This is a genomic window from Methylobacterium sp. UNCCL125 (assembly GCF_900116795.1).
Taxonomy (GTDB): Bacteria; Pseudomonadota; Alphaproteobacteria; order Rhizobiales; family Beijerinckiaceae; genus Methylobacterium; species Methylobacterium fujisawaense.
In genome coordinates, this window is record NZ_FPBW01000007.1 from 222,838 (window position 1) to 263,368 (window position 40,531).

32 protein-coding genes, 1 tRNA gene and 3 pseudogenes (1 of these 36 cut by a window edge) are annotated in these 40,531 nt (G+C 69.9%); 18 read left to right on the forward strand and 18 right to left on the reverse strand.

Annotated features, from left to right (window positions below; all coding sequences use genetic code 11):
- The 7 genes from BM396_RS09215 to BM396_RS09245 all read right to left on the reverse strand — a co-directional run.
- On the reverse strand, positions 1-896 hold the 5' portion of the coding sequence (locus BM396_RS09215; RefSeq protein WP_244538849.1) for a methyl-accepting chemotaxis protein. It extends 253 nt beyond the left edge of the window; only the first 896 of its 1,149 coding nucleotides appear in the window; its start codon is at positions 894-896; its stop codon lies off the left edge, out of view.
- 267 nt (positions 897-1,163) lie between these two features.
- Complete coding sequence (locus BM396_RS09220) at positions 1,164-4,226, reverse strand: Rne/Rng family ribonuclease (protein WP_043379107.1); 3,063 nt, start codon at positions 4,224-4,226, stop codon at positions 1,164-1,166.
- Positions 4,227-4,898: 672 nt separating this feature from the next.
- A complete protein-coding gene (glcF, locus tag BM396_RS09225; RefSeq protein WP_043379110.1) occupies positions 4,899-6,227 on the reverse strand; it encodes a glycolate oxidase subunit GlcF in 1,329 nt (442 codons plus the stop codon).
- Positions 6,228-6,375: 148 nt separating this feature from the next.
- Positions 6,376-7,563: an FAD-binding protein gene (locus BM396_RS09230; RefSeq protein WP_043379112.1), complete on the reverse strand. Its 1,188-nt coding sequence runs from the start codon at positions 7,561-7,563 to the stop codon at positions 6,376-6,378.
- Between the two features lie 90 nt (positions 7,564-7,653).
- The gene (locus BM396_RS09235) at positions 7,654-9,156 is read right to left on the reverse strand and encodes a lipopolysaccharide biosynthesis protein (RefSeq protein WP_051975925.1); all 1,503 of its coding nucleotides are present in this window, start codon (positions 9,154-9,156) and stop codon (positions 7,654-7,656) included.
- A gap of 124 nt (positions 9,157-9,280) precedes the next feature.
- Positions 9,281-11,392, reverse strand: a complete 2,112-nt coding sequence (locus tag BM396_RS09240) for a methyl-accepting chemotaxis protein (protein ID WP_043379115.1) — start codon at positions 11,390-11,392, stop codon at positions 9,281-9,283.
- A gap of 516 nt (positions 11,393-11,908) precedes the next feature.
- Positions 11,909-12,415: a GNAT family N-acetyltransferase gene (locus tag BM396_RS09245; RefSeq protein WP_043355384.1), complete on the reverse strand. Its 507-nt coding sequence runs from the start codon at positions 12,413-12,415 to the stop codon at positions 11,909-11,911.
- 719 nt (positions 12,416-13,134) lie between these two features.
- Here BM396_RS09245 and BM396_RS09250 point away from each other — a divergent pair.
- The 5 genes from BM396_RS09250 to BM396_RS09270 all read left to right on the forward strand — a co-directional run bounded on the left by BM396_RS09250 (position 13,135) and on the right by BM396_RS09270 (position 18,533).
- Positions 13,135-14,301, forward strand: coding sequence for a type III PLP-dependent enzyme (locus tag BM396_RS09250; protein ID WP_043355385.1), 1,167 nt, complete (start codon positions 13,135-13,137; stop codon positions 14,299-14,301).
- Between the two features lie 131 nt (positions 14,302-14,432).
- On the forward strand, positions 14,433-14,984 hold the full coding sequence (locus BM396_RS09255; protein ID WP_043379117.1) for a GNAT family N-acetyltransferase: 552 nt from the start codon (positions 14,433-14,435) through the stop codon (positions 14,982-14,984).
- Positions 14,985-15,302: 318 nt separating this feature from the next.
- Positions 15,303-16,316, forward strand: a complete 1,014-nt coding sequence (gene dgcN / locus BM396_RS09260) for an N-acetyltransferase DgcN (RefSeq protein ID WP_043355388.1) — start codon at positions 15,303-15,305, stop codon at positions 16,314-16,316.
- A gap of 1 nt (position 16,317) precedes the next feature.
- On the forward strand, positions 16,318-17,301 hold the full coding sequence (gene dgcA / locus BM396_RS09265) for an N-acetyl-D-Glu racemase DgcA (RefSeq protein WP_043379120.1): 984 nt from the start codon (positions 16,318-16,320) through the stop codon (positions 17,299-17,301).
- A gap of 182 nt (positions 17,302-17,483) precedes the next feature.
- The gene (locus tag BM396_RS09270; protein ID WP_043355391.1) at positions 17,484-18,533 is read left to right on the forward strand and encodes a ketopantoate reductase family protein; all 1,050 of its coding nucleotides are present in this window, start codon (positions 17,484-17,486) and stop codon (positions 18,531-18,533) included.
- 363 nt (positions 18,534-18,896) lie between these two features.
- Here the strand turns inward: BM396_RS09270 and BM396_RS09280 are convergent, their stop codons facing one another.
- The gene (locus tag BM396_RS09280; protein ID WP_043355392.1) at positions 18,897-19,235 is read right to left on the reverse strand and encodes a DUF1491 family protein; all 339 of its coding nucleotides are present in this window, start codon (positions 19,233-19,235) and stop codon (positions 18,897-18,899) included.
- Between the two features lie 318 nt (positions 19,236-19,553).
- On the opposite strand from BM396_RS09280, the gene BM396_RS09285 reads away from it, so the two are divergent.
- Positions 19,554-19,844, forward strand: coding sequence for a hypothetical protein (locus BM396_RS09285; protein WP_043355394.1), 291 nt, complete (start codon positions 19,554-19,556; stop codon positions 19,842-19,844).
- A gap of 72 nt (positions 19,845-19,916) precedes the next feature.
- On the opposite strand, the gene BM396_RS09290 is transcribed toward BM396_RS09285, so the two are convergent.
- Together BM396_RS09290 and BM396_RS09295 are read right to left on the reverse strand one after the other, a co-directional pair.
- Positions 19,917-20,633, reverse strand: coding sequence for a peptidoglycan-binding domain-containing protein (locus tag BM396_RS09290; RefSeq protein ID WP_043355396.1), 717 nt, complete (start codon positions 20,631-20,633; stop codon positions 19,917-19,919).
- 27 nt (positions 20,634-20,660) lie between these two features.
- Positions 20,661-22,553 (reverse strand): sensor histidine kinase, encoded by a 1,893-nt coding sequence (locus BM396_RS09295; RefSeq protein ID WP_043379122.1) that lies wholly within the window; start codon positions 22,551-22,553, stop codon positions 20,661-20,663.
- A 253-nt stretch (positions 22,554-22,806) separates the two neighbouring features.
- Between BM396_RS09295 and BM396_RS09300 the strand changes: the two genes are divergently transcribed.
- A complete protein-coding gene (locus tag BM396_RS09300; RefSeq protein ID WP_043355398.1) occupies positions 22,807-23,136 on the forward strand; it encodes a hypothetical protein in 330 nt (109 codons plus the stop codon).
- Between the two features lie 11 nt (positions 23,137-23,147).
- On the opposite strand, the gene BM396_RS09305 is transcribed toward BM396_RS09300, so the two are convergent.
- The 3 genes from BM396_RS09305 to BM396_RS09315 form a co-directional block, all read right to left on the reverse strand.
- Complete coding sequence (locus BM396_RS09305; protein ID WP_043379124.1) at positions 23,148-24,278, reverse strand: DUF2336 domain-containing protein; 1,131 nt, start codon at positions 24,276-24,278, stop codon at positions 23,148-23,150.
- Between the two features lie 130 nt (positions 24,279-24,408).
- Positions 24,409-24,765, reverse strand: coding sequence for a hypothetical protein (locus BM396_RS09310; RefSeq protein ID WP_043379127.1), 357 nt, complete (start codon positions 24,763-24,765; stop codon positions 24,409-24,411).
- A gap of 70 nt (positions 24,766-24,835) precedes the next feature.
- Positions 24,836-25,297 (reverse strand): GNAT family N-acetyltransferase, encoded by a 462-nt coding sequence (locus BM396_RS09315; RefSeq protein ID WP_043379130.1) that lies wholly within the window; start codon positions 25,295-25,297, stop codon positions 24,836-24,838.
- Between the two features lie 276 nt (positions 25,298-25,573).
- Between BM396_RS09315 and BM396_RS09320 the strand changes: the two genes are divergently transcribed.
- Positions 25,574-25,753, forward strand: a complete 180-nt coding sequence (locus BM396_RS09320) for a hypothetical protein (protein WP_043379133.1) — start codon at positions 25,574-25,576, stop codon at positions 25,751-25,753.
- A gap of 61 nt (positions 25,754-25,814) precedes the next feature.
- Here the strand turns inward: BM396_RS09320 and BM396_RS09325 are convergent, their stop codons facing one another.
- The gene (locus BM396_RS09325; RefSeq protein ID WP_043355409.1) at positions 25,815-26,330 is read right to left on the reverse strand and encodes a Ros/MucR family transcriptional regulator; all 516 of its coding nucleotides are present in this window, start codon (positions 26,328-26,330) and stop codon (positions 25,815-25,817) included.
- Positions 26,331-26,767: 437 nt separating this feature from the next.
- Here BM396_RS09325 and BM396_RS09330 point away from each other — a divergent pair, with 437 nt between their 5' ends.
- From BM396_RS09330 to BM396_RS09345, 4 genes are all read left to right on the forward strand, one after another.
- The gene (locus tag BM396_RS09330) at positions 26,768-27,181 is read left to right on the forward strand and encodes a PaaI family thioesterase (protein ID WP_043379135.1); all 414 of its coding nucleotides are present in this window, start codon (positions 26,768-26,770) and stop codon (positions 27,179-27,181) included.
- A 104-nt stretch (positions 27,182-27,285) separates the two neighbouring features.
- Positions 27,286-28,218 carry an oxygen-dependent coproporphyrinogen oxidase gene (gene hemF, locus BM396_RS09335; RefSeq protein ID WP_043379138.1) on the forward strand — a complete coding sequence of 311 codons (933 nt, stop codon included), beginning with the start codon at positions 27,286-27,288 and terminating at the stop codon, positions 28,216-28,218.
- Positions 28,215-29,333 (forward strand): ATP-dependent DNA helicase, encoded by a 1,119-nt coding sequence (locus tag BM396_RS09340; RefSeq protein ID WP_043379141.1) that lies wholly within the window; start codon positions 28,215-28,217, stop codon positions 29,331-29,333. Before hemF ends, BM396_RS09340 begins: the two co-directional genes overlap by 4 nt.
- Positions 29,334-29,414: 81 nt before the next feature.
- A tRNA-Ser gene (locus BM396_RS09345) sits at positions 29,415-29,504 on the forward strand.
- Positions 29,505-29,786: 282 nt separating this feature from the next.
- On the opposite strand, the pseudogene BM396_RS09350 reads toward BM396_RS09345, so the two are convergent.
- Both BM396_RS09350 and BM396_RS09355 read right to left on the reverse strand, forming a co-directional pair.
- A pseudogene (locus BM396_RS09350) lies at positions 29,787-30,704 on the reverse strand (IS630 family transposase); the annotation flags it as partial.
- Between the two features lie 196 nt (positions 30,705-30,900).
- Positions 30,901-31,557, reverse strand: coding sequence for a TetR/AcrR family transcriptional regulator (locus tag BM396_RS09355; RefSeq protein ID WP_051976314.1), 657 nt, complete (start codon positions 31,555-31,557; stop codon positions 30,901-30,903).
- A gap of 575 nt (positions 31,558-32,132) precedes the next feature.
- Here BM396_RS09355 and BM396_RS09360 point away from each other — a divergent pair.
- The 6 genes and pseudogenes from BM396_RS09360 to BM396_RS09385 all read left to right on the forward strand — a co-directional run bounded on the left by BM396_RS09360 (position 32,133) and on the right by BM396_RS09385 (position 39,442).
- Positions 32,133-33,152: an HlyD family secretion protein gene (locus tag BM396_RS09360; RefSeq protein WP_236961860.1), complete on the forward strand. Its 1,020-nt coding sequence runs from the start codon at positions 32,133-32,135 to the stop codon at positions 33,150-33,152.
- A complete protein-coding gene (locus BM396_RS09365) occupies positions 33,149-34,723 on the forward strand; it encodes a DHA2 family efflux MFS transporter permease subunit (RefSeq protein WP_043388087.1) in 1,575 nt (524 codons plus the stop codon). The genes BM396_RS09360 and BM396_RS09365 overlap by 4 nt, the downstream gene beginning before the upstream one ends.
- A gap of 1 nt (position 34,724) precedes the next feature.
- Positions 34,725-36,362, forward strand: a complete 1,638-nt coding sequence (locus BM396_RS09370) for an efflux transporter outer membrane subunit (protein WP_051976315.1) — start codon at positions 34,725-34,727, stop codon at positions 36,360-36,362.
- 34 nt (positions 36,363-36,396) lie between these two features.
- A pseudogene (locus BM396_RS09375) lies at positions 36,397-36,608 on the forward strand (IS3 family transposase); the annotation flags it as partial.
- A gap of 482 nt (positions 36,609-37,090) precedes the next feature.
- Positions 37,091-38,746 carry a porin gene (locus BM396_RS09380; protein WP_043388089.1) on the forward strand — a complete coding sequence of 552 codons (1,656 nt, stop codon included), beginning with the start codon at positions 37,091-37,093 and terminating at the stop codon, positions 38,744-38,746.
- A gap of 417 nt (positions 38,747-39,163) precedes the next feature.
- A complete protein-coding gene (locus BM396_RS09385) occupies positions 39,164-39,442 on the forward strand; it encodes a hypothetical protein (RefSeq protein WP_081948847.1) in 279 nt (92 codons plus the stop codon).
- Positions 39,443-39,463: 21 nt separating this feature from the next.
- On the opposite strand, the pseudogene BM396_RS09390 reads toward BM396_RS09385, so the two are convergent.
- Together BM396_RS09390 and BM396_RS31850 are read right to left on the reverse strand one after the other, a co-directional pair.
- A pseudogene (locus BM396_RS09390) lies at positions 39,464-39,861 on the reverse strand (transposase).
- A 370-nt stretch (positions 39,862-40,231) separates the two neighbouring features.
- Positions 40,232-40,531 (reverse strand): aminotransferase class I/II-fold pyridoxal phosphate-dependent enzyme (locus BM396_RS31850; protein WP_139239476.1); only part of this gene is annotated, 300 nt, incomplete at its 5' end.

Sequence of the window (40,531 nt, forward strand, 5' to 3'; positions counted from 1 at the left end):
GAAAGGCGGATCACTTGCTGATCCGCGCTGGTCCCGATCTGGCGATCGAGCAGGGTGCGCCCCAGATCCTCGATCCGACTCAACTGCGCCAGGGCGTCACCGATCTCCCGGCGCGCCTTGTCGGTGCCTTCCGCGATGCGGCCGACATTCTGGGCGATGTCGCCGGTGGCCTGCATCTGCTGGCCGAGGATCTCCGAGGCCTCGCGCATCTGCGCCGCCACATTCGCCACGGCGCCACTCTCGGCCTCGACGCGGGCATTGGCCCGCATCATCGCGGAGGCGCCGGCCTCGACCGCGTTGCGGCTGCGGGTCACCGCGGCCTGCATCGCCGCCATCTCCTCGCGCAGGCCGCTGACCCGCGCCCGGATCTCGTCGGTCGCCTTGGCGGTCTGCGCCGACAGCGTCTTGACCTCCGCGGCGACCACCGCGAAGCCGCGGCCGGCCTCGCCGGCCCGTGCCGCCTCGATGGTGGCGTTGAGCGCCAGCAGATTGGTCTGGGCCGAGATCGCCGCGATGGTGCCGGCCATCTCCTCGATCCGCAGGGCGGCGGTCGAGAAGCTGTCGAGCCGGCTGCCGATCTCTTCAGTCCCCTCTTCGATCCCGCGCATGCCCTCGGTGGCGCGGTGAAGGTCGCCCACGCAGGTGACGATACCGGCCCGGGCCGTCTCGGCAGTCTCGGCCGCCGAGGAGGAGCGGGCGGCGATCTCCCCCGTCGTCGCGGCGAGTTCCTCGCTCGCTGCCGCGATCAGACGGGCCTGCTCGGCGGTGCCGGAGGCGTCGTGGGTCATCCAGCCGATGGAGGTCCCGGCGTCGGAGGCGGAGGCAGACAGGCGCGCCAGGAGCGACAGCCACTCGCGATCGACGGTCGATTCGGGTTCGGGACGCAGAGGTTCCACGACCAGCGCCGCCGCCGGAATCGTGGACGGCGCAGGCGTTATGACCGGGGTTGCGACCGCGTCAGAAACGTGACGCTGCCGACGCAAACTGAACATGCGGGACACTCCGATATCCGAATCGAAGCGGACCCTCGCACAGAACCTTCAATCAATGGTGAAGGATAACCGGATCTGCCCGCCGCCGATATAGCACTCTGCGGAAGTGCAATCGGCGGCGCTGCCAGAGGTTGCGACTCCAGATATGGATCTATCTGGAGGCGCAATGCTTCATTCGCCCGTCAGAGCGGCCTTGGTGCGCGACCACCAGCCCGCGCGCTTGGGACGGTCCGGATCGGCGGGCGGCGTCAGAACCACCGCCACGGGCTCCGCGGGGACCTCCGCCGGGCCAGCGGTCGCGGCGTCCGGCGCAGCGGCGGGCTCTCGGTCGGCCGGCGCAGGGGCTTCGGCTTCCGCCACCGGCAGATCCACGGCGGTCTCGGTGCGGCCGGCCGCCGGGGCGGCCTCAACCGCCTCCGCCACCGCCTGGGCGCTCACCGGCTCTTCCGCCGACAGGGCCACCGTCTCGCCCACCGCGTCGGGAGCATCCTCCGTCTCGGCGGCGTCCCGCGTGCGGCCCTCGCTCCGTCCGCGACCGCCGCGGCGTCCGCGGCGGCGGCGGCGTCCGCCCTCGTCCTCGGCGCGGGCCGCCTCGTCGGGGCCGGCCACGGCCTCATCGGTCTCCCCGGCCTCGGCTGCGACGGCCTCGGCCGGCGCCTCGGCTGCGGCCGGCTCCTCGCCGTCCCAGTCCTCGTCCCGACCGTCCTCGTCCGAACGCTCGCCCTCCTGGCGATCATCGTCGCCGCGATCCTCCTCGGCGCGACCGTCCTGACGCCCGCCCCGGCGGCGGCGGCGGCGCCGCCGGCGGCGGCCTTCACCCTCCTCGCGCGTCGCCTCCTCGCGCGTCTCGGCGCGGCCCTCCTCGGCCTCGCCCTCGGCATCCGCCTCGACCTCGGCCTCGACCTCGTCGGCCTCCTCGTCCTCGTCCTCGAACTCCGTGGTGGGCGAGATCGCCTGGGCGCGCACGCCCGTCACCGGACCCTCGGCGCGCTGAGCCGGCTCGCCGCGGTCAAGCTGGAAGGCCGCGGTGGCGGCCAGCCGCTCGTCGGCCGCGATCGTGATGGTCACGCCGAAGCGCATCTCCAGCTCGCGCAGGTGCCCGCGCTTCTGGTTGAGGATGTAGAGGGCGACCTCGGTGCGGGTCCGCAGCACGAGGTTGTGGCTCGCCGACTTGAGCAGCGCCTCCTCGATGGAGCGCAGGATGTGCAGGGCCACCGAGGCGGTGGCGCGCACGAAGCCCGAGCCGCCGCAATGGGCGCAGGGGATCGAGGAGGATTCGAGCACGCCCGTGCGGATGCGCTGGCGGCTCATCTCCATGAGGCCGAAGGGCGAGATCCGGCCGACCTGGATGCGGGCGCGGTCGTTCTTCAGGCACTCGTTCAGCTTCTTCTCGACGGCGCGGTTGTTGCGCTTCTCCTCCATGTCGATGAAGTCGATGACGATCAGGCCCGCGAGGTCGCGCAGGCGCAGCTGGCGGGCAACCTCCTCGGCGGCCTCCAGGTTCGTCTTGAGGGCGGTGTCCTCGATGTCGTGCTCGCGGGTGGCGCGGCCCGAGTTCACGTCGATCGAGACCAGGGCCTCGGTCGGGTTGATCACCAGATAGCCGCCGGACTTCAGCGAGACGTGGCTGGAGAACATCGCGTCGAGCTGCTGCTCGACGCCGAAGCGGGCGAAGATCGGCGTCGGGTCGCGGTAGGGCTTCACGACCTTGGACTGGCCGGGCATCAGCATCCGCATGAAGTCCTTGGCCTCGCGGTAGGCGTCCTCGCCGGCGACCAGAACCTCGTCCAGATCCTTGTTGTACAGGTCGCGGATGGCGCGCTTGATCAGCGAGCCTTCCTCGTAGACCAGCGCGGGCGCCATCGAGGTCAGCGTCAGCTCGCGGACCGACTCCCACAGCCGCATCAGGTACTCGAAGTCGCGGGCGATCTCGGGCTTGGAGCGCGAGGCGCCGGCGGTGCGCAGGATGACGCCCATCCCTTCGGGCACCTCCAGATCCTGCACGACCTCCTTAAGGCGCTTGCGGTCGGCCGCCGAGGTGATCTTCCGGGAGATGCCGCCGCCGCGACCGGTATTGGGCATCAGCACCGAGTAGCGGCCGGCGAGCGACAGGTAGGTGGTGAGCGCCGCGCCCTTCGTGCCGCGCTCCTCCTTGACCACCTGAACCAGGATGATCTGGCGGCGCTTGATCACCTCCTGGATCTTGTACTGGCGGCGGTAGTGGCGGGGCCGCTCGGGGATCTCGGCCAGGGCGTCGCCGTTGCCGCCGACCTGGGCGATCTTGGGCTCGGCGTCGGGATCGTCGGAATCCTCGTCCGACTCGTCCTCATCCTCGTCGGACTCGTCCTCGTCGTCCTCCGACTCGTCCTCGTCCTCATCCTCGTCGTCGGATTCCTCGTCGTCCTCGTCGGACGCGTCATCCGCCTCATCGGCGTCCGCCGGCTCGGCGGTCTCCTCCGCGAGGGACTCGGCCGGCGCTTCGGCGACGGTCAGCGCCCCCGCCACGGCGATGCGGGCCTCGGCCTCGACCGGGGCGTCCTGCTCGGCGGCGTCGTCGTCAGCGACCGGCCCGGCCATGTCGTGCGCCGCCTGCGCCTCGGCAGGGGCGGCCTCGGCGGGGGCAGCGTCGAACGGCGCCTCGGCAGGGGCGGCCTCGGCGGCCTGCGCCGGCTCGTCCTGCGCCACGGGGATGTCGCCGGCGGCGGTCTCGGAGGCGAGGGCCTCCCGCACGGCCTCGGGATGCTCGGCGAGCGTATCGGGCTCGGCGGCCGGATCGAAACCGGCTTCCGTCCGGATCTCGGCCTGATCCTCGGTCTGGGACGCCTCGTGCCCGTCCTCGGCGCTCACGGTCTCGTCGGCGCCGCGGGCGCGGGCCTCGGCGCGGCGGCCGCGGGAGCGGCGCGGCGACCGGCGGCGGCGCTCCTCGCGCTCGCGGTGCTCCTCGGCGTCGCGGGCGTCCTCCTCGAGGAGCGCCTGCCGGTCGGCGAGCGGGATCTGGTAGTAGTCGGGGTGGATCTCGTTGAAGGCCAGGAAGCCGTGGCGGTTGCCGCCATACTCCACGAACGCCGCCTGGAGCGACGGCTCCACCCGGGTCACCTTGGCGAGATAGATGTTGCCGCGCAGCTGACGCCGGTTGGCGGCTTCGAAATCGAACTCCTCGACCCTAGACCCGTGGACCGTGACGACCCGGGTCTCCTCCGGGTGCATCGCGTCGATCAGCATTTTGTTGGCCATGTCGGACTCTCGGCATGGCGGCCGACGTCGTTCTCCGTGCCCGTGGTCCCGGCGGCGCCTCGCCCGACGTCAAACCTGTCGGGTGGGGTGCCGGCCTCGTCGCCGAGGCGGATGGGTTCGAGGGGAAATTGCCGTCAACCGCCGTTCGGCGCCCTGGGCGCCTGGGGTTGAAACAGGCCGGGAGGAGGGACGGACCGGTGCGACGCGCCTCTTGCGCCTCCGGGGCACGCGCAGCTCTATGCTGGGCCGTGCGTCCGTCCATCGTGGTCCCGACCTCGCGAAACAATCTCGGCCGATGGGGATCGGCCGTGAATTCTGGGGTGCGGCGGAGAAGCTCCGCCGCGTCGTGTGACACCTGCCCGATCACGGGCGACACCCGTCGCCGTCAGACGGACCGAAACGGCCCGCCGCGACACCGCGACCGTTTTCGCAAGGAATTCGGTCACGTCCGCGGGCCGTTGCGGCGACCGGCGGGACCGGAGAGGGGTCCTCATCATTACAGACCGCTGTGCGGATTTGGCAAGGGTCAAGCGTGAATAGATGTCACGGGGCTGTCATGGCGCGCGAGGGCGGAGCCGCCGTCCCTGCGTGCGCGGTCCTGCGTCGTAGCGCATCCCCGGGGCCCGGTGCGTGCGCGCGCGATGCCGGGGCGGCGATCCGACCGGGAGGATCCTATTCCGCCGCCGCGATCCGCGGCGCCACCCCGGCGAGCGCGGCGGGCTTCGGGCCGCCGGTCGCCCAGTCGAGCAGCTCGACCGTGTGGACGATCGGGATGCCGGTGCCCTTCCCGATCTGCGTGGCGCAGCCGATGTTGCCGGTGGCGATCACGTCGGGGCGCACGCGCTCGATGTTGGCGACCTTGCGGGCGCGCAGCTTCGCAGCCAGCTCCGGCTGCAGGATGTTGTAGGTCCCCGCCGAGCCGCAGCAGATATGGCCCTCGGGCACGTCCTTCACGGTGAAGCCCGCCCGCTTGAGCAGCGTCTTCGGCTCCAGCCGGATGCCCTGGCCGTGCTGCATCGAGCAGGCGGAGTGGTAGGCCACCACGAGGTCGTTCTCGGCCACCGGAGCGAGGTCGAGCAACGCCAGATACTCGGTGACGTCCTTGGCCAAGGACGACACGCGCCGCGCCTTCTCGGCATAGGCGGGGTCGTCGCGGAACATGAAGCCGTAATCCTTGATGGTCGTGCCGCATCCGGACGCGGTGACCAAGATCGCGTCGAGGCCCTTGGCGATCTCGGCGTCCCAGGCGTCGATCGTCTGCTTGGCATGGGCGTGGGCGGAATCCTCCTTGCCCATGTGGTGGGTCAGCGCCCCGCAGCAGCCCTCGTTGGCGTGCACCACCTCGATCCCGTGCCGGTTGAGCAGCCGGATCGCCGCCGCGTTGAAGTCCGGCCGCAACACGCTCTGGGCGCAGCCGCGCAGCAGGGCGACGCGCTTGGTCGCCGGGCCGCCCGTCGGCGGGAACCGGCCCGGCCGGTTGGTCGGCTCGCGGGGCGGCATCCCGGCGGGCGCCAGGTCGAGCATGGCGGCGAGGCGGTTGCCGACCCGCGGCAGCCGCGCCACCAGCCCGCGGACCGGGCTTCCGAGCTTGGCGGCGGCGAGGGCGAGGCGGAACCGGTTCGGGTATGGCAGGACCTGGGCGAGCAGCGTCCGCAGGAACCGGTCGCCGGCCGGCCGCGCGTAGGTCTTCTCGATATGGGCCCGGGCATGGTCGACGAGGTGCATGTAGTGCACCCCGGACGGGCAGGTGGTCATGCACGACAGGCAGGAGAGGCAGCGGTCGATATGCTTGACCACCTCCTGCGAGGCCGGCTTGCCGCCCTCCAGCATGTCCTTGATCAGGTAGATGCGGCCGCGCGGCGAATCGAGCTCGTCGCCGAGCAGCAGGTAAGTCGGGCAGGTCGCCGTGCAGAAGCCGCAATGCACGCAGGTCCGCAGGATCTTCTCCGAGGCCGCCATGGCGGGATCGGCGAGCTGGGCGGGAGCAAAATTGGTCTGCACGGTCTCTTCCTGCCTGCTCTCCGCCCCCCTTGCGGGGCGGAGTTCCGGGATCGCGGATCCCGCGTGGGGGTGGCGCAGGAGGCACCGTTGCGCCCGGTCCTCAGCCACCCCGTTCCTGGCCCCTCCCCGCGGGGGAAGGGGATGAACCTCAAACCTGCGCGTACATCCGGCCGGGGTTGAGCACCCCGGCGGGATCGTGCGCCGCCTTGATGCCGGCGGTGAGCCGCATCAGCGGCTCGGCCAGCGGCTGGAACACCGGCACGGCGGCGCGCACGGCGTCGGGGGCGCGGACCAGCGTGGCGTGGCCGCCCTGGGTCTTCACGGCCCGGCGCACCGCATCGGCGCCGGCATCGCCCTCGGCACCGGTGGCGAGCCAGATCAGGCCGCCGCCCCAGTCGAAGAACCAACGCGCGGGGCGCTCCGCCGCCACCGCCGCCGCCAGGGCCGGCCCGTGGGTCGGCGCGGTGGAGATCCGCCAGAGGGCGGCCTCCCGCGGCTCGGCGAGCGGCGCGGCGTCCCGCACGAACCGCCAGAGGGCGGCGCCGGCCTCGCCGTCCACGATCTCGGGCTGGCCGTAGCGCTTGAGCAGGCGGCGCAGCTCGCCCGTGCGGTAGTCGATGGAGTCGGAAAAGCCTTCGAGGCGCATCAGGGTCCGCGCCTCCGGGGCGCCGATCCCCGCCGGCAGATGCGCGGCGCCGGTGAGTTCGAAGGGCGAGCCGAGGGCCTCCGAAAGGGCCGTCACCGCCCGGGCATCGTCCAGCCCGGAGAAGACGAGGGTCGCCACGCGCTCGCAGGCCGGCAGCACCTTGAAGGTGACCTCGGTGAGCAGGCCCAGCGTGCCGTGGGCGCCGGCCATCAGCTTCACGAGGTCGAGCCCGGTGACGTTCTTCATCACCCGCCCGCCCGACTTGATCGCCTCGCCCCGCCCGTTGACGAAGCGCACGCCGATCAGGCTGTCCCGGGCCGCCCCGGCATTGATGCGGCGCGGGCCGGCATTGTTGATCGCCGCCACCGCGCCGAGGGTCGGCGCGCCGGAGCTGCCGTAGAGGCCGCGCAGGTCCATCGGCTCGAAGGGCAGCATCTGGCCCCGGGAGGCGAGCAGCGCCTCGACCTCGGCCAGCGGCGTGCCCGCCCGGGCCGCCACCACCATCTCGGCGGGTTCGTAGAGCGTGACGCCGGTCAGCGCCTTCGCGGAGAGCGTCGCGCTGTCCTGCGCGGGCCGACCGAGCCCCGTGGCGGTGCCGCCGCCCGCGAGCCGCAGGCGCTCGCCGCGCCCGGCGGCCGCCCGCACGATCTCCCCGGCCTCCGCCTCGGTGCCGGGCTCGTACACGCCCATCGTTTCCGTCCCGGTCCTGTTTGTATCCATTCCAGGACGGGTGTCGCCGGATCCGGCGGCGGATTCAAGCGGAGGTGGAGTCGCGGGGTTTCAGCGGGCGGGTTTCCTGTGCGGGGCTGCCGCGAAGACGCCTGCCTGGGGCCTGGAACCCTGCTCCGCCGCCAGGGTCCGCGCGGGACGCAGACGCGCCAGGACCTGACGGCGCAGGCCGGCGATGTCGAAGATCCAGACCAGCGCCCCGTAGAGGGCCGTCCCGGCCGGGACCAGGACCGCCAGCGCGGTGGCGGGCGGCAGGTGCCGGAAGGGGGCGAGCGCGAGGCCCATCGCCGCGCAGGCGAGGGCCGCGACGCCGATCTCCCCCCAGGGCAGCACGATCCGCTCGGCGCCGGTGAGGGCGCGCCAGCCGAGCCACAATCCCGCGGCGGCGAGCCCGGCGGTCTGCGCCAGGGCGACGCCGATCCCGCCCATCCGGTCCGGCAGGATCAGAAGGCCGGCGCCGTTCACCGCGAGGCCGACCAGGGCGGCGGCGACCACCGGCAGGGTCCGGCGGCGGATCTGGAAGACCGGGTTGAGGGCGTAGAACATCATCGACAGGCAGAAGAGGCCCGGCATCAGCACGGTGCTGTAGGTCTCGAACGGCCCGCGATAGGCGTCCGGCACGACCAGTCCCTGGAGGGCCGGCAGCACCGCCCAGAAACCGACCGCGCAGGGTGCCAGCAGGGCGAACACCGTGCCGGCATTGGCGGCGACCTGCGCCTCGGCGGCGGCGCGGCCGCTCTGCTCCTCCGCCTGCACGGCGAGCTGGAACAGGAGCAGGTCGAGGGCGGTGCCGAGCGTCGTCATCGCGCGCGCGGTGACGTCGGCGGCCAGTGCGAAGTAGCCGGCCTCGGCGAAGCCGGCATGGCTGGCGATGGCGCCCCGGTTCACGAAGGCGAGGCACTGATAGGCGGTGTTGGCGGCGATGAGCGGCAGGCCGTAGCGGGCGAAGACCCTCCAGGTCGCCGACAGGCGCGGCCGTTCGAAGGGCGTGTGCGGGTCGCGCAGGGGGTGGCGCAGCAGGAGCACCGCGAGGAGCTGGCTGAGCCCCGCCGCCGCCAGCACCCAGGCCGGCTGGGGCAGCCACCACGCCGCCGCCGCCATCAGGGCGAAGGACAGGACGTTCTTCACCGCGACGAGGCCGAGATAGAGCTTGCCGTCGAACCGGGCCCGGGCGAGGGCCGCGTGGTAGTCGAACACGCCGATGCCGAGCGCCGCGAGGCCGGTTCCGCACAGGACCGCCTCGCGTCCGTCGGCGCCGCCGGCGAAGCCGAAGGCCCCGCACAGGGCGGCGGCGGCCAGAAGCAGCAGGCCGATGCGCAGATAGGCTCGGTCGAGCCCATGGCGGATCCACGGCTCGTCGACGCGCACCCGTCCCGAGTAGAACCGCGTCGCCGAGAGGCGCAGCCACTCGAACAGCACCGTGTTCAGCACGATGGCGCCGGTGGTCGCGAGGGCGAACCGGCCGAAATCGGCCGGCCCCAGCAGCTTGGCGATCAGCAGGCCGAGGACGAAGTTGAGCCCCGCATTGATGACGAAGGCGGCGATCACGGCCATGGACGGCGTCTCATGCGCGGCGGGGTCGCCCCGCCCGTTCCCGCGCTGTAGCGCGCGAGCCGTAAGACTCCCCTAACCGGGCGAGATCGGGGCGGAGACCCGCGGGGCCTCCGACACCGTCCGGTCAGGCGGCCCGGACGGTGTCGAGGAAGCGCGTGACTTCGGCCGTGAGCGTCGCGGATTGGCGCGACAGCGCGGACGCCGCCGCCAGCACCGCGTCGGCGGCCCGGCCGGTCTCCTCGGCGGCCCCGGCGACGCCCAGGATGGTGCTGGTCACCGCACCGGTGCCGACGGCCGCCTGCCCGACATTCCGGACGATCTCCCGGGTGGCCGATCCCTGCTCCTCCACCGCCGCGGCGATCGCGTTCGCCACGCCGCTGATCTCCTCGATCCGCCCCGTGATCGCGCCGATCGCCGTGACGGCCCGGCCGGTCACGCCCTGGATGCCGGCGATCTGGCCGGCGATCTCCTCGGTCGCCCGCGCGGTCTGCGCCGCCAGCGCCTTCACCTCGCTGGCGACGACCGCGAAGCCCCGGCCGGCCTCGCCGGCGCGGGCGGCCTCGATCGTCGCGTTGAGCGCCAGCAGATTGGTCTGGCCGGCGATCGCCGCGATCAGCCCGATCACGTCGCCGATCCGCGCGACCGCGCCGCTCAGGTCCCGGACCAGCGTGCCCGTCTGTCCCGCCTCCGAGACGGCCCCTTGGGCGAGCTTGGTCGATCCCTCGACCTGCCGGCCGATCTCCTCCACGGAGGCCCCGAGTTCCTCGGCCGCCGCCGCCACCGTGTTGACGTTGGCGGCAGCCTCCTCGGCGGCGGCCGCCACGGTGCTGGACTGGCTCGCGGTCTGGGTCGCGGTGGCCGTCATGGTCTGGGCCGTACCCTGCAGGGCGGTGGCCGAGTCCGAGACCTGAGCGATGATGCCGCCGACCGTCTGCTCGAAGCGCTCGGCCATCGCCCGCAGGTCGGACCGGCGCCGCGCCTCCGCCGCCAGCCGCGCCTCGGCGGCCTCGGCTTCGAGCTGGCGGCTGCGGATCAGGTTGTCCTTGAACACCTGGACGGCCCGCGCCATCGCGCCGATCTCGTTGCGGTAGGCGCGCGCCGGGACCGTGGCGGAGGCGTCCCCGTCCGCCAGCGCCTGCATCGTCGCCGTCAGCGCCCGGAGCGGGCGCAGCACGCCGCCGAACAGGGTCCACAGGCCGAGGGCCACCAGCAGGATCACCGCCAGCAGCGCCGCGACGCTGTGCACGACGTCGGTCCGGGCCGCGTCGGCGAGAGTCTCGGCGCGCGCCACCATCGCGTCGAGGGCCGCGTCGCAGAGGGCCACGAGGGAGCGCTGGTTCTCGGTGTTGCGGTCGCGCAGCTCCGCGAAGGTGTGGCGCGGGGGCGTGTGCGTGCTGAGCGCGTCGAAGACCGCCTGCGCGATGGCCTTGGTGTCGCCCTCGAAATTGTCGGCCTTCGCCCGCACGAACGCGGCCCGCACCGTCTCCGAGACGTCGGTCGCGGCCTCGGTCGCGGCCTCGGTCGTGCGCCGCCACGCGGACAGAAGTTCGGTCCGCTCCTCAGCCGCCGCGACGGTCTCGGGCAGGGACCACGACGTTCCGGCGATCAGGGAGGTCTGCACCCGCACCGCGACGTTGCCGCTGGCGACGCGCGTGTCCCAGGCCGCCTGTTTGAGGGCGAGATAGCGCTCCAGGACGGGATCGGACCGGGGAATGGCCGCGTCGACCGCCTTCAGCGTGGCCGTCAGGGCCTCGAGCAGATCCTGGAAGGCGGCCATCGCGGCGTCCCGCAGCGCCGGCTCACGACGGGCCTTCGGCAGCCTGAGGGCCGCGTCGATGCGGGGGCGCAGGGCCGCCATCGCCTCCTGGGCCGCGTTCAGGCGATCGAGCGTCGCGCTGACCGTCGGCTCGGCCAGATCGCTCAGGCTGCGCTGAGCCTGGCGGTAATTCTCGATCAGCGCCTGCCGGCTGCCCGCGATGGTCGACAGGGTCTTCGCGTCCGCGGGCGCCTCACCCCCGAGGGCGAGGGTCGATCCGCGCTCCAGCCGCAGCGGCAGGATGGTCCGGAGGAGTCCCTGGCTCGCCTGCGTTAAGGTCACCGCCCTGACCGCACCCATCGCCTGCGCCCGCTCGTCGACGAGGGTCCTGACGGCATTGACCAGCGCCATGCAGGCCATGATGACGATCACCAGGGACAACAACGTCCGGATCGAGAAGCGCCCCAGCCAGCGAGTCATGGGTAAAGTCTCAAGGTCTGCGATGCTTTGTCTTAAAACGTTAGGTTTCTTCAGGCAATCGTCTGATGATGTGTTGTATACTTGCGATTTTATAATGATATTTTCATTCAGATTTTATAATAGAACGCGAATTTGATTGAGAGGCGAGTCAATTTACGGGGGTTGTGCCGAATTTATGAGCGCTGAAATCAGCGTGGCCTGGGCGGCGCGGCGGGGCTGCTCCCCGCGGTGGAACGGCGCGAGGCGGATCTGGCGCCCTGCGGTCGCATCCGCGAACGGCCCGAGGCCGAGCGCGGCCGGCCTGCCGGCGCCCTGCAGGAGCGTGCGGCGAAGCAGTCTCGGGCGGCGCTCGCCTGCTCGGCGTCCTGCTCGGTGTCCTGCCCGTCGGGCCGCCGCGTCCCCTCGTGATGACGAACAGGGCCGCGGGAGGGGACGGCTTCGATCGCATCCGGATGTCAACGTGATGGCTGCCGGCCCGCAGGCGGCCCGCGTATCGGCGGCAGCCCTGCGCGACGCCTACAGCCCGCGCTCGTAGCGCCAGGCTTCCATCCCGTCCTCGTAATAGTCCGGCCGCACGGCGAAGCGGGTATAGCCCCGGCGCTCGTAGAGGCGGATGCCGGCGCCGTTGTCGGCGCGCACCTCCAGCCGGAGCCGGTCGCAGCCCTGGCTGCGGGCCTGCGCCTCCGCCGCGTCGAGGAGTCGGCCGCCGAGGCCGAGGCCGCCGCGATTCGGCGCCACCGCGATCGACGCCAGCCGGGCGATCCGGCTGCTGCGCCGCCGCTCCAGCACCGCGGCGCCGACGAGGACCGGCGTCGGGTCCGCATCCGGCGCGTCGATCAGCGCCGCCAGCACGTCCATGGTGGGCGACAGGATCGCGTGGCGGATCGCCCGGCGCTCCGCCCGGTCTGTGGCGAAGGCGGCGTGCTCCAGGGCGACCAGGGCGTCGAGATCGGCGAGCGTGGCGGTCCGGATCGTCGGCTCGGGGAGCCCGTCGCCGACCGGGTTGCGCAGGGGGGCGCTCACGCCCGCGCCGTCGCGGTGGATCTGGTCGGCCCGGCCATCGCTTGCTTACCTGCGTGTTCTGCCCGCTCCGGTCAGATGCCCGCTTCCGCCCCGCTTGGGAAGCCCGCACGGCGCCTTCGGCCCGGTCGGGCTGCGTCGTTTTTGCAACGGGCCGCACGGGGTGTGGATTCCGGGCGGAAAAGCGGGCGGTCCGGGGCATCTTCCCCTTGCCGGGCCGGGCCTGTCTCCGTATATGCGCCGTGCCCAATTTCGCACGTGCCTGTGGCCGCGTGTCGGTTGGTGGGCATCCGGTCAACTGCCGGACAGCCGCCAGGGGTCTTAAAGGATCGATGGTCGCAAGGGTGGATCCCTACGGCCGGCATCCAGGTGGCAACACCGGACCCCGACAACAACCGGCAGCCGGAGGCGAAACCGGCGAACCCCGCTCTCCACGGGGGACGCAGCTTAAAGCAACGACGAACGGGCTTTTTTGGTCTCGTCGGCCCTCCACAGGCCGGCACCGAAGAGGCTTGTTTCTCTTTGCCCGGCGTGCGGTGGGGGTCATCCCTTCCAATCCACGGCAGCTTCCGGGTGCTCTGCGCCCGCACTGACGCACGCGTCTCCAAAGCGCGTGGGTCCGCGCGACGCATCGCCCCCTGACGCCGACGGCCAGTCCTGGCCGTCATCTTCGACAGCGCGCCCCGCGTAGGGCGCTCGCGAACCCGTGCCGGGAGACGACTATGACCGACCGCATCCGTGACTTCCTGCGCGTGCGCCGCGACCTCGGTCAGGACGAGGGCCCCGTGATGGTCCTCGATCTCGACGTCGTGCGTGACAACTACACCGCCTTCGCGCGCTCCCTGCCGGACACCCGCGTGTTCTACGCCGTGAAGGCGAATCCGGCCCCCGAGGTGCTGCGCCTGCTCGCCGAGATGGGCTCCTGCTTCGACACCGCCTCCGTCGCCGAGATGGAGATGGTGCTGGCCGCCGGCGCCACCGCCGACCGGATCTCCTTCGGCAACACGATCAAGAAGGAGCGCTGCATCGGCCGCGCCCTGAAGCTCGGCATCCGCCTGTTCGCGGTCGACTGCCAGGCCGAGGTCGAGAAGATCGCCCGGGCCGCCGTGGCCACGGACGTGCCGACCGGCGAGATCCGGGTGTTCTGCCGCATCCTGTGCGACGGCGCGGGCGCCGACTGGCCGCTCTCGCGCAAGTTCGGCTGCGTGCCCGAGATGGCCGCGGACGTGCTGGAGCACGCCCATCGCCAGGGGCTGGAGGCCTACGGCATCTCGTTCCATGTCGGCTCGCAGCAGGGCAACACCGAGGCCTGGGACGGGGCGCTCGGCTCCGCGGCGGCGATCTTCCGCGAGTGCGCGGAGCGCGGGATCGGCCTGTCGATGGTCAATCTCGGCGGCGGCTTCCCGACCAAGTACCTCAAGGCGGTGCCGGGCGTGGAGAGCTACGGCGAGGCGATCTTCCGGGGCCTGACCAAGCATTTCGGCAACCAGATCCCCGAGACGATCATCGAGCCGGGCCGCGGCATGGTCGGCAATGCCGGCCTGATCGAGGCCGAGGTCGTGCTCGTGTCGAAGAAGTCCGCGGACGCCGACGAGGTCCGGTGGGTCTACCTCGACATCGGCAAGTTCGGCGGGCTGGCCGAGACCATGGACGAGGCGATCCGCTACCCGATCCGCACCGCCCGGGACGGCGACGCGACCGAGCCCTGCGTCATCGCCGGGCCGACCTGCGACTCGGTGGACGTGCTCTACGAGCGGCAGCTCTATCCGCTGCCGGTCTCGCTCTCGATCGGCGACAAGGTGCTGATCGAGGGTGCGGGCGCCTACACCACCACCTACGCGGCGGTGGCCTTCAACGGCTTCCCGCCCCTTCAGCAGATCGTCATCTGACCTGCTGCAGAACCCCCCGGCAGCGTGTCGCTGCCGGGGGCGATCTCCCGCTGTCGCATCGACGGATCGCCTTCGGCCGTCCGTCGGAACCCACCGCTTCTCCCGCTTGCCGGCCCGGGGAGGGCACAGCCATGATCGAGATCCGCGCGGAGCATGTCCACGACGTCCCGGCGCGCGAGCGCCTGCTCGACGCGTGCTTTCCCGGCAACCGCCATGCCAAGACCTCGGAGCGCCTGCGCGAAGGCCGTCGGCCGGCCCGCGGCCTCGCCTTCGCGGCGATTCGGGGCGGCCGCCTCGTCGGCACCCTGCGGCTGTGGCACGTCGAGGCCGGGCTCGCCCGCCCGGCACTGCTGCTCGGCCCGCTCGCCGTCGATCCGGCGATCCAGGGGCAGGGGCTCGGCTCGGTGATGATGCAGGCGGCCCTCGGCCGGGCGGAGGCCCTCGGCCACGGCGCCGTGCTGCTGGTCGGCGACGCGCCCTACTACGCCCGCTTCGGCTTCGACCGGGCGCTCGCGGAGGGCCTGACCCTGCCGGGGCCGTTCGAGCGCGAGCGCTTCCTCGGTCTCGAGCTGCGCGCGGGCGCTCTGGCGGGCGTCGAGGGGATGGTCCGGGCGACCGGCGTGCAGTCGCCGGTGGGCGCGGTGGCCAACGAGGCGGGGGTGGCGCGACGACGCGCCGCCTGAACGGGGACGCCACGCGCCGCAGGGGTGAGATCGGCTTTCCCCAACGCGATTTCATCCCAGGGTGCCCACGTGAGCGGGCCTCGAAGGAGCCCTCGAGCCAGCCGCGCGAGCCCTGGAGGCCTCCTGCGCGGCCTCCCTGCGCTGCGGCACCTCGGGTTGCGGAGAGGGTCGGAGGGGCGTCCCTTCCGGATGGTGCAACCCGGTCATGCCCGCGACGGCGGCCGCGTCCACCCGCTTGGCCGGTCTCGTGCATTGCGCCCGGCGCCCGCGATCCCGCATAGACGGTCCGCCGGCCTCCCGGAGAAGGTTGCTCGACCGATGCAGATCGCCACGCCCTACCTGATGTTCCTGGGCGACGTGCCCGATACGCTGGCGGCCAAGACCGCCTACGGCATCAAGGACTGGCGCCCCGAATGGTGCGTCGGCCAGATGCGCCTGCCGGGCTGCGCCGCCGATCTCGGTATCCCCGACATGACCCTGCCGGAGGCCCTGGCGAAGGGCTGCCGGACCCTTGTGATCGGCGTCGTCAATGCCGGCGGCGTGCTGCCGGATCACTGGGTCAAGGAGATCGTCGCGGCGATCGAGGCCGGGCTCGACGTGGCGAGCGGCCTGCACGTCAAGCTCGGTACGATTCCGGCCATCGCGGAGGCCGCCGCGCGGCGTAACCGCCAGCTCCACGACGTCCGCCACACCGACGAGCGCTTCCCCACCGGCAAGGGCACCAAGCGGTCGGGCCGGCGCCTGCTCACCGTCGGCACCGACTGCTCCGTCGGCAAGAAGTACACCGTGCTCGCCCTGGAGCGCGGCATGCGCGAGCGCGGCCTCGACGCCGATTTCTGCGCCACCGGCCAGACCGGCGTGTTCATCTCCGGCCGGGGCGTCGCCATCGACGCCGTGGTGGCCGACTTCATCTCCGGCGCCGTCGAGACGATCTCGCCGGAGGCGGCCTCCAACCATTGGGACCTGATCGAGGGCCAGGGCTCGCTCTACCACCCGTCCTTCGCGGGGGTGAGCCTCGGCCTGCTGCACGGCGCCCAGGCCGACGCCTTCGTGGTCTGCCACGAGCCGACCCGCACCACGATGCGCGGCGTGAAGCACCCGCTCCCCACCATCCGCCAGGTGATCGACCTGACCGTCCAGCTCGGCAGCCTGACCAACCCGGCGATCAGGCCGGTGGGCATCGCGGTCAACACCCAGGCGCTTGCCGAGGGCGAGGCGCGGGCGCTCCTCGAGACGCTCGCGTCCGAGCACGACCTGCCCGCCACCGACCCGGTGCGCTTCGGCGTCGACGGGCTGGTCGACCGGATCGTCGCCGAGTTCCCGGAGATCTGACATGGCCCGTCGCCTGAGCCTCGCCGTCGAGCGCTTCCCGATCGCCGGCGCCTTCACGATCTCCCGCGGCAGCCGCACCGAGATCGCCGTCGTGGTGGCGACGCTCACGGACGGCGACACGGTCGGGCGCGGCGAGTGCGTGCCCTATCCGCGCTACGGCGAGAGCGTCGAGAGCGTCAGCGCGCTGATCGAAGGGCAGGCGGAGGCGATCGCGGCCGGGATCGGGCGCGATGCGCTGATGACCCGCATGGAAGCGGGGGCGGCGCGCAACGCCCTGGACTGCGCGCTGTTCGACCTCGAGGCGAAGCTCCAGGGCCGCCCCGCCTGGGCGATCGCCGGTCTGCCGGCGCCGCAGCCGGTCATCACCGCCTACACGCTGAGCCTCGGCACGCCGGAGAGCATGGAAGAGGCCGCCCGCAAGGCGGCCCACCGGCCCCTGCTCAAGGTCAAGCTCGGCGGGGTAGGGGATCCGGAGCGCATCGCCGCCGTCCGGGCCGGCGCGCCCGATTCCCGGCTGATCGTCGACGCCAACGAGGCGTGGCGGCCCGAGACCATCGAGGCCAACCTCGCCGCCTGCCTGAAGGCCGGCGTCGCGCTGATCGAGCAGCCGCTGCCGGCCGACGCCGATGCCCTGCTCGCCGAGATCGCGCATCCGGTGCCGGTCTGCGCCGACGAGAGCCTGCACGACCGCGCCGGCCTCGACGCGCTCGCCGGGCGCTACGACGCGATCAACATCAAGCTCGACAAGACCGGCGGCCTGACCGAGGCGGTGCTGCTCGCCCGCGAGGCGAAGGGGAGGGGGCTCGCGATCATGGTCGGCTGCATGCTCGGCACCTCGCTGGGCATGGCGCCGGCGGCGCTCCTCGCCGAGGGCGCCGAGTTCGTCGATCTCGACGGGCCGCTGCTGCTCGCTTGCGACCGCGACCCGCCGCTCCGCTACGAAGGCAGCCTGATGCACCCGCCCACGCCGGAGCTGTGGGGATAGGATTCGCCTCGCCTGTCACCGGCGGGGCGTCACAATGGGTTTGGGATTAGGTATACCAGAAGGCTTGCGTTCCGCCCGCCCGGCTGCCATCCATCGGCGGTGCGATGGGGCCGTGGCGTGGACGCGCTGTTCCCCGCAGCCAGACAACACAACAGCAGTCTTCAATGCTGGGGAGGAACGACGTGGCCAGAAACATCCTGATCCTGGGGGCCTCCTACGGCTCGCTCCTGGGGACCAAGCTCCTGATGGCCGGTCACAACGTGACCCTGGTCTGCCGCAGGAAGACCGCCGACCTGATCAACCGCGAGGGCACCGAGGTCCGGATCAAGCTCCGCGACGAGAAGGAGCACCGCGCGATCCACTCGCGCGACCTGCCCGGCAAGGTCGACGCCATGCCGCCGGAAGACGTCGACGTGTCGCGCTACGACCTCGTCGGCCTCGCCATGCAGGAGCCGCAGTACAACAACCACACGATCCGCGTCCTGATGATCAAGATCGCGGCGGCGAAGCTGCCGTGCCTGTCGATCATGAACATGCCGCCGCTGCCCTACCTCAAGCGGATCCCGGCGCTCGCCGCCATGGATCTTGAGGATGCCTACACCAATGCCGGCGTCTGGGACCGGTTCGAGCCGGGGCTGGTGTCGCTCTGCTCCCCCGACCCGCAGGCCTTCCGGCCGCCGGAGGAGGAGGCCAACGTCCTCCATGTCGGCCTGCCGACCAACTTCAAGGCCGCGACCTTCGCCGACGAGGCGCACAACACGCTTCTCCGCGAGCTGGAGGCCGACATCGACGCCGTGCGCCTCGACGGGCACGACGTGCCGGTGAAGCTGAAGGTGTTCGACTCGCTGTTCGTGCCGCTGGCCAAGTGGTCGATGCTGCTCACCGGCAATTACCGGTGCATCACCCCGGGCGCGCCGCAATCGATCCACGACGCCGTCCACGGCGACCTCGCGCGCTCGCGGGCGATCTACGACCATGTCGACGGGATCGCCCGGAAGCTCGGCGCCGATCCGGCCGATCAGGTGCCGTTCGAGAAATACGCCAAGGCGGCCGAGAGCCTGCTGAAGCCGTCCTCGGCGGCGCGCGCGGTGGCCAACGGTGCGCCCTACATCGAGCGCGTCGACCTGCTGGTGAAGCTGATCTCGCACCAGCTCGGTGATCCGAACGCCGAGATCGACCGCACCGTCGAGACCGTCGACCGCAAGCTCGACGAGCGCATCATCGAGGGCTGACGGGCGCCGTCGCTTCGCTCCGCCCCGGTATCACGGGCGCAGCGAAGCGATTCAGGTCGCGCGACATCGGCGGCCGTGGCGTCGCTGGATTGCTTCGCTGCGTTCGCAACGACGGCGAGCGGGCGCTGGAGCCGCTCCCCCGGAGCGCCTCGCGTCACGGGACACGGCGTTCTGGCCTTCGGTCATTCCGGCCCTCCCCTCATCCTGAGGGGCCGGAGCGCAGCGGAGGCCTCGAAGGAGGGTTACAGCCAGCCGCGCGATCCCCGGAGGGCTCTTTCGAGGCCGCTGCGCAGCACCTCAGGATGCGGGCGATGTGTGGGAGGGCCCTCCGTCAGGCGCAGCCCGACCGGGCGCGGCCCTCCATCACTCCGCCAAGTCCAGGAAATGCCGCCCCTGGCGGTCGTCGATCTCGATGATCCAGAGATCGGAATCGAACCGGATCTCCTTTGTCAGGCGCTCCTCCACGTCGAGCGGGCTGCCGCCGGTGACGATCCCGGCGAAACGGCGGTCGCCGCTCTCCTCGGCCTCGAACAGGGCCTGCGGCGCCGGTCCGTAGAGGTCGGCGCTGCCGTCGAGCCGGTCGACCTTCACGAAGATCGCACCCGCCTCCGCGGACCCGCGCCGCCGCAGCACGGCCGGGATGCCGGCGACATCCAGACGCCGCAGATGGGCCGAAACCCAGAAATCGGAGCGCAGGCGCATGCGTCTGTAGCCCTGTGAGGATCCGTTCGCCGCAGGGCCTGTGTCCCGGCGGATCAGCCGGATCCGGAACCCTGCGAGCGCCGGGTGGCGCGTCCTCCGCCATGCGCGAAAGCGCCGGTCCGGGCAACCGCCGGTGCACGGCCCGGCATCTCCATAACGGTTCAGGCGGCGGAATATTCCTTCAGAAAATCGAGTATTTATCGGGATTAAAATAGAATTTATCGATGTGCGACAACGCACATCTATAGTATTGTTTGCTGATTATCTGAGCAAAGGGCGCCCGAATTTGCATCTCACGATGATTTAAGGAGCACTCCGATGTGGAGAATGACCTCGCTTGCGGCGCTGATCGTCGCCGGCCTGTGCGGTGTTGTGCCGTCGGCCCACGCCCGTCCGGAGACGCTCATGGATTTACTGGGCAACCGCGATTCCGCATCCTGCCCGCGCTACCAGCGGACGCCGCAGGATCGCTGCAACATCGTCGTGCATCGACCCGGGGGTAATCCCACGCAGGACATGACCGGATCGATCGGACACGCGAAGTCCTGGCAGGCCAATGGCGGTCCACGCTGCAAGACGATCTGCCGGTTCACCGGCACGCAATACTGAGGGCCCGCCTCCGCGCTCTCACGCCGATCGGCACCCGCGCCGCAAGCGCGGCGGGGGTGCCGCCCTGTCTCGCTAACCGTGGCCGGCCCGGGCCATCAGCTCGCGCAGGGTCCGGCCCGTCGCCTCGCCGGTGACCGGCAGCTTGGCGCTGCGCTCGAACTTCTCGATCGCCGCCCGCGTGCCTGGTCCCATCGCGCCGTCGGGCTTCACCGCGTAGCCGAGCTTCGACAGCGCCTTCTGGGCCCGCATCACCGGATCACCGTCCTTCTCGGGCTTGGCGGTCTTGGCGGCGTCCTTCGTCTCCTTCGGAGCCGGCTTCGCGGCCGGGCGGACCGGCGACGCCTTCGGGGTGACCGAGGCGGTGGTCTCATCGGATCGGATCAGCTCGCCGATCGCGTCCCGGGCCGCCGGCTTGGCGGGCGCCGGCGCGGCGACACGTTCGGGATCGATGACGCGCACCGGATCCCGGGCCGCCTCCCGGACGGGCTCCTTGGCGGCCGGGGCCGCCTCGCGCGCGGCAGGCGCCTTCTGGGCGAGCTTGGGCAGGATCGGCGCCGGATGGCGCCCGGTCTGGTAGCCGAGGGCGTTGACGCAGACGAAGCCCGCCGCGCACAGGGCCGCGAGGCTGCCGAGAACGGTGCCCGGGCTGGTCCGGCAGGTGGCGCCCGTCGCCTTCAGCGCGCCGACGAGGACGGCACGCCAGTCGCCCTGGACGGCGGCGCGGCGCGGCGCGGGACGGCGTGCGCGGCTGGGTTCGCCCGGTACGGTGATCTCGCGGTAGCCTGACATCATGTCTCCTTCCGGGGGATCTGCCGATCAGGCGGTGCGGCGCAGGACCGGGTCGGCCGGGACCGAGGCGGCGCTCGGCTCCGCGTCGAACAGGCCGAGCGGCAGGCGCACCACGCGGCGCGACACCGGGGCGCCCCGCACGGCGGTGCGGATCGGGGCCGGCCCATGGTCGGCCGCCGGAGCCGGGCAGACGAGGGGCAGGGTTACGGTCACGACGGTCCCGGCCTGCGGGGCGCTCTCGATCAGCAGGGCGCCGCCGTGCAAGCCGACCAGGCCCTGCACCACCGAGAGTCCGAGGCCGGTCCCCTCGTGCTGGCGCTTGTAGCCGCCGCTGCCCGCCTGGAAGAACGGGGTCCCGAGCTTGGGCAGGTCGTCCGTACCGATGCCGACGCCGGTATCGGCCACGACGATGTCCAGGCTGCCCGCGCCGCGGCGCAGGGACAGGTCGACCCGGCCGCCGCGCGGGGTGAACTTCACCGCGTTCGAGATGAGATTGATCAGAACCTGCCGGCAGGCGGCGGGATCGGCGGTGATCTCCACCGGGCCCGACGGGGCGACGGTGAGGACGATGCCGGCGGCGTCGGCCTTCAGGCGCATCAGGTCGCAGCAGGCCCGAAGCAGGCCCGCGATGTCGAAGCATTCGGGGGCGCAGTCGAAGTTGCCGCTCTGGATCCGGCTCATGTCGAGCAGCGTGTTGACCACGCCGAGCAGATGGTGGCCGGAGGCGCCGATAATGCCGGCATATTCCCGCGCCTGGTCCGGGCCGAGGCTGACGGCGCCTTGGCCCGCCAGGACCTCGGAGAAGCCGATGATCGCATTGAGCGGCGTGCGCAGCTCGTGGGTCACGTTGGCCAGGAACCGGCCCTTGATCGCGTCGGCGCGTTCGGCCTCGGCGCGGGCACGCTCTAGCTCCACGGCATGCCGGTGGTGCTCGGTCATGTCGCGGGTGACCGCCACCACCGCCATGGCGGCCTCGTGCGGCCCGTGCTCGATCCGGTGGGCGCGCATCTCGGCGTGGATCAGGCTCGCGCCGTCGGGCCGGCCGGCCTCGGCCTCGACGTGCAGGCGCAGGGGCAGGGTCGCGGGCCGCCCGGTCGCCGCCACGTCGCTCACCGCCTTGAGGAAGGCCGGCCGGTCGGCGACATGGACCCGCTCCAGCAGCCCATGGCCGCGCAGCCGGGCCGGGTCGCTGCCGAGCAGCCGCGTGGCCGAGACCGAGGCTTCCAGCACGCGGCCGTTGCGGTCGTGCCAGGTCACGAGATCGTCGATCGCCGAGAGGAGCAGCCGGTCGCGGGCCTCGTTGTCGCGCAGCCGCTCGCGCCAGACGCCTTCGTTGCGCATGTGCTCCAGAGCCTGGGCGGCGACATGGCCGATCGCGGTGATCGCGAAGGCCGGGAGCGCGATCCCTGCCGAGATGTCCATGACCGGCAGGGCGCCGGCCCAGGCGCCGAGGGCCACCACGGTCAGCACGCCGAGAACCGCCATGACGGAGGCCGCGATCGTCGCGCGGAGCGAGCCTGAGACCAGCGCCTCGAGGGGGATCGCCACCAGCCAGACCGCGGCGGGCGAGGTGGCGCCGCCGGTGACGCCCGCCAGGGCGACGACGAGGCCGGTCAGGCCCGCCGAGGAGACCGCGTGGGCGATCCAGAGGGACCCGGTGCGGGCGAGCAGGACGGCGGCGAAGACCGGCAGCAGCAGGCTCGCGATCGCCAGGACCTCGAAGCCGGACGGCACCCCGCGCCAGAGCAGATAGGGCGGCAGACCGACCATCATGACGGCGCCGGTCGCCAGCCGCGACACCAGGAAGCGCTGGTGGCGCGCACGGGCCGGCGCATTGTCGGCCACGGATTCGTGGACGAGACCCGCGAGCCGGTCGTCGATCAACGACGTCAGGACAGTCTTAATGGTCAAGGTTGGCACGCGCCGCGCAGAATGCGTTCCCGCATCCGTCGCGCCTCCGGTTCGACTTCGAACGACTTCCGGACGGTCGCAGAGCCGGCTTAAACGAGTGTTGCGGGACTTGTCCGATTGATCGGGATGCTTTCCGCGAGGTAACCAGCCGATTGCGGACAAGCTTCATTCACCATCGCGCGGAAAAGCTCGGGTCGGTTGAGGCCCGGTTGAGGAAATCCGTCGAATGCTTCCGCTTGATCTCGAGCGGAGGAATCGTCTCATGACCGTCCTGCTGCGCGCCGCGCTGGTGATCGGCGTGCTCTCCTACTTTGCCTTGCTGCGAGCCGGGACGGATCCGGCCGCCGAGGCGAGACGGCTCGCCGACGCGGTGCCCAGCGCCCAGGCGGCGCTGCCGGCGGCCCTCGACGCGGTGCCAGCCGAGGCCCGCGAGCGGGCGGTGCGCGCCGTCCTGGCCCGCGGCCTGATGGCCGAACTGAGCCGCCGCGCCGCGGAGCCGACGGCCTCAACCGACACCCTTGAGGAGACCGATCGGCAGCCCGCTTGGCGGGGCGCCGATCCGCAGCGCGATCCGCCCGTGGATCCCCGCTGACGTCCGGCCCGTCAGGCCGGCTCCCCGCCGCCCGCCGCCCGGGCGCGCACCGGCAGGGAGGGGCGCTGCGCGGCGACGCGCTCTGCGCCCTGGCGCAGCTTCGCCTCCGGGCCGTGCAGCGGCTGATGGGCCTCGCCGCGCCCGCGCTCGGCGAGGGGCCGGTCGAGGATCGCGGCGATCAGGTCCCGGGAGGCTGGCCGGCTCACGGTGCGGAACAGCCGGACGAGGTCGGCCACCCGCTCGGCCGAGCGCGCGACACCCTGGTTGAGGGTCAGGAAGATGTAGACCGCCTCCTCCTCGTGCAGGCCGGCGGCCCGCAAACCCAGGGTCAGGAGGTCGTAGCGGGCGCTGGCGTCGGCGACCACGGTCAGGAAATCGCGCGGCAGGCCGAGGCCGTCGGCCAGGGCCGCCATGAAGGCCGGCACGTCGCGGGCGGCGGACAGGCCGGTCAGGGTCTCGCCAAGGCCGCGGGGCGCCGGCGGGCAGGGGCGCAGGGCGGCGGTCGCCTCGACGGCCCGGCCGATCACCGTGCGGCGGATCGGATCGGCGTGCAGGTACAGGGGCACGAGGTCGGCGGCCGAGACGTCGGGCCGGACCAGGAGGAGCCGGGCGAGGTCGGGGGCGCTGCGGCCGCGGTTCACGAGCCGCGCCAGGGCTGCCCCCCGCAGGGTGTGGCCGAGATTGGCGGCCAGCGCGCGGTCGATCTCGGGGCGGCCCTCGCGGGAGAGCTCGTCCACCGCCTCGCGGCTCAACCCGGCCCGGGCGGCGATGCGGGCGGCGATGTCCGATCCCTCGGCCAGGGCCGCCTCGATCAGGCGATGGCTCAGGGTCGGGGCCAGTTCCACCACCGCGTCGCGGGCCTCGCCGCCGCGCAGCGCGAGCGCCTCCAGCACCGCCGGCGGCGTCTCGGGGCAGGGGGCCAGCTTGCGGGCCACCACCCGGGCGGTCTCCTCATCCACCGTGGGGATCAGGCCGCAGGCGAGCGATTCGAAGATCTCGATCTCGGTCCTGTCCCGGGCCGCCGCCCGGACGAACAGGTCGGTCTGAACCCGGAGGATCACCGGCTTGAGATCGAGATTCTCGATGCGTGAGAGTTCGAGGAGCCCGGACAGGTCCGGCGGAGCATCGACGGATGGGGGCATGGAGGATCGGTTACGCAAGACTGCAGTAAGGTCACGCTAACCGCATCGACGTGAATCGACCTTTAAACCGCCTCCGCCGCGACCGTGCCGTCCTGCATCATGGTGGCCCGCGCGCGGCCCCGCTTCGGCCTCAGCGCGTCAGCCAGAGAACGAGGCCGAGCCCCACGGCCGCCGCGACGATGATGCCGACATAGAGCGGCAGGACCCAGGGCTGCCGCTGGTGCACGTAGCCCTTCGCCGCCCGCTCCGAGGGGGCACGCTCGTTCTGCCGGGCGATCCGGACCTCCTGGGGCGTCGGCGGCGTCCCGCCGGCCTCCTCGCAGGTCCCGAGCGGGGCCGCGCCGATATCCATGTGCGGGGTCTTGTCGGCGGTGCGGCCGCTGTCGATGTCACCCTTGAGCTGCGCGGCGGTCGGCGTGTCGGAATCCGGTGGCGGATCGCAGGGCAGGTTCGCAGGGGGCGGCGGGGTCTCGGATCGCAGCGTCATCGGGGGGACTCCAGTCTCCGGTCACAACGCCCGATGGGCCCGGTCGGCTGCGGCCAGGATGTCGCGGCTTTCAGGCCTCTCCGGCGCCGCGCTTCAGCAGCGGCCGCGCGAGCATTTGCCCCGCATCGGTGAAGCCGGCCGCCCTGCAGAAGGCGCGCAGGGCCTCCTGGTCCGGCGCCGCGGCCAGGAGCAGCCGGTCGCAGCCCGCCTGTCGCGCCGCCCGGCCGGCCGCCTTCAGCAGCACCCGGCCGATGCCCCGGCGGCGGGATTCGATCGCGACCGCGAGGCTGGTGATCAGGCCGAAGGGCCGCGGCGCCTCGAGGGTCCGGACGGGGGACACGGTGATGAGGCCGCTCGGCGGTCCCCATTCTACGGCGACGAGGGCGGTGCCGCCGTCCTGTTGCAGGGCGTCGAGCCGGGTCGCGAGGTCCGCGGCGCCGACCGCGATCCCCGCCTCACCCAGCAGGGCCGCGAGCCCGGCGGCGTCGGGACTCGCGGCAGCGCGGATCTCCAGCCCGTAGCGAGTGCCCAAATTCCGCTCCTGATCGGCCGGCCCGGACGTGCAACGCGGCGCATCGCGATCCGTCCCCCGCGGGCGCAGCCCGCACGGGCCGCGTCGAGGCCGGTGCCGTCGCGGCCCTCGGCCTCGTCCTTCGACTGGATCTGGAGAGCGTCTTCAGGAAGGCGAACGAGCGCCGGACCGGGCTTCGGCGGGGTCGCCCGCAGTGTTCGCGGGAGTGTTCGCGGGGCGGAACACGCACGGGCTTTGGCGCTTTGCTTCCCAGTTCAAGTTCGGGGAGCGCGCAGCATGGCGGGTCGGGTGACGGATCAATCCACCGACGACGCGGCCGGCAAGGCGCATCCGGAGACCGAGCGGCCGGTGCCGCGACCCGGGACGGCCGAAGAGGCCGAAGCGGTCGAGCGGCACAGGGCCGAGACGGACGTCGCCGCGGGCGACCTGGCCGACGATCTCGCCGACTTCGCGTGATCCGGCCGGCACGCGGGCTGCGGGCCGGCCGGGTCCCAGGGGCCCGGCCGAGGGGCCGGGCTCAGGCCGTTTCTTTGGCCTTGCGGGGGCGGCTCACGCGCTTGGGCTTCTCGGCCACCTCCGCGACGGGCTCCGGAGCCGGCGCCGGCGCCGGCGCAGCGGACTTGCGGCGCTGCTGGCCGAGGCCGAGGCTGCGGGCGAGTTCCGAACGCTGGGCCGAGTAGCTCGCGGCCGTCGACGGGTAGTCGCGCGGCAGGCCGAAGCGCTCGCGATACTGCTCGATCGTCAGGCCGTTGCGCGACAGATGGCGCTTCAGCGTCTTGTACGGCTTGCCGTCGATGAACGAGATCAGCGCGTCCGGCGTCACCGACTTGCGGATCTGGGCCGGCGTCGGCTTGTCGGCCGTCTCGGTCACGGTCGCCGCGGGGGCCGAAAGCTTCGTCAGCGCGGCGTGAACGCCGGCGAGCAGACCGGGCAACTCGCTGATGGGCACCGAATTGTTCGAGACATACGCCGAGACGATGTCCGACGCCTGCTCGATAAAGGTCTGCTGCTGCTCAGTGGCGGTGTCGTCCATCGATGATTCCCTCTATCCGACCGTGGTGAGACGGTTCTAACGTCTGTGCAGCAAAATCAAGTCGTCGTCGAGCATTTCCCTACACAATGCCCCGGTCATGAACACGCATATTGTTGAAGCCGTGGGTCGAGCTGAAATCGTTGGTCGAGCAAACCGACATGCCGGAGGCGAGGTTGGATGTGGCCGCGGCCTGCGGACGGGCGCCGATTATGCCTTCTGTCGCGATCTAGCGGCGGGCTTCCTCTGCGAAGATCCGTTTCGGGTCTGATGAGACGCCCGGAACTTCACGCGGCGGCCCGCCGCGATGTCCCGTCAGCGCGTCGACGCGGGATGAACGTTTCGGCCGGACTGTCACGTGATCTGCGCGGGGCCGGTCCTGGCCTCGGGCGCATCTGGGCCATAAACGTCCGGGTGAGACGGGATCCGGGGCGATCGACGTGGACCAGCAATCGGAACCGGGCACCGTCTTCGGCGCCACCATCCCGTTCGTGGATCATTGCGGCATCGAGGCCCTCGACGTGCGCGCCGGCCGGACGCGCCTGCGCCTAGCCCTGCAGCCGGAGCACGCCAACAATCTCGGCATCGCCCATGGCGGCGCGCTCTGCACGTTGCTCGACGTCGCCCTCGGGACGGCGGCCCGGCTGCAGGCGGGGCGCCCCGTGGTGACCCTCGACATGCAGACCCGCTTCCTCGCCCCCGGGCGCGGTGTCCTGATCGCCGAGGGGCGGGTGACCCGGGCGGGGCGGTCGGTGATCTTCTGCGAGGCCGAGATCCGGGATGCGGCGGGGGATCTGGTGGCGACGGCCACGGGGCTGCTCAAGCCCGTCGGCGAGCGGCCGGGCCCGGCGTAGGCCGCCCGCGCCGCCGCGGCGGGTTGCGGCTCCGGACGCCTGCGCGGTCACGGCAGGCCGCGCCCGCATTGACGTGCGCCCGGCACGGTGGAAAAGCCTGTGTCATGACGATGCCGGATGACGCGCGCGCAGCCCTGGCTGCGCCTCCCTCAGAGGCCGACGTGGCGGCCATGAAGTCCGAGGCCGCGGCGTGGTTCGAGACGCTGCGCGATCGCATCCTCGCGGCCTTGGAGGCCATCGAGGCGGAGGCGACGGGCCCGTTCCATCCCGATGCGCCCGAGGGCCCCGGAACCTTCGAGAAGACCCCGTGGAACCGGACCGACCATACCGGCCGGCCCGGCGGCGGCGGCGTCATGGCGATGCTGCGCGGCCGCGTCTTCGAGAAGGCGGGGGTGCACATCTCGACGGTGCATGGCGAGTTCGCGCCGGAATTCCGGGCCCAGATGCCCGGCGCCGCCGAGGATCCGCGCTTCTTCGCCACCGGCATCTCGCTGATCGCCCATCCGTGGAATCCGCACGTGCCGACGGTTCACATGAACACCCGGTTCGTCGCGACGACGCGGGCGTGGTTCGGCGGCGGGGCAGATCTGACGCCGGTGCTCGACCGGCGCCGCAATCAGGCCGATCCGGACAGCCGCCATTTCCACGCCTGCCTGGCGCGGGCCTGCGCGGCGCACGGCATCGATCACGCCCGCTACAAGGCGTGGTGCGACGAGTATTTCCACCTCAAGCATCGGAACGAGCCGCGCGGCATCGGCGGGATCTTCTACGATTATCTCTGGAGCGGCGATCCGCAGGCCGACCTCGCCTATACCCGCGACGTCGGACAGGCCTTCCTGGAGGCCTATCCGAAGATCGTGCGCGACAACGTCACCACGCCCTGGACCGAGGCGGACCGCCACGAGCAGCAGGTGCGGCGCGGCCGCTACGTCGAGTTCAACCTGCTCTACGACCGGGGCACGATCTTCGGCCTGAAGACCGGCGGCAACGTCGCCTCGATCCTCTCCTCGATGCCGCCGACCGTGCGCTGGCCGTGAGTGCGGGGCTGCCGGCCGCCTACGCCCCGCAGCAGGACGCGGCGCTGAAGGCGATCGCCGCGTGGCGGCGGGACGGGGGATCCCAGGTGTTCCGGCTGTTCGGCTATGCCGGCACCGGCAAGACCACGCTCGCCCGCCGGATCGCCGAGGATGTCGACGGCACGGTGGTCTACGGGGCCTTCACCGGCAAGGCGGCCTCGGTGATGCGCCAGAAGGGCTGCTACGACGCCGCTACGATCCACTCGCTGATCTACCGCACCAAGGAGGCGGAGGAGGGCGGACCGACCTTCACGCTGAACCGCTCGGGGCCGGCCGCCAAGGCGGATCTGATCATCATCGACGAGTGCTCGATGGTGGATTCCGATCTCGGCAACGATCTTCTGTCGTTCGAGCGGCCGGTGCTGGTTCTGGGCGATCCGGCGCAGCTGCCGCCGGTGCGCGGCGGCGGCTTCTTCACCGAGGCGGAGCCCGACGTGATGCTCACCGAGGTGCATCGGCAGGCCAAGGATGACCCGATCGTCCGGATGGCGATGACGATCCGCGAGGGCGGCCGGCTGGAACTCGGCAGCTATGGGCAGAGCCGGGTCGTATCGCGCCGCACCCTGGATCCGGCCGAGGTGCTCGAATGCGACCAGGTGCTGGTCGGCCTCAACAAGACGCGCCGCCTCTACAATGCCCGGCTCCGGGAACTCGCCGGCCACACGGATCCGATGCCGGCGATCGGCGAGAAGCTGGTCTGCCTGCGCAACGATCGAGTGAAGGGCCTGCTCAACGGCTCGACCTGGACGGTCCAGGCGCTGCGCGCACCGCCGCGGCCGGATCTGATCCGGCTCGACGTGGTGCCGGAGGACGATCCGGCCCTGCGCCGGAAGCCCACCGACATCAAGGTGCTGCGGGCGATGATCACCGGCTCGGACGAGGAGATCCCGCTGTTCCTGCGGCGCGAGACGGACGAATTCACCTACGGCTACGCGCTGACGGTGCACAAGGCCCAGGGATCGCAATGGGACCGGGTGACGTTGTTCGACGAATCCTACGCGTTCCGCGAGCACCGGGCGCGCTGGCTCTACACCGGCCTGACCCGCGCCGCGCAGGCGATCACGGTGGTGGTCTGATCCGGCGCAGGCGGGCGACGTCTCGCTTGTGAAGCTGCGCCGCGCGTGCTAGGCACCGCCGGTCTCATCGAGGCACCTTGCGGAGAGGTGGCAGAGCGGTTGAATGCACCGCACTCGAAATGCGGCATGCCTGCAAGGGCATCGGGGGTTCGAATCCCCCCCTCTCCGCCAGTCGTCCCGTGACGCACGCCATAGATTTTCGTTTTTGGGCGCGTTTCCGGCTACGATCTCATCATAATTTATCGCTGACGCGCGTGCGTCATCGATAAATAAGGACTGTTCGCCCTGGCAATTCGATGCCTCGCGATCCGATCGTGGCAGGCCTGGAACCCGCCGCGCTCCTGTACAGGCTGAACCGCATCTACTGCTGAGACATGAGGCAGGAGGATGCCCTCTCGCATCCAATGCGTGTGTTCCGGCGGGCGATGGATTTCGCAGAGCGTTTTCGGTTTGATCTGGCTCATATCCTGCGGCGGCGCAGAAGTTGGCACACTCATCGGGCGTGATCGTATCGATGAGCCGACCGATGGCTGCCCACAATCCCTCGACAGTGCGCTCGGCGGCCTTGCGCAGCAGCGCCTTGAGCTTTGAAAAGGCCATCTCGATCGGGTTGAAGTCGGGCGAGCCGGGCGGGAGGAAGAGCAGCCGCGCGCCGGCCGGCCCTGTGTGGCTGCCGAGGTTGTCCGTCACGACGGTGTCGTCGGGAGCGAGTTCGGGCACGAGCACGCGCTCGACGGAAGTCTGGAAGGCGTCGCGGATGATCGGACCGTCCAGCACGAACGGCGCCGCGAGGCCCGACAAGCGCAGGCCCGCCACGAAGGTCGTGGTCTTCCAGTGACCGTGCGGCACGCTCGAGCGAAGCCGTTTGCCGCGGGGGGGGGGGGGGGGCAGGTGCGGGCCATGTCGGTCGAGGGCCAAGTCTCGTCGAGGAACACGAGGCGGGCGAGACCGAGATCGGGCTGGCCCTCGAACCACGCCTCGCGGGCGGCCTTCACGTCCGGACGGTCGTGCTCCGCGGCGTGGGCTGTCTTTTTGTGTACGTCAGGCCGCGCGCGTCAGGAAACTCCACGGCGTGCGCAGCCCAACCGTTCGGTCGTGCTCATCCTTCAAGCGGGCCTGCATCTCCTCCAGGGTGACGTCATCCCGCTCGGCGATCAGGGCCCGCAGGAACGCCTCGTGCGGATCGAGCTTGCAGCGGCGTGCCCGACCTTGCGGACGGGCCGCCACCGTCCGGGTCGTGGCCAGTGCCGTCATACAGCGGATCGCGGTCGCAGCACCCGCCCCGAAGTGCTTGGCCGCTTGCCGGCGCGAGGTCGCGCCTGCCGCGTCAACCACCCGCTCACGCAGATCCTGGCTGTCGGGTCGGCCCATGACGTGCTCCTCACAGGGAGCGCGCAATGAATCAGCCCAAATGCCCGGTGTGAACCCCAACCGTCCGACTCAGCGCATTCCGAAAAATCTCTAGTCGGTCTGGAAAATACTTGAATATACTGTTAGATGAGATGTTTTATGGTTTTGTTGATTTCAAATCAGCTTGGATTTTTTGGATCAAAAAACAATCTCTCCGCTAACGATCCTTTGCGACATAAGTTTTCGCGAACACAGAGACCGCCTCGGCGACATGGTCCTTGATCTGATCGGGGTCGATGGCGAAGGTGTGCGGGGTGAACAGCATCAGCGGAACGAATTTGCCCATGATGCTGCCGGTGAAGATCTCCGCCGCCCGCGCCGGATCGTCGCCGGTGAATTCCCCGCGGGTCCGGGCCTCGGCCAAGTAGCCCGTGAGCTTCTGCAGGGTACGGCCCGGCGCCATCGCGTAGAAGGCCTCCCCGAGCGCCGGATGCCTGTGAGTCTCGTTCACGATCATGCGAGCCAGCGCGACCACCATGGGGCTGCACATGCATTCCAAAAGTGCGATGCCGACCGATTGCAAGACGATTGGAATGGGCCCATCGCTCTCCAGAGTTGAGTCGAGAACTTGTCGGACTTCGTTGTTCCGGTTGTCCACCACTTCGATGAACAGATCTTCCTTGCTGCCGAAATGCCGATAGAGCGTTTCTTTGGACGACCCAGCCGCGAGAGCGACCATCTGCATCGTCGTCTCAGCGAAACCGTGCTCGAGGAATACCTTCTCGGCAGCCTGGGCAATCTCCGCGCGGCGCCGCGCCCCGCGCGGGATTGGCCCACGCGCGGCCTTCTGATCGACCTCTGCGGCGCTTGACATCGCTCCGTCCACCCTCGCACATCCGAACCGCCGGGTTCGGTTATGTTGACCGCGTCTAAGGCAAGTGGGCCGCGTGATCGAGTGTTCCTTCGGCTGCGCGGTCGATAGGGTTGCGAATCCGATACATGGCCGACGATGATACTGACCGTCGATCGCGCTCCGGTGGCCGCCCGCGCGACCGCCGCGACTATATCGATCTCGGCTCCGAAGCCGATGATCGCGGGCGCCGCGCGGCACGCGCATCCGACCGCGAGGAACGGTGGGACGGTGCAAGGTCCGTGGCGTTCGAGACGAGCCGCCGCCGCAGCTCCGACCGCGCCCGGGACGAAGCGCAGGACAATTATCCCGATGACGATCAGGACGATGACGGAGGCGAATCCGTAGGAGATCGCGGGCGTCGGGACGCGGATCGATCGGCCGATGACGATCGCCGCGGGCGTCAGCAGAACGAAGAGCACCCCCGCGGCGAAGGATCGGACGGGCAGGACGGATCGGGCCGCGATGGGCGGACCGGCAATGCGGAACAGGGCGGCCGGGATCAGGATGCTGAACGGCGCAGCAAGCGCCGACCGCTCGTGATCGGCATCGGCGCGGTCGTGGTCCTTCTGATGGTGGCTGGCGGCCTCTATTTCTGGTTGTCGACCCGCGGCAAGGCCTCGACCGACGATGCCTATACCGACGGCAACATCGTCAGCATCGCGCCCCAGGTCGCCGGGCAGGTGATCTCCCTCGATGTCACCGACAACCAGTTCGTCCACAAGGGCGACCCGCTGTTCCGCATCGATGCCCGGCAATACGTCTACCGACAGGAGCAGGCCCAGGGTCAGCTCGACGCGAGCAAAGCGCAGATCGCCAATCAGAAACTCGGCGTCGAGATCGCCAAGAAGAACTTCCCGGCCGCGCTGGCGCTGGCGCAGGCGAACCTCGCCTCGGCCAAGGCCAACCTCGCCCTGCAGCAGGCGAATTACGACCGGCAGAAGAGCCTGCCGAAGCTGGCCACCACCCAGCAGGATGTGGATACGACCGCCGCGAACTACCAGCAGGCGAAGGCGCAGGTCGAGCAGGCCGAGGCCCGGGTCATCCAGGCGATGCCGGTCCAGCAGAATATCGGCCAGTCCGAGCAGCAGGTCGACCAGCTCCAGGGGCAGGCCGAGCAGGCCAAGGGCCAGCTGGACCAAGCCGTCCTCAACGTCGAGTGGACTGTCGTGCGCGCGCCCCAGGACGGCTGGGTCACCCGGCGCAACGTCAATGCCGGCGACTACCTGACGGCGGGCCAGCAGGTGATGTCGCTCGTCACCACCGACGTCTGGATCACGGCCAACTTCAAGGAGACCGAGCTGGACGGCATGCGGCCCGGCCAGCAGGTCACCATCACGGTGGACGCCTATCCCGACCTCGACTTGCATGGCCATGTGGACTCGGTCCAGCGCGGCTCGGGCTCGAAGTTCTCAGCCTTCCCGGCCGAGAACGCCACCGGCAACTTCATCAAGATCGTCCAGCGCGTGCCGGTGAAGATCGTGATCGATTCCGGGCTGAAGAAGGACGAGCCCCTGCCCCTCGGCGTCAGCGTCGAGCCGACGGTGCTGCTGAAATGAGCGGCGATCCGAACCAAGGCTGGAAACCCGCCTACAACCCCTGGCTGATCGCCATCACGGTGACGCTCGCCGCCTTCATGGAGATCCTCGACACCACGATCGTCAACGTGGCGCTGCCCTACATCGCGGGGTCGCTCGCCGCCTCGAGCGACGAGGCGACCTACACGCTCACCGCCTATCTCGTCGCCAACGGCATCGTCCTGACCATCGCCGGCTGGCTCTCCGACACGATCGGGCGCAAGCGCTACTTCCTGATCTGCATCGCGATGTTCACGGTGTCGTCCTTCCTGTGCGGCATCTCGCAGAGCCTGGGCCAGATCATCGTGTTCCGCTTGATGCAGGGCTTCTTCGGCGGCGGCCTGCAGCCGAGCCAGCAGGCGATCATTCTCGACACGTTCCCGCCCGCCAAGCGCGGGGCGGCCTTCGGGGTGACCGCCGTGGCGACCGTGGTGGCGCCCGTGCTCGGGCCGACGCTCGGCGGCTACCTGATCGAGCACCTGGACTGGCGCTGGATCTTCTTCGTCAACGTCCCTGTCGGGATCCTGGCGGTGATCGCCAACAGCATCCTGGTGCAGGACCCGCCCTCCGAGCAGGAGAAGCGCAAGACCAAGCGCGGCATCGACTATATCGGCCTGTCCCTCATCGTGATCGGCATCGGCTGCCTGCAAATCGTGTTCGACCGCGGCGAGGACGACGGCTGGCTCGGCTCGCCGTTCATACGGATCATGGCGACGATCGGCTTCCTCGGCGTGTTCGGGGCGATCTGCTGGCTGCTGACGGCGAAGAAGCCGATCATCGACCTCGACGTGTTCAAGGACAAGAACTTCGCCATGGGCTGCGTGCTCATCGGCGCCATGGGCTTCGCCCTCTACGCCAGCGCCGTGGTGATCCCGCAATTCGCCCAGAACGTGCTGGGCTACACCGCGCTGAAATCCGGCCTGATCCTGTCGCCAGGCGGGATCGTGGTGATCATCCTGATCCCCATCGTCGGGCAGCTCATGAAGGTCGTCCAGACACGCTTCATCGTCATGTTCGGCTTCGCCTTCATGGGCGCGGCCCTGTTCTATTCCAGCCGGCTCGCCCCCGACATCGACTTCAGGACCCTGGTGCTGATGCGCTCCCTCCAAACCGCGGCGCTCGGCTTCCTGTTCGTGCCGATCTCGACCATCGCCTACCTGACCCTGCCGCAGAAATACCGCAGCGACGGCGCGGCCCTGTTCTCGATGTTCCGGAACGTGTTCGGGTCGCTGGGGATCTCGCTCTCGACCGCAGCCATCACCGAGCGCACGCAGGCCGACCAAGCGCACCTGTCGGGGTTCATGACGCCGCTGCGCTCCGGCTACAACACGCTGATCCAGGAGAGCGAGCACACCCTCCGCTCACTCGGCCGCGCAGCCTCCGTCGTGCATCAGCAGGCGGTCGCCCACACCTACCAGACCTACATGAAGCAGGCGCAGGTCTTGGCCTACAGCAACATCTTCCAGTACACGGCCGTCATCGCCCTGATGGTCGTGCCGCTCTGCTTCCTGATCTCGGCCAAGACCGCGCAGGGCGGCGGGGGAGGACACTGACATGACCTCCCGCATCTCCTCCCGCATCTCCTCCCGGCCCCGCCCGTGGCTGCGCGGCGGCGCGGCCCTCGCCCTATCCGGGCTGACGGCCTGCACAGTCGGACCGAACTTCCTGCCCCCCGCGGCGCCGCTCGCGGAATCGAGCGACTACCTCGACACCGGCCAGCCGGCCCGGACCCCGCTGCCGCTTCTCGCCCACACCAGCGCGGTGGAGCCGGCGGTGACGTGGTGGCTCGCCTTCCGCGATCCGATCCTGGCGCAGCTCGAGGACCGCGTCGCGGCGCAGAACCTCGACGTGCAGACCGCCACAGCGCGCCTGTTCCAGAGCCGGGCCCAGCTCGGCACCGCGGCCGCCGCCGGCCTGCCAACCCTCAACGGCCAGGGCAGTGTCTACCGGCAGCAATTCAGCAAGAACGGCACGATCGGCCTCCTATCCAACTCCCTCGGCGGCGTCACGGGTGGCAGCGGCTCCAGCGCCTCCAGCAGCGACCTGACGGCGCCGCTGACCAACGGCTTCGAGAGCTACACGCTGGGCTTCGACGCCTCCTGGGAACTCGACCTGTGGGGCAAGGTCCGCCGGTCGGTGGAATCCGCCCAGGCGCAGGCGGACGCGGCCGCCGAGCAGCGGCGCGACGCGCTGGTCTCGAGCCAGGCGGAACTCGCACGCGACTACGTGCAGCTGCGCGGGACGCAGGAACAGATCCGGATCGACCTCGCCAACATCAAGGTCAACGAGCAGATCCTCGACGTGGTGCGCATCCGCCAGCAGCGGGGTCTCGTCACGGGCCTCGACACGGCGAATGCCGCCCAGCAGGTCGAAGCGATCAAGGCGCAGCTGCCGCAGCTCCAGCAGCAGGAGATCCAGCAGATCAATGCCATCGCGCTGCTGCTCGGCGAGCCGCCGCTCTCCCTGTCGCAGGAGCTGGTGACCGGCCGCGCGATCCCGCCGGTGCCGCCGCGAATCCCCGTGGGGGTACCGTCGAGTCTCGTGCTGCGCCGCCCCGACATCCGGCGGGCCGAGGCCAACCTGCACGCGGCGGTCGCCGAGATCGGCGTCGCCGAGGCGCAGTTCTTCCCCTCCGTGACGCTGTCGGCGAGCCCGGTCGTCAACGCGGTCGATCCGGGCAAGATCTTCCGGGGCTCGTCCCTGCAATACATGAATGTGGGGCCGTCGATCTCCATCCCGCTCTTCGAGGGCGGGCGGCTCAAGTCGAACCTCGTGCTCCAGCGGGCCCGCCAGCAGGAGGCGGCGATCGCCTACCAGAAGGCGGTGCTCCAGGGCTGGCACGACGTCGTCAACGCGTTGGCTGCGCTCAGGGGCGACGAGGGCCGCCGGGCGCGGCTGGCGCGGCAGGTGGCCGATGCGCGGCAGGCGCTGGCGCTGTCCCGGGCGCGGTACACGCAGGGCGTCGAGATCTTCACCACCGTCCTCCAGGCCTCTCAGACCGTGCTGCAGGCCGAGACCAACCTCGTCCAGGCGACGGCGGCGATGTCGACTGACTTTGTGGCTCTGTCGAAGGCGCTGGGAGGCGGCTGGGAAAGCACCTTCCCGGCGGGTCCGACACCGGCGCTAGACCTGTCCCGGGTCTCTGTCCCGGCTGCCGATCTCACCCATGCGGGCGCCGGGCCGCTTCTGTGAGATCAGGCCCGAGCGGCCTGGTGTCGGCGTCGCCTTAAACGCTTGCCCGAACGGCTTCTTCGCCTGGAAGAGCCGCCCGGCTGCGAGGCGGCAGCGCGAGGATCTCGTGCTGCTCACCCCTGTTCGCTCCACCTTCGCGCTCTCGCACGAGACCTATGGCAGCCCCGTGTGACGCACGAGCTGCACGAACAGGGCGTGGCGGCAGGCCGGCGACGCGTGGCCTGGCTGATGCGGGGCGACGGGCTCAGCGACGATGTGTTCCCCGGTCACGGAGAGCCTGCGATCCCTTGCCTAACGAGAATGTGTAGCGATTGAAATTTATCGCCAGAACCGAAACAAAAATGGCAGTTCATGGCATAAAGTCACGTCTATTTGATCCTGCCTGCGAGTTAAATTGCCACCGATGGTCATTTTTGGAATCATTTGTGGGGCAGTGCAGAGATACGGAAACAAAGAGAAACACGATTTGCATCCAAATTGCTCGATTGTTTCTGATAAACAGGGGTATTTTGTTGCCAAATAGCCACATATTATTCGCGCTGTTCTTGAGCTGGATTAAGCCTCATTGCTCAACCGTGCCGACCCGCGCATCCTGATCCTGCATCGGGGCATCGCAGTCCAACGCCCCGTACAAGCCTGCCTTCAGATGCAGGCGGCGATGCACTTCGCGGCGAGATCCGGAAAACGGGCGCTGCCGCACCACGGGTCTCGAAGCTTTGAGGATATCGATGAGTGTCTTGAAAAGCGCGCTGCTTGCGTCTGCTGCAGCAGTCATAGCGGCGGGGGCAGCCCATGCCGCAGACCTGCCGGTCAATAAGGCTGTCCCCGTCGAGTACGTCCGCGTCTGTGGCGCCTATGGCGCCGGCTTCTTTTACATTCCTGGGACTGACACTTGCCTCCGTATCGGAGGCCGTGCGCGGTTCGAAGGTGGCTACCAGCCCAGCTACACCCGCCAAAGCGGCACCAACAGTGGTGACACCTCGGGATACCAGGGGCGCCTGCGCATCAATCTCGATGCCCGCACGCAAACCGCTTATGGGACCCTGCGAGCCTTCGTGCGCCTCGATGCCGGCGCCCGGACGGGCTACTCTGGTGTCGGCACTTCAGGGACCCAGCAGCGCATCGGTCAAGCCTTTCCCGGTCTCGGCATCGATCAGTTCGGCCGCGATCAGCAGTATGTGAATGTCGACAAGGCATTCATTCAGTTCGCGGGGCTCACCGCTGGTCGCGCCTCCTCATTCTTCGATTTCTACGCCCACGATTTCGAGTTCGCCGGCGCCACTCTCGGATCCGACGTGTTCTCTACAAATCTGCTGGCCTACACGGCGACCTTCGGCAATGGTTTGTCGGCGACCCTGTCCATAGAAGACCCTGTGTTCCGTCGAACCCCGATCTTCTCGCCGACGAACAACCCAGCTGGTGTCACGGTCAACGCCAGCGTTGCGAACTTCGCACAAAGCAATTCGCCAGCTCCGGTGTTCATCGGCTATACTAACGGTATTCCAACCCGCTATAGTCAGGTCGATGTGATCCAGCGCGAGCGGATGCCCGACTTTGTCGGCGTCCTGCGCGTCGATCAAGCCTGGGGCACGGCCCAGCTCTCAGCTGCGGCGCACGAGTTGAACGTCGGCGACGTCGCCAACGGCGCCGGTACGGGCACGGGCTCAAACGTGAGCATCCCACACACCAACAGTGTGTACGGATGGGCCGTACAGGGCGGCTTGAAGATCAACACGCCATTCATCGCGCCGGGCGACTCCCTCTACTTGCAGGGGGCCTATGGAAATGGCGCGCAGATGTACACCGGGTACTGCGCCTATACCGGCTGCTACACGCAGAGCACGCAGACCATTCAGGGCCAGAAATTCAATCAGTATTTTGCCGACGCTACACTCAATCCATTCACTGGTCAGCTTGAGACGTCAACGAGTTTCACGACCACGATCTCGTATCTGCACTACTGGACGCCGGAATGGCGCTCGGCCTTCTTCGGCTCGTATGGCGAGCAGAGCTTCTCGAATGGGGCCCGCCTTGCGCAAGGTGCCATCTTCAGCCTAGAAAACCCCAACGGTACGAATGCCTTCGGCTCCAACGCCGTCGGTGTGCCAGGCACTCGGTTCTACCAGCTGAGCCAAGCGCTGCGCGACACCTACCAGTTCGTCGCTGGTGGCAGCATCATCTGGTCGCCGGTCAAAGACCTCGATATCGGCGTCGAGGCGTTCTACACGCAAATCGGACTGAAGAGCGGCCGCGCTATCGATTTGGACAAGAGCCCGACGGCCTACTCCAACATCTCCGGCATCAACAACGGAACCTTCGCTGTTGCCACCGCGACGAAAGACTCGATCTCTCAGGTTCGTTTCCGCGTCCAACGCGATTTCTAATTCCAGATCGAGACCGGTTATCTCCAAAGCTTCCCGGTCTTGATGTCCCCGTGCAAAGGGACCTTACTCACCCGGCCTTTGTGCCGGGTTTTTTGTGTCCGACGATGCGACAATGCGGCAATGCGGCAGCGCCGACATCCATCGCCGCCCGATGCCCTCCGAAAGGGCCGGGGCAAGGTCCAAATACTCTTTGGGAGAGGCATGAATATATAAAAGATTTAGCGCGCGGATCTGACGAATTTCATGCAGAAATGAATCGGCAACATCGATCGCGATATTGTGTTCAATGTACGGTCATGCCGTGTGCATTGGCACATTGCGTTCAAGGTGCGACCGATCAGGCCGGATCGATAGTGGCCCATCCGTGTTTGACACCACCCAGGGGATAATGCCCCACGTTTCTCTACGGTGCATTCTGTGAAAAAGATCGTTTTGTGTGCAGTCCTCGCTGCAATCCTCGCGACCCCTGCCGTCGCACAGGCGGTGATCGAGACGCCGACCAGCACAACCGTCGTCGTCCCGCCTGGCTCGCCAGGCGTGATCACGCGTCAGCCGGGCTCCACCGGCGATGAGGATGCGTTCACCTACTCGCCGTCCGGCCGAGCGGAAGATGGCATCGCAACGGACTCGGCCGCCGCCGGCAATGAAGCACAGCCCTCACGCGTCGGTTCGACCGGGAGCGGCGGAGGCAAGTGACGCTCTAGGGTGTGGACTTGATCAGCACCGGAAGGCGATGACGGCGGCCAGAGCGAGGGCCGAGGCGTAGTTGCGGGCGAGTTTGTCGTAGCGGGTGGCAATGCGGCGCAAATCTTTGAGGCGGTTGGAGGCTGCTGTCGAGGGCGGATGCATCGCCTGACCATTCGGCCTTGGCCAGCGCGGCGAGCGTGGATTTCCAGAAGCCGCGCCGCGATCGGCGGTTGAAGCGGGCGTAGACCGTGGTACGCGGGCCGTAGGCGACCGGGCAATCGCGCCAGCGAGAGCCCGATGTCAGCACGTGCAGGATGCCGAAAATGATCTGCCGGTCGTCCTTCCGCTCGGGTTCGGGATGATCCTTGGGCATGAACGGTTCGATCACCGCCCACTGCTCATCGGACGAGCCAGAACAGGTCCGCCATCGCCACCTCCAGGCCGCAAAACGGCCGCCCGGAATCACAAAACGACAAACTCTGCAACGCCTTGGTTCGGTCCACACCCAGCCGAAAGACCTGAGATTTGCGTGTTCCGGCCCCTCGGCTTCAATGGCGAGGGGCTTCGAAACCAGCCCGGGAGCAATGCGCCCAACCCGGACGGTCAAAACCGATGGACAACGCCCCCGAAGCGGACGTCGAGCCAGACAGATCACAGGTCAGGGCGGGCCGGAGCACCGCGTCGGCGGCGTGCTGGTTGGCGGAGATTCGCAGGAATTCGAAGGGCGCGCGATCGCTCCGGCGTGATGTCGACGCCCCGTGACGCGTCGTCAGGGGACCAAAGCGGTGGAGCCCCGTCTCATACCGCGCCCCTGAATCGAACCGTAGGCGGTGCACCCGCCTCAAGCAGGCCCGCCAATTTCTCCAGTGCCTCTCGAAGCGTTTCGCGATCGGGCGCTGCGTTGACGCAGACCCGGACGGTATCGCTTTGGTACAACGACGACACCTCGAACAGGCTGATCGGCGTAACCCCGACCCCGGCTTCCTCCGCGGCCTGCGTATAGGCTTCCGCCGACCAGCCGTTCCCCAACTTCAGACAGAAATAGTACGCGTTCGGTTGGGTGAGGATGGCTTGCCGAGGCAGGAGACCAGCCACGAG

Coding starts and splice junctions, on each gene's coding strand:
- BM396_RS09220 (WP_043379107.1), bottom strand. CDS start 4,226: ATGGCCAACAAAATGCTGATCGACGCGATGCACCCGGAGGAGACCCGG.
- BM396_RS09230 (WP_043379112.1), bottom strand. CDS start 7,563: ATGGGCGTGTACGAGCCCGGCACCGAGGCGGAGGCCGGGGAGATCGTG.
- BM396_RS09235 (WP_051975925.1), bottom strand. CDS start 9,156: ATGGCCGTGATCGCCGCCTTCGTCATCAATGCGGGGCTCAACTTCGTC.
- BM396_RS09240 (WP_043379115.1), bottom strand. CDS start 11,392: ATGACTCGCTGGCTGGGGCGCTTCTCGATCCGGACGTTGTTGTCCCTG.
- BM396_RS09250 (WP_043355385.1), top strand. CDS start 13,135: ATGACCGACCGCATCCGTGACTTCCTGCGCGTGCGCCGCGACCTCGGT.
- BM396_RS09255 (WP_043379117.1), top strand. CDS start 14,433: ATGATCGAGATCCGCGCGGAGCATGTCCACGACGTCCCGGCGCGCGAG.
- dgcN (WP_043355388.1), top strand. CDS start 15,303: ATGCAGATCGCCACGCCCTACCTGATGTTCCTGGGCGACGTGCCCGAT.
- dgcA (WP_043379120.1), top strand. CDS start 16,318: ATGGCCCGTCGCCTGAGCCTCGCCGTCGAGCGCTTCCCGATCGCCGGC.
- BM396_RS09280 (WP_043355392.1), bottom strand. CDS start 19,235: ATGCGCCTGCGCTCCGATTTCTGGGTTTCGGCCCATCTGCGGCGTCTG.
- BM396_RS09285 (WP_043355394.1), top strand. CDS start 19,554: ATGTGGAGAATGACCTCGCTTGCGGCGCTGATCGTCGCCGGCCTGTGC.
- BM396_RS09290 (WP_043355396.1), bottom strand. CDS start 20,633: ATGTCAGGCTACCGCGAGATCACCGTACCGGGCGAACCCAGCCGCGCA.
- BM396_RS09300 (WP_043355398.1), top strand. CDS start 22,807: ATGACCGTCCTGCTGCGCGCCGCGCTGGTGATCGGCGTGCTCTCCTAC.
- BM396_RS09305 (WP_043379124.1), bottom strand. CDS start 24,278: ATGCCCCCATCCGTCGATGCTCCGCCGGACCTGTCCGGGCTCCTCGAA.
- BM396_RS09310 (WP_043379127.1), bottom strand. CDS start 24,765: ATGACGCTGCGATCCGAGACCCCGCCGCCCCCTGCGAACCTGCCCTGC.
- BM396_RS09320 (WP_043379133.1), top strand. CDS start 25,574: ATGGCGGGTCGGGTGACGGATCAATCCACCGACGACGCGGCCGGCAAG.
- BM396_RS09325 (WP_043355409.1), bottom strand. CDS start 26,330: ATGGACGACACCGCCACTGAGCAGCAGCAGACCTTTATCGAGCAGGCG.
- hemF (WP_043379138.1), top strand. CDS start 27,286: ATGACGATGCCGGATGACGCGCGCGCAGCCCTGGCTGCGCCTCCCTCA.
- BM396_RS09355 (WP_051976314.1), bottom strand. CDS start 31,557: ATGTCAAGCGCCGCAGAGGTCGATCAGAAGGCCGCGCGTGGGCCAATC.
- BM396_RS09365 (WP_043388087.1), top strand. CDS start 33,149: ATGAGCGGCGATCCGAACCAAGGCTGGAAACCCGCCTACAACCCCTGG.
- BM396_RS09370 (WP_051976315.1), top strand. CDS start 34,725: ATGACCTCCCGCATCTCCTCCCGCATCTCCTCCCGGCCCCGCCCGTGG.
- BM396_RS09380 (WP_043388089.1), top strand. CDS start 37,091: ATGAGTGTCTTGAAAAGCGCGCTGCTTGCGTCTGCTGCAGCAGTCATA.